We start from the raw sequence: 46,752 nt of genomic DNA, 5'->3' as shown, positions 1-46,752 counted from the left end.
GCCATTGATCAAATAGCCCAAGAACTCTGCCACGGCAGAGTAGTTGCGGCCGGCGTGTCGGCGCATGCCGAGCAGTTCGGGGCCGAAGCCGCGCAGCATGCGGCTGACGAGGGCGCCGCGCTCTTCCATCTGCCTCAAGGCCTCCGCCTGGTTCTGGAGGATGTCGGCGCGTGTTCGTTTGCTGGATTGCAGCGCTCGGCCTACTGGTGAGCGTGTGGGCCGGTAGACCAAAGTCAGGTAGAGCTCATTGCTCATCATCCGCTTGACGCCTAGGTTTGCGCGGTAGCTTTGCGAAAGATCTTGGGCAAAGCCGGGTTCAGTCGGGTGCTCCAGCTCGTCTTCGACGACCCGATGCAGGCGATGCATCCACACGGCCCATTGGCCACCTGCCAGGTTTCGCAACAGGCCGCACAGGGCTTCATGGCGTTCGGCCACCCTTTGCTCGTCAGCACACTCAAAGGGCACGCCGTCCAGACGCCAGACCCGCAGGTAGTCGCCGCCGCGAGTGATCACGTCGTGCGGGCTCACCAGGGATGAGAACGGCACAAATCGGGCCAGGGGGTTCTCCATCCGCGCACGGTTCCAGTAGCGAGGCATGAGCTTTGCTTGTTGCCGGAGCTTGGTCGGTTTGGGCTGGTTTGGTGCTCCAGATTGACTGGGCTGGGTCAGCTTGAGCGCCGCGCGCCGGAGTTCAGTGAAACCAAGCATCGCGGGCTCCTCGGTAAAGCGTGGGGGCGTAGCTGCGGGCCTGCCAGAGCCTGCGGTTGTGGTCATGCCGGCGCAACTTCAGAGCGATAAACATCTGCTTGAAGCGTTGATCGTCCTTGGTCGTCACGAAGCGCATCCAAGCCAAGGCTGGGCCCGTGGCGACGAGCACCGCCGGGGCCAGCCACCAGCTGATCAGCACGCCTCCCCACATCGTGGTCAGCATACTGACGCCGCCCAGGATGACCAAGGGCACCAGCGGGATGCCCAGCTTCATGGCGGGGCGGGTGGCGCCTTTGTAGATGAGCTCGGCCTGCATGATTCGCTCCCCTCAGGAAACGATGTAGGTCGACATGGCCGTGGCGCCGCCAATCAGCGTGCCGCCGATCAAGATATTGCCAACGTCGGACAAACGCGCGCTCTGAAAAATCATCTTGTAGCCGGCCCAGATGATGGCAATCGCCACCACCGAAACGGAGATCACGGTCAGGATGGCGTTGACGTTGGTGACCGTGGTGTTGATCTTCTCGAATCCTTGGGCGACCGCCCATCGGCTTGCAAGCAAGCCAAGGGTGAGGGCTGTTGCACGGGCTGCAGCGCGTGTGCGGAGCTGAGCGATTTGACGCATGGAGAGCCTCCTGACAAGAATGACGTTTGAGGGCAAGGGTCGCCTAGGTTGGCGTATTGCTCGGTCTACGGTGGTGGGGGCGGCATGGCTCGCGCAACGCGGCGCACATACCCGTGTTTGAAGCCAGTGCTGAAATTGCCGCTGTAGTAGCAGGAGAGGGCGCGGCGCAGGGCGGTTTGGGCGGCCTGTGTGTTTGTCGTGCCTGGCAAGCTGGATCTGGGGCTTGTGGGCACAACCACCGCCCGTTCAAAGCACTCAAGCAAAACGGTCTGCATAGCTCGCAAGTTCTGGCAGGGATCGAACGCAGCTTCTACGCTTAAGCCCAGGCGTTCCAGGTTGCGCGCATTGATCTGGCCCAGCCCGACGCTGAAATTCCAACCCAGTGCTTGCAGCTGTCGGGCGGTTGCCAGCGCTTCGCTTTGGTTTCGGGGTTGCCGTTCCAGCATTCCGCCGACCACGCCAATCGCAAGTGGATTGAAGCTGCTTTCCACCGCAGTCAGCGCCTGAGCCGTGCCTAGATGCACGGCCGGCGCACAGGCCAGCACGAATGAGGCAAGGGTGATGGCGTCCATGGTGGTTTCAGCAGGTCAGGCAGGCTGAGGGTGGTGGCTGGGTGGCGAGCCAGCGCGCGTAGTCGTCGTCAAACTGGGTATCCCAGCGGCAAATCTGCTGCTTGGCGGTGGCGCTGAACTCGGTCACGCTGCCGCCGTTCAAGTCCCACCAAGTGCGAGACCAGGTTTCGCCGTTTACTGAGACGGAGATCGCCCCGCTGTACAGGCATTGATGTACAGGGCCAAAGGGGCCATCAAAGCTCAGTGTGTACTGCGGCGGGCACAGCGAGGGGGCGTGCGCCCATTGATTGCCTGCGCTATTGCCGGCGCCTGACATGGCGCAGCTGGGGAAGGCCTTGCCGCGGGCCAGGTCGCGCAAGACTTGGCGGATGGGGGGCACGCATTGTGGGATGGCCTTCCAGCTCGGTGCTGCGAAGCAAAGCAGCACGGTGCAGCCGTCCACAGCGTGGGCAGGGGTGCAGGAGCTAAATATGGCGCTAACGGCCAGCAGCGTCGCGAAGCATTGTGCGTGGTGGCCCAAGTTCACTTTGGGCCGGTGCCGACCGGGGAGGGTTGAGGCGTTCATGGCAGGTCCTGAAGGCGTAGGAACCGAGAGATTTCGATCCGGGGTGCTGTTGTGCGCCCTGTATGGAAACTCTAGGTTCTGGACCGCCCTAGAACTGCGATGAGTTTTGGCGTTGATTCAGCGGTTCAGTTGGAGGCCCGGGCTGCAGCTCAGCAGCGACTCCAATCAGTGAGGGTCGAGTGCCCGAAACTTTCTGTAGGCAATGCAGCGGAGGTTGATTCCCCTGTCCCGGGCCGTCCCGCCGCGAGGTGTCGAATGCCTTGCTGGCATTCGAGCGACCTGCTCAGACGCTTCCTGAAAAAATGCGGCCAGATATCAGCTGGTTGATTCTTCAATTTGGCGGCGTTGACCCTAGGGTAGGGCTCCACCGGCTCGAATTCTTGGGCGCTTGGCGGGCATTGATGGAAGATCCGTCAAGCGGGTACAAAGCATTGCCCGGTAAACATGCCGTCAAATATTTAGGCGGAGCTATTTCTTAGTAGGGGCACTGCTGCTGGGGGATTCGCCTCCGCTGCGCAGGCAGATTTTTGGCAAATTTCAATGGCATCAAAGAAAGGTCAAATCCAAACCGAGGCGCCCGCCAAGGGTAAACGTCGCGAAAACTAAGCCGAGGGCCAATAGCGTGAAGGCGGCGGCTACTTTGGCGCCCATGATCAGCACTGCACGTACATCCTTGTCATTGTTTTTCTTTTCCTTGTCGTAATGCCATTTGATGGCGATAAACATGCCCGTACCTAACACGATGACTTTGAACAGGAAGAGGACTACAGGAATTAATTCCATCATTGTGCCTAGCTAAATGTTTTGTGGAATATATCGGGTGGCAGCAACTGGGAGCTTGCTTACAGAGTAAGAGAGCTTGTTTTTGCCGAGAAGCGGGCGCTTTTGATAGTGCAGTGACTGAATTGAAGGCTGTTCGAAAATAGACGAAGCAAGACCGTTTTGGTTTGGTTGGCTGAGTTTTTCTGTCGAGGCGCATCAGTCGGTCTGGTCGGAGAGCAGGCCTGGCGTCAAATGAGTTGAGTCGACTCGATGGCCAGTAAAAATTGGAGGGCTATGGGGCCGTCAATTTGCCCTTGAACCATCGCGATCGCCAATGCCTTGCCAAGCGTCAGCCGCGTGAAGTGAACTTGATCAATTCAGCGATTGGAAGGGTCTGCCAGGGGAATTGAGTGGGCTGAGTTTGCGTGCCCCTGTTGCTCCGACTGGAGGTCTTAATGGGTGCAGAGTGATTCTTGGTGAAAATACATTGCTGGTTTTGTAGGGCTTTGCGGGAAATAGGAGTATGGGACGATTGTGTTGAGCCGTAATCCGGTCTAAAAAGATCCTTTTCAGTATGCCTATGTCACGTCTGCTGCGTAAGAAGCAGATAGTGAAAAAAAGTACCATAGCAGTGCGTTTCCGCAGCTACTGGAATTGTCTGCGGTTGGGAAGCCAGTCCTGATTGCCCAATGCGCACTTCCGGCGGTCGCTTGTCTAGCTCATCAGCGCTGTCTTAGAACAAGATTTCGCAGTTAGCACCACAGCGATAGTCGCGGAGTCGTAGTTCGAGCAGTCTCACCCCAATTCAGTTGCTCGCGCGAAGCTGCACGCGGGAACTGATCCGAAGGCATGTGTCGGACAAACCTCAACCATCTTGGACAATTCCGTCCGGCCATTAACGTGTAGTTGATGACGCCACATCCGTCATTGCCGGCTAGCGATAAGCTAGTCGTTCGGCGTAGGGCTAACCGGCGCTGCGCGACTTTACTGCGCAGCGTCCAGCGACTGAAGGGAGCCAGGGTGGGCGCTATGTTGGGCGCCTTCGTGTCGCAGTAGCTGCAGAGCGTGAAGGACTCGGGGAAGGTTTTGTGATTCCGCCATGAGATAGCCCCCTGAATCTCCGGGCACGGTCTATCGCTTATCTTCCAGATAGGCATAGGACTGTGCATATGACTAGGCATACAGAGACGATTGAAGTCATCACCCGTGACCAACGTAGGCGGCGCTGGTCGGCTGCCGAAAAGGCAGCTTTGGTTCGAAAGACATATGAGCCGGGCATGAGCGTGTCGCTCGTAGCCCGCCAGGAAGGCGTTGCGGCCAGCCTGCTGTTCACTTGGCGCAAGTTAGATCGTGACGGCGCATTGGTGGCCGTTGGCGCTGGAGAGGCTGTTGTGCCTGCGTCGGAGTTGGCCGCAGCGCGGGCTGAGATCGCCAAGCTGCAGCGCGTACTGGGTAAGAAAACCTTGGAGAACGAGATCCTCAAGGAAGCCGTGGAGATCGCCGCCTCAAAAAAGTGGATTGCGCGCTCGCCCTTGTTGCCGGGGGACGACCAATGAAGTCGGTCTGCTCGGCGCTGGGCGTGGCGCGCTCGAACTTGCATGTCAGGCATCACAGGCCAGGCGACTGGCAAGACGGTCGCAGTGGTCGCACGCCAGTCGAGGACGGGGCATTGCTTGCCGACCTTCGCCACCACATTGCGGAGCTCCCCAGTTATGGCTATCGCCGAGCCGGTGCGCTGCTCAATCGGGAGCGGCGCTCGCAAGGCCAACCGGTGATGAATCACAAGCGTATCTACAGGATCATGGCCCGGCATCAACTGCTGCTACCCAAGGCGCCCAAGCGTCAGCATTCAAGCCGCGTTCACGACGGCAAAGTCAGCGTGCCGATGAGCAATATGCACTGGTGCTCCGACGGCTTCGAAATCAAGTGTGATTCAGGCGAGACCGTCACGCCCACCTTCGCCAAGGACTGCTGCGACCGGGAGATCCTGGCATGGCGAGCTTGGGAGGGCAAAGGGCTGCCGGGCGAGCCGGTGCGCGACATGCTGGTGGAGGCCGTGGAGCGGTGCTTTGGCACAGCTGAGGGCGCGCCCCAAGCATGTCAATTGGAATTCCTCACCGACAACGGCAGCGCCTACATCGCTCACGAGACGCGCGGCATTGCCAGATCGTTAGGATTGAAGCCAGTCACCACGCCGGTGTGCAGCCCGCAAAGCAACGGCATGGCCGAGAGCTTCGTGAACACCTTCAAACGGGACTACATGAGTCGAATGGATCTGCGGGATGCGCGAACGGTGCTGGCGCAATTGCCTGGGGCGTTCGAGCACTTCAACGAGATCCACCCGCATTCGAGTTTAAAGATGATGTCGCCTAGAGAGTTCCGAAGGCGGCACAATCAAACCGCCCACCAGGGCTAACTTAGCGACTGGACAGTGTCCGGACCTACGGGGGCAAGATCAGTCTTGCCGGCAACCAGGAAGCCGGACAGGACGGTGGTGGGTAGGCGGGAATCAAGCATGTATACCTCCAGGATGGAATGGGGAGCAGGGGCGCAAAGGAGCTTTCGTCGTGATGTCGGCGGCGGTGGGCTGAGCGAGAGCAAGTGGGCGGGTCTGGCACATCGGGCGGGACAGCTCTGCGCCGCGAAGTCGGTAGAGCGCCGCGTGCTGCCGATGTTGGCCGAGGCTCAGTGCCTGCACCACCGCGCCTTCTGCCGAATGCGATTGGGCAGCGATGGCGATGGGTGAACCGGGATCGAACACGCCGGACACCTGGTGCTCCGGAGGGTGGCCGCGATAGGCCACCCTTGGCTTGCGCAGTTCGATCAGACTCATGGTGCCTAAGGGCCAGGCTGCTGTGGCTTAAGGTCCGGCTTGTTTAGGTCCTTCTTCTTCATGTGATGTCGCGAATTGCCACGCGGCCGGCGGCGCGTGTCGCTAGGCCGCAGATCAGCGCGCCGACCAGGGCCAGCGAGCTCAACGGCACCCATGGGAAATCGATCGTCGCGACTCTGGGCTCGAAGCTCGGCAGTCGGGCAAAGTCCTTCGCCTCGAATCGGCGCTCCCGGAACAGATAGGGGTAGAGCTGTTCTCTCAGCTGCGTGTGAAAAGCCGTGATGGCGTCCTGGTAGGCAAGTTGCGCAAGCAGGTCGGTGCCGGCGATGCGGTGCAGCACCGCTTGCAGACCCACGCCCGGCAGGGCGTGGCCCAGGGTCTCGGTCGCCTTCTGTCGTGCGCGCAAGGCCTGGCGGTAGGCGGCGACCTGCGGCGCCACGCTCTCGTCGCCGAGCTGCTGGAAGGCGTAGTACCACTTCCAGTGGAAGCCCGCGGACAAAGGGGCTGTGTCCTGCCATTGCGGATGGCTGCGGAAGAAGCCGGCCAGCGTCTCCTCCCGCGACACATCCCACGCGCCATGCACAGCCTGGCGCTGGGCCAGCAAAAGCGCCGCGCCCTGCTGCACCGGCACGGCACGGCTTAGCACGGCATTGCCGAGCGTTGGCAAGACCAGCGTCAGCACGGCCCAGCAGCCCATCAGCGCGGTGGCGTTTGCCACCGAGCTGCCGCCGCGCAGGCCGACTACCAGGGCCAGACCCGTCCAACAGGCGACATAGGCCAGCAGGGCCACTATGACGGCAACCAACGCAGCCGGCGCCATGCCGCTGACGACGCCGCCGACCAGAAGCGGCAGCAGCACACAGGTAGTCGCCAGGCTTGCACGCAGACCCGCCCGACGCCACCACAACGCTCGACCAGCAGCGGGCAGGGCCAGCAGCGTGGCCAGCCGGCCCGACTGCCGCTCGCTGCTGACGAGGTCGTAGAGCAGTGCAATCAGGAACAGCGGCAACAGGTAGACCGTGACGAAGGCCAGGTCGAAGCGGCCCGCCAGCGCCAGCTCGGGGTTGTAACTCTCCCCCTCGTGCAGCTGGGATTGCAGGGCGAGCGCGCGCACGCGCAGCACGTAGGGCGTGGCATCGCGCAGGCCCAGGGCGAGGAAGGCGGCAGGCGAGGGCGCATCCCAGGTGCCCAGGAAGGCGTAGTAGCCCACCGCGCCCGCATCGCCTTGACGCGTCAGCTTGGACGCCTGTTGCACCAGCTCTTCTTGCTGCAGCTTGGCAACGCGCGCTATGGTGTCCTCCTGGCGCTGCACCTCGCGCAGCCCGCTGATGACGGCCAGGGTGGAGAGGATCAACAACAGCAGCAACGCCGCCATGGCCCAGCGTGAGCGGCTCAGCAGCCGCCATTCGTGACGCAGCGCGCTCATCGCATCGCTCCTTGCAGACGTCGGGTGGCCCAGGCCAGGGCTGCGGCCAGTGCCAGCAGCCAGGCTGCCAGCACGGCGGCTAGGGGCCAGACGCGCTGGAGCGTTTCGCCCATGGGCTCGGGCTCGAAGTGGAAGGCCGCCTGCCCATGCCAGTGGTCCTTGCTGATCCGGCTCTCACGGCTGTTGCGGTCAGAGGCCCAGCTCAGCTGTTCGGCCTGGAGTCGGTTGAGGGACTGGACCAGGGTGTAGCGATGCTGCTCGGCCTGCTCCAGAAAGCGCCGGTAGCTGGGCAGGTCGGTGCCCGCGGCGGCCATGGAGACGCCGCGCAGTGCGATGAGCGGGCTGAGCGAGGAGAACAGGGCCACATGTTGGAGCTGCGCACGCTGGCGCGCAAAGCTCTCGCGGCCGTAGCGCTCGAACAGCTCGCTGGTCAGGCGCTCACCCTCCATGCCCACCAGCCCCTTGTAGTTGACAGGCAGATCCTCGACACGCGAGACGCGGTATTGGGCCAGCGCCTTACGGCGGAATTCGGCAAAGTAGGGGTCGTCGGGGTTGTGGCTGTCGCCGAGCGCCGCCAGATCGCGCGCCACCGCGATGTCGGTCTCCAGGCGCGTGGGCAGCGGTTGCTTCGCGATCGCGAGCTCGGCGGCCAGCCGCGGCAGCAGCACCACGCTGACGGCCCATACCGCCAGCAGCGCCATCAGGGCATCGCGGCTGCGCCCCGCCCAGGTCGAGATCAGCACCACGCCCAGCGTCCACAGCAGCAACCAGGCCGCATAGGCCAGTGCGATGGCGAGCGCCAGCGGGGTACTGGCCGGGTCGTTCACTGCTATGGCAGCCAACGCCACGAGAGCTGGCAGCAACATCAGCCCAGCCGTCGCTGCGAGGGCCAGCAGCTTACCGGCCACCAGCTGGCCGGGGTGCAAGCCCTGCGCCATCAGTACGCGCAAGGTCCCCCGCTCGCGTTCGCGGGCGACCGCGGCATGCCCGATGAAGGCCAGCAGCAGCGGGGCAAGCACCTGCAGCACGAAGGCCGGGGACAGCTGCCCGAAGCGCAGCAGCAGCGATGACTGCCGCACATCGCCGAAGTTCGCGCTGTTCTGGCGATGGCCTTCAAGGAACAGCGTGTGGCCGGTAAAGGGATCGATGCCGGCGTCGAAGGCCGCCAGCGGGTTCAGCGGGCGGAAGACGAAATGGCCGTAATGCACCATGCGGTGCGGATGGCGGTCTGGCTGGGCGTCGAACTCCTGATCCACCTGCGCCTGGTGCTGTTGGCGGTTGGACTGGGCGGCGCGGCGCTGGTCCCAGGCGGTGAAGGCGGCCATGGTGCCGAGCAGCAGCAGCAGTGCCAGGCCGAGCATGGCGACTCGGTCCCGGCGCATCAGCCGCCATTCCTCGTGGGCAATGCGTACGATGCTCATGCGCCCGTCTCGGCCACTGCGTAGTGACGGTGCAGTGCGCGCACGTCGAAGCGGTCCGGTCCGTTTGCGGTCACTTCCTCCACTAGCTTGCCGGCCAGCAGGAAGCCGATGCGGTCAGCCACATCGGCGGCACCCAGCAGGTCGTGCGTGACCATCAGTACCGCCACGCCGCGTGCGCGCAGCTCACCCAGCAGGCGACTGAACTCGGCGCTGGCCTGCGGATCCAATCCGGAGGTGGGCTCGTCCAGCAGCAAGGCCGGCACATGACGGGCCAGGGCCAGCGCGATGACCACTTTCTGGCGCATGCCCTTGGAGAAGCCTGACACGCGCTGGTCGTGAGTCGCACCTGCCAGCCCGGCGGCGGTCAGCGCCTCGCGCACGGCGGCGTCGCTGGCCGCTTGGCCCGCGAGATCCAGCAGATAGGCCAGGTTCTCGCGGGCGCTCAGGTGCTCGTAAAGCGCGACGTTTTCCGGGATGTAGGCGATCTGCCGCCGGGCGCCTGCAGCGTCAGCGGCCGGGTCGATTCCACCCACACGCACGCGGCCTGTGCGCGCCTGTACGAAGCCGAGCAGCAGGCTGATGGTGGTGGTCTTGCCAGCGCCGTTCGCACCCAGCAGCGCATAGATTTCGCCGGGTGCGACTTGCAGGGTCAGGCCTTGCAGCACGTCGCGCTTGCCATAGCCCGCGACGGCAGCGCTGATGTCCAGCAGGGGGGCGTTAGTGGAGGCCATGATCAGAACTTCGCTTGCAGGCCCAGGGTCATCGTGCGCGACGCCCCCGGCGTGACCCAGACGCGGCTGTAGGAGCTGGTGTAGTGGGTGGTGTCGAACAGGTTGTCGACGTCCAGCGTAGCCCGCAGCGTCGGGTTGATGCGCCAGTGGCCCACCAGCTTGGCCGTCGTGTAAGCGGGCAGCTCAAAGGAGGTGGCGGTCTGGCCGATGCGCGCGCCGACATGCGTGAGGCCTCCGCCCAGACCGTAGCGCTGGCCATTGGCGAACGAGCTTTCGTACACCGCCAGCAGGCTCCCGTTGACCCTTGGCACGTTCAGCAGGCGGGTGCCTGTCGGCAGCGTGGTGTCGCGGCGCACCTCCACGTCATTCCACACGAGGCTGGCGTTGACGCGCCACGCGCTGCTCACCTGGCCCGTGAAGTCCAGCTCCAGGCCGCGGCTGCCGACTTCGCCCGCGGCGATGGAGTAACCCGTGTTGACCGGGTCGGCTGTCAGTACGTTGCGCTTGCGGATGTCGAAGAGCGCTGCGGTCAGGCCCATGCGCTGGCCTATGCTCTCCCATTTGGCGCCCAGCTCCAGCGCGCGGCCGCTTTCAGGTGCGAAAGCCTGGCCGCCGAAGTCGGTGCCGACGTTGGGACGGAAGGACTTGCCGGCGCTGGCATAGACTGTCCATTGCGAGGTCGGCAGCCAGCTGATGCCGATGCGGGGTGACGTGGCCGAAGGATCCTGCCGCGTCGTGACGATGGTGCGCCGGTTCAGCAGCGACTGGCGGAAGCTGTCGACGCGCACGCCGGCCAGCAATCGCCATTGCGGCGCCAGCGTGATCGCGTCCTGCGCGTAGAACGCGGTGCCGCGTTGATGCTCCAAGGTGTCCGTGTTGGCCGCCGGTGTGGGCTGGGGCTGACCGTAGACGGGCTGATAGATGTTGATCGCGTAGGGGCTGGCGGTGCTGGGGTTGACGCGCAGCATCACCGTGTCCATGTCGAAGCGAAAGGTCTCTGCGCCCAGCAGCACTTCGTGCACCACGCCGGCAGCGCGCAAGCGCCCCTGCAGCTCAGCCTGCAGCGCGAGGTCGTCGGAGTCGTAGTCGCGCATGCGACGCTGGCGTGTCAGCGTGCCATCGGTCCGCAGCGCGGTCGGCTCGGTTGAGAAACCGTGGATGCCGGTCTCGCGATAGGCTAGGCCCAGTCGACCGCGCCAGTGGTCGCTCCAGTCGTGGGACAGGATGAGCTGGTGGGTGCGATTGTCCACCGTCACATCGCCGTCTGCCGGTTCACCAAGGAAGCGCTCGCGCGGGATGACACCCAACTTGCCATCCGCTGTGGCCACGACACCGCGGTCCAGCGGCGTGCGGTGGCGCAGCAGCTCGCCGTTGTAGTCCAGCATGGTGTCGGCGCCAAGCTTCAAGCTGAAAGCCGGGGCGACCACCTCACGGCGCGCGTGGATGTGATCACGGAAGCTGTCGCGGTCCTCAATGGCGACGTTCAGGCGGTAGGCAAGTGTGTCGCTCAAGGGGCCGGTGCTGTCCAGTGCCGCCCGCTTGAGGTCGAAGCTGCCGCCGTAGACCTCCAGTGCATGGCCGGCCTTCCACAGCGGCCGCTTGGAGACGATGTTGAGGGTGCCGCCGGGCTCGCTGCTGCCGTAGAGCGCAGCAGCGGGCCCCTTGAGGAATTCGATGCGCTCGACGCCGGCCAGGTCGCGCGGCGCATTGAAGCCGCGGTTGGACGAGAAGCCGTTCAAAAGCGTGGCCATGCCGGTGTTCTCGTTGCCGGCCAGGCCACGCACCGCAATGTTGTCCCACAGTCCGCCGAAGTTGTTCTGGCGTGAGACGCCGCCCACGTAGTCCAGCACATCGTCGAGCTTAGTGGCGCCCAGGTCGTCGATGGCCTGGCGGGTCAGCACGCGAACCGCTTGGGGTAGCTCTCGCAGGCGCAACTCGGTCTTGGCTCCGGCAGCATCGCCTGCGTGGTACGCGCCAGAGGCAGTGCGTCCGACCACTTCGACAGCAGGCAGGGTCGCGGGGGCATCTTGCGCTGTTTGCGCGTGGGAACTGTTGACGCCAAGTGAAGCCATGGCGAGAGCAATCAGGTGAGGGGAGCGAGCAGGGGGCATGAAAAGACTTTTGCAAGGGAGGTGTGCGGAAATATTGTTGTTAATGATAATGCGAAATCATAATCAATAAGAAGTGTATTTGGTGTGGAACATGGAACGAAACACCTGGCAGCGCGCTGTGATTCGGCAGGCCATTGCCGAAGCCACCCGTGACAGGGCAACACCGCGTCATCGGTTTAGTTCAACAGCCTTTTCGACACGGACGTTCAAGGGCGTGCGCTGAGAAGGTGCGTCCGAGTGGGGGGGGGCTGCCTGGCGGACCTTGTCGAAAACACCCCGGCCCGTTCGTCGTACCGGTAGAGGGCCTTCCTCTGACCGCCTGAAGGGAACGAAACATGAGTGAAACATGGGTACTACCAACACTGTCCACCTGCACCGCGTCCTGCGCGCTGTTGGCCGAATAACCGGAAGTCGGAGGGACTTATGAGGATGAAATCGCACAAAGAGGACATACAGAGCCTGATCCGCTCTTGGGAGTGCGCAATTCAGAATGGCGACATGGAGGGCATCCTCGCCCACCACTCGGAGTCTGTGCTGATGTTCGACGTCCCGGAGTCACTGCAAACAGTGGGCATCGACGACTACCGAAAAACTTGGGAACTCTTCTTTCGTTACGGCGCACCTAGCCAGGAGGTGTTCGTCATCGAAGACCTACGTATCACCGCAAGTGACGAGGTAGCCTTTGCCACCGGGCTTCTGCGCATCGGGGGATCTTCGGAGCCGGTGTGTCGTCTGACGTTGGGTTTGACCAAGCGCAACGGCCAATGGCAGATCGAACACGAGCATCACTCAGCTCCCCACCAACTCAATTCGTGAGGACAACCTATGAAAACGATTACCGTGTGCTTGGGATTCAACAAGAATCTCGAAGAGGCCGTTGCAACTTACATTGATCTCTTCGACGCTGTGTTTGGGAACTCGAAGATTCTGGGACGAAATTACTTCGGAGAGCAGGAGATCAAGGCGCTTCGGCAGGTGCCAGAGATGTCTGAAGAAATCATGCCCGGTCTTGCTGGTGACGTGAAAACGATCCGCTTTACTCTCAATGGAGAGGAGATCGTGGCCTTCAACGGCGGGGCTTACTTCGGTAAATTCCACGAGAGCGTGTCGTTCTATGTCTCGTGCGAGACCCAGGAGCAGATTGACAGGCTATGGGGCGTACTTTCCGACGGTGGGGAGGAGCAGCCTTGTGGCTGGGTTAGGGACTGCTTCGGGGTATCGTGGCAAGTTGTGCCGTCTTTTGTCTGGGAAATCGATGAAGGCCCGGACCGGCAGAAAGCGGAGCGAATGAATATCGCTCTATTCGGGATGAGAAGAATCGACATCTCAGCGTTGAGAGCGGCGTTGGACGAGCGGTAATTGAAACTGTCGGCTAACAACAGCGTACAGCGGGCGGCGCTATGCGCTGCCGCTGATGCTGAGCGTTGAGCGACAGCTTTCCGGCAACTCATTTGACCAGGGCTGACGACTGCTTTTGGCACTTTGCTGACCTAGGAAGGGCCGAGTTCGAACGGCAGCAAGCAGCCTAAAGCAGCAGTTGGTGAAAGTCCGTTTCCAAGCTGTAGAGTTGTAAGCGTTCAGCCAAGTCATATTGATCCGCCGAGCTGAGTCAAGGATGCTCGTATCCATCAAGAACTGAGCGGATACGTGTGCACCATGGAGCAGGCAAAGAGCGGGCGCCGGAGGCGAACCCATAGTGAAGAATTCAAGGCCCGCGTCGTCCAAGCAAGCACGCGGCCAGGAGTTTCACTGGCCGCCGTGGCGATGGCCCACGGCATCAATGCCAATCTACTGCGCCGCTGGGTGCTGATGTCCCAGTCGTCAACCGCGGTGACGCAACGTGCCCAGCTGGCGCCGCTGACTACGTATGCCGGCTTCGTGCCTGTGCCTATGCCTGCTGTGCCAGCGGAGCCGGCACCAATCCGCATCGACGTGCAGCGAGGCTCGACCACGATCGCTGTTTCGTGGCCGACCAGCGCCGCCGATGCCCTCGCGAACGATGATCGCTCCATGTGAGAAGTCCACGTCCTTGACACGCAGGCGCAGGCCCTCGGTGATTCGCATGCCTGTGCCATACAGCAATTGCCCGAAAAGTCGCCACTCCAGGTCGAGGCTCGACAGGACGTTGACGACCTCGTCGCGCGACATCACCACTGGCAAGCGCCGCTGCGGTCGCGGGCGTCCGATCTCAGACATCCAGGGTAGTTGCACACCCAACACTTTGCCGTAGAGGAACAGCAGGGCTGACAAGGCCCGCCTGTGCGTTGCCGGTGCCACTTGGCGTTCGCTGGCCAACCAGGTCAGGAAGGATTCAACGGCAGCACCATCAAGGTCCCGAGGATGGCGTAGCCCGTGATGTCGAATGAAGGTTCGCACCCAGAAAACGTAGGCGTCCTCGGTGCTGCGGCTGTAGTGCCGGAACCGGATGCGCTCGCGAAGTTGATCCAACAGTCGCGGGGCCTTCAACGCAGGTAGGGTCGCTGAAACAACTTTGGGGCGTAGCGCCTTGCGCCTGACTTCCCCCATTGGTGCGATAGACGGGTCTCGCATGTGCATCTCCAATGCACAAAGCTGCCCCTATGTGGGTTGCTACCGAGCAATTCAGCCAGAAATGCAGCTCAGAATCTGAGTGAGGTTCTTGCCTGTTATTGAATACTGTTATTTTGCACAGCATATGCCGCGCAACGCCAAGCTTCAAGCCGCTTTCAGCCTTGTCACATCGGACATGTTATGGAGGAAGGGAGCTAAGTTATGCGTCACTGCTGTCTCCATGTATCCAAGTTAGAAGGTACGCGCACACTGTAATTTTCAAACCACAAAGGAGAGCATTCATGGCACTTAAACCAGGACCAAAGCCGATAGCAAAATCAACAGGGCAGCCGGATCAACGCCGCCGTGATAACAAAACCACACCAGGGAATACACCGTCCCTCAAACCTAGCAAATCTAGCAATCCCCCAAAAAGTAAATGACAGGAGGCTCGTTAATTTGCCCTTCTAACCCGGCAGTCGAGCGGACCTGCGCGAAATGCCGCGCAGGCCGCTCACTTCTACATTGAGCGACTGCAATAGGCGATGTGTCGTGCTCTGGGAATGGCAGCTTTGGGGCGCAGATTGGCTGCCGGAGGTCGGCTTCCAATGACGGCAACGGGCGCGGTGCAGCCCACCGCAGGCAAGATCGCCCTTCATGCCAACACTGCCGATTGCTAGTCCGCAGCCTGGAAAAGCTGTCGTTGGAGCAAACAGCTTCTGCACGCTGCTGGTCCTGATCTTCGATTCAACGACGGTCAGCTTCGGGAGGAGAAGCTGTCTTCCGGCCAATGAAGCACCCAACGGCCGGTCTCGGCCACTGCGGTCGTTGGGCGTCCAAAAACGAATGGCCGCTGCCAGCCTACAGGCGTCGTTGGTCGTCGGATGGCAGCTATGCAGCGGGAGCGGTCCGTCGGTTTACTGAACTCGTCGCCCGAAAACGGTCGTTCAACGCTCGCTGGAGCGCGCGTACAAGAACTCATGCGTAGCGTCGCTCATGCCGCTCCTTCGGGAATAAGCGATGCAGCCGTACGCAGGAGGAATAACGGCAAGACCAATCAGCGCGCAAAGGCGCCCACCGCCTAAGGCCAGCAAACTTGGCAACGCCGCGAAAATTGGGGTTAGGCCGCGTCTAAACTGGCAGCATGGATTCGCCGCCAGCCCGCGCTCAGAATTTCAAGTCATTCATTGACTTGGATGCAACCTACAAGGAAGGTGTCGACTATGGGAGCGCGATTTCGCGAAGAAACCCTCTGCAGATTGCGGTAGTTGCGCCACATGGCGGCGCCATCGAGCGGCCGACTTCCCAGATTGCAGCCGACATAGCTAGGGACGACTTCTCGTGTTATCTGTTCGAATGCACTCGAAAGGCGAAGAACTACGCGGCTCTGCATCTGACGAGCGAACACTTCGGCGAACTTAGGTGCCCTGAGCTCATCGCTGGATGTGACCGCGTTGTGGCTGTCTATGGGTGCGAAGGCGATGAAATCGCGGTAATTCTTGATAGGCCCGATGATGAGCTGGCAGTGCTTGTTGCTGACGCGCTAGCGTCCGAAGAGGTTGTTGCAAAGCAGAGTGGGTACCAATTTCTGGGCACCAAGTCCTCCATCATCGGCAAACGAGGAAGGAGCGGGGCTCGCGCTCAGAGGGAGCTGGCGGCTGCACTGCGGAACTCGCCTGCGACTATTGCTCGCGTAGTTCGCGCGGTTCGGGGCGTCTTTCTTCGGTTCGTCGATCCAGGCAACGCGCCGCGCGCCACAGGCGAAAGTCAGTTGCACCGATGAAAGAAGTCCTTGCAGGAATTGTTAGCCCTTCAGCGGCGGCGGAGCCTCCGAGAGAGCTTCCTGCTGATGCTCGACGACAGGCCGTTGCGCCCATCAGGGGGGTCATCTATCAGCTCTGGTGGTCGATTGACGCATGGCTACGTCTTAGTACGCCGGACGAGGTCATTTACCTTGAAGGGGCTGAGGACTTTGACAAGGCCTCGGCCTTGGAGGTCGTCGCCCAGCAGGTCAAGAGTGAGGTCGATGGGATTTCCCTGAACAACCTGCGCGCACTGAGAGCACTCGAGAACTTTTGGACCCTACGAACTCGGGAAGCTACGCGCACCGTCGCGTTTCACTACATCTCGACCGCGCATGCAGTTGTTGAGCAGGATGCTGCGTTCGGTGGGATCGCTGGCATGTCCGCATGGAGCGTCGCGCGTGAAAACGCCGACATGGCGTCCTCTCTGCAGAAGTATTTGGCGCCTAAGCTTTCCGAGGATAGTGCGCTGAGAGCATTCCTCGAAGTGGCTGATGCCCCGGCTACTCAAACGCATCTTTTCCGCCCTGTGCATTGGTTCCTGAACCAGCCAGGCCTCGACGCAGTGCAGCGGAGCGCTGAGGACCGTGTTGTTCACAGGTTGCACGGAGCTGGGATAAGCCTATCGTACTCAGCTACCGTCTGCGACCGCCTCTACTCGTTCGTGAGCGACGTGGTCGTGAAGCCCGAGTCAGCAAGCCGTATCCTCACAACGGCGGACCTGCTGCGCCAGATTGAGGTGGCAACTACCGCGCATGTGGCCGTGCCGGCATTGCAATACGCGCAGTTCATGCGTGCGCTTGAGGCTGGCGAATACGATCCTGGCCGGGCGTTGTTGGACATGATGAAGCTCGAGATGCCGCCGGCGCCGACGCCGCTGCTGAATCGCGATGCGCTTGTCCAACGGGTGCGTGAGCGAATTGACGCTCACGCGGCGGTCTTGCTGACTGGGAGCGTGCACAAGGGCAAGACGACCTTGGCTCAACTCGTAGGCCACGCCGTGTGTCCAGAGGCGTGGTGGTTCCCGCTAGCAAACCGTACAGCAGTAGAGACCGACAACCTGCTAAGGGCGCTGATCGCAGCGATGGCTTGCTCGGATGCGCCTTCGCTCGTCGTCATCGACAACATCGACATTTCGCCTTCCGCGTTTAGCGCCTTCGGCACTGCTCTGTCCATAGTGGTGAGCCAAGCCGTCCGTTCTGAACGGGCGCTGCTGTTCACGGCCCGGGGGGAATCAGCTGAGTCTGAGCAGCTTGCGCCGGTCGCAGGTCTGGAAGTCATTGACGTGCCGACCATGCCGCCAAGCGAAGTGGACGAGCAATGCCGAGCCCATGGCTGTCCTGAAGAACTCGCCGGAATCTGGGGCGCTCTTATCTGCGGACTAACCCAAGGTCACCCGAAGCTCGTCCAGGTCCGAATCGCTGAACTTGAAGTGGAGCGTTGGCCGGCACCTACCAGCGCAGACATGGTCACCGCGTCCCCTGCAGTGAGAACGGCTCGAGGCACCGCGCGGAGCATGCTGAGCGGGACGGTGCCGGCCGAAGTAGCGTCTTTCGTCTACACCGCCAGCGCGGCGACCTATCCGCTATCCAGGAAAATGCTTCTTGCACTGGCCCAGGAAATCGGGGGCCTGACCAACGGTGGTGACGTCATTGACTCCTTGGCAGGCAAGTGGTTTGAGCAATCCTTGCCTGGTCGCCTTTCGGTTACACCGCTTCTGAAGGGAGCCACCGAGCAGGTCTGGACGGAAAAGCAGATGCGGCAGGCCCACACGCGGCTGTTCGATGCCATTGCGAGCGTGCACGAGCTAGATGTGTCGGATGCGTCGTCGTTGCTGTTTCATGCATTCATCGCCAAGGATGGTCGGCGTCTGCTCAAAGGTGCGCGAATCGTTGAGACCATTGACGAGACTGCCGTGGCAAAGGCGCTTTATCAGCAGTTGAATTGGTTGCCATACGTCGCCTTGGAGCCTGGCCAACGATTCTTTTCGCCCCATGCGATGGTCAGCGTGATGCTGCGGCAGTTGCAGTTCACCGTTGCGAGTGAGACCGGGTCATCAGAAGTCGTTCGCATTCTCGAACGATGGACGGAAGAGGTCGCCTTCGTTGAAGACGTTGAAATGCGGGAAGCGGTGGAAGTGGCCAGATGCTCGCGTCTGGTGGTCAACCGAAATCCTCTTGTGCCACTCAGAGCCAAGTTGGCGGCAATCTGTTCGCTGGGTCATCGGCGCGGCAAGATGGCCGACTATGCGGAAGGCATGGCCAGGCGGTTCTTGGTCGAGTCGCGTGAGATGGACCTTGAGGTCCCCAAGGATGCGACGACCAGTCAGTTCTATCTTTCTATGCACGCGTCGTCCATGCGCGGGCTGTCCGACTTCGCCGGATTGCTCGATTGGCTTGAGTTCGACGCGGATGAGGCTGCTCGCGCAGAGTTCGACTCGGTGCTAGGTTGGCCTCTGGTCAGCTCTTGCGGCGCCTTTGTCCATGGCGTCTGGGCAGCAGGGTGCACGGAGCGCACAGATTGGACGCCCGTTCTGGCACTGTTGCTGCGCGCGCAGAGCATCGCTAGCGGCCATCGCTTGTCCTGGTTCGGGAGTGAGGTTGCGAGGGCAACGTCGATCGTGCGCAGTGAGCATGTCGACGACCCCGCGGGAGCGATGAATGCACTGGACGAAGCAGCGCTGGTGTTTGGAGAGACGCTGACCATTGCAGAGCAGCGGGTGAACGTGCTGTTCCAGCAAAAGGACTACGCGGATGCTCTGGACCAATGGGCGGTTCTTTTCGAGCGGCCGCACGCAGCGGATGTGCTTGATTCGTTTGCGTACAGGCGAGCCGCCATTAGCGCTTGTCATTTGCAGCGCTGGGAAAAGGCGGAGGAGCTGTTCATGGACGGCGCCAAAGTTTCTGCGTTGCGAACTTTGGCGATTACACGTTTCGGCTTGGTGGTCGACGGGTGTAGAGCGATAGCCATGGCGGGAGACTGCCAGAGGGCCGCTCGCAGGCTTGCAGACGTCATTTTGAATGCTCCAACGGAGGCAAGCGATGCCGCGAACGAGAGCTGGCTGGCAGTGCTTGGGGCGACAGCAGCCACCTGCAAAATCATCGAGGACCTAGCTTCCGGAAGCGTCGGAGACACCCCTCCGATGGCCTATGGCAGAGCGTCAGAGCCAGGGCTAAGCTTAGGCCCAGCCACTGCGGGCCAAGAGTATCGGGCTCTGCTGGTCGCGACAAACGTTGGTCAACTTGCCGCGCAACTTGGCGACGTGCCCGAGGAGATGGAGGACGTCCTGCGATCCGCGATGCTGTCAAGCGTGCCGCTAGTTCGCTTCTCCGGTGCGCAGGCGATGCTGGCTTTCGAGTTGACAAGAGGGGCACGCAAGGGAGTCATCTCTGCAGTTGCCTACTTTGAGCGTGCATTGAACACAATGCACTGTCTTGCAGACCGGCAGCTTTCGAAAGAGTCGCAGCCAGACCTCACTCCGGCGGAGGGAAGCAAGCTGTCGAATGGTGGTCTTGTGGCCTTGTTTGCTGCAGGAGCGATTTGCACCGATGAGCCAATGGAGGCGCTGGCCGCCTGGCAAATCCAGTCAGCGGAGGTGTGGGGCGATGATGCGCCCTCCGTCAGGAGCCTGAAGGCAATGTCGGCTTCATTGATGATGACGGCCGACGATGCCCAACTAACGCTTGAGGACGTTCAAGACCAGTCGGCCGAACAGGTCTTTGGCGCCGCGATGGTCCTTCTCCGCGACGTGAATACCCCAAGGGCTACCCTGCGAATGCACTCGCTGCTGGCGTCCTTGACGGTGTGCACCAACGAAGGTGTTCTTCTCCAGGACACGTTCACCCGCGCTCTTGCCCGGCGCTTCGCGCCCGCATGGAAGGAGCTTTCGAGCAACGCTTTCTTGTTCACCTCACCACGGGTCAGCGTGCCTATGCTCCGACAGGCGGTCGCCGACGTCGAAGGTGGCCGGGTCGGAACCAAAGCGCTACTTGGTGCAGCAGCCGTTGCGCTGGGCCTTGACCCGGAGAATTACGGTTCCCGCATCGCCTGAGAGTTCAACTTCTTGGAGGGTTCGGGTGACCTTCAAGGCGGGTAGTTGGAGCGGGCCATGAGCATGCCCTGTTGCCGTTTTGTGCGGCCAGCATGCCTTCCTCATCGTGTAGACAGAGCTGAGCGCTACTCTCATTGCCAATGCCAATGCCAATGCCAATGCCAATGCCAATGCCAATGCCGATGCTGACACGGATGGCTATACAGCGGGCACTCGTGACTGGCCGCCTTCAGCCTGAACCTGCCGATCAGATCTCAACGGTCGAGAGTTCAGCGGAGCGGTTGCTCACAGAGCCCTTGGCGACTGCATGCCTCCAATGCCAGACTCAACCGCTTTCGGTCGTTGCGGCCGATCAACTGCAACACTGTGCTGGTCGTGATCAGCAGCCCGAGCGGCCGCCTGATCGCCGCGTACATGCTGCTTAGCCTGCTTATCGCACTAGGTGTTTCGTAATCCAGTACCCTCCAGTGCGCCTGCGCCCGTTGCAGTGCCAGGTGCTTCAAGTCGGGCAGCTCGTTGCTGGCGTCTTCCGGCACGTCGCTGAGCACACGACGCAAGGCCTCTGGGCTTTGCAGGAAGACCAGACCGAACACGGCCAGCAAGCCACGGATCCGGTTAAGGCAGTCAGTGCGTTCTTCCTTGTAGCCTTCACGCAGACGGTGAATCCCTTGCCAGCCTTGCTGCGCTGGCGTCTTCACGGGTGCTCAACACGTACGCGCCCGCGAGGCGGCCTCGTAGATTGCTGCAGCATCATTGGGATCGTTCTTGCCGCTGGCGCCTTGCACGCGGAATGGCCCGATGAAGTGGGCCGTGATCAGCCGGACATCTAGCCCCAACAGGCGCAGGCGACAGGCGAGGTGTTGCACCCCTAGCGGACTTTCCTTAGCACTCGACGTATCTATTCGGCACGCATCTAGCTTCGCTGCTATGGTCAGTGCACTGGTTGATCGTGCCTAGCACCAAGAGGATGCAAACGATGAAGCCAACAAACTTTCGGAACAATTTGCTCCTATCCGACAGCAAGATGAAAGCGCTAAACAGCGCTCCCCCCCGCGATGACTATGACAGCAAGAGCTACCAAGTAACTCCCAACGTCCGCAGCATACCCAATCGGCTCGGAGCCGAACAATGGCGCAATGAGCGCATAGACAAATAGCAATGGGAGAACTAGCAGGACGCCGAGACTGACCAGCGTCACAGCTACCTTCACTACGACTTCTATCGCCTTGCCCGCCTTGTCGATCAAATCCCCTTGCTTCACACGCCATCCACTATTTTTTCAGCACAAAGTACGGCTGGAACCTTGCCGGTTAAGGGGAAGTCTATTTGCGCATGGCCTTCAAAAGGGTTTTCTTACAAGCCCGCCGCAGAGATCAAGTCAGCCAAGTTCAGCTTGAGTGCTCGCGCGATTTGGGCGGCAAGGACAAGGCCAACGTTCTGACCTCCGCGTTCGACACTGCTCATGTAAGAGCGGTCAATGCCTGCCTCATAGGCCAGTGCCTCTTGCGACATGCCCAATGCCAAACGGGCTTCGCGAACGGCGGCGCCGAATGCCACCAAATCGGGGGCTTGTGCATGACGAGGAGACGGGCGAGGCATAGCAGGATGATTTGCTATTGACTTCGATAGCACCACGGACGATCATCCTCATATCTTGAGATGATCATCATTGAGTTGAGTCAATCACTGAGCGGAGCAATTCGAATGGTGGCGAGCTACGAAACTTTGGGAGGGGCGGGGATGGTGAGCCTTTGCGGGCGATTGCTTTGTCGCCGTTACTTGGTAAGTGCCTTTCGCACAGCCGATGTAGCGGTTCGAGATTCGCTTGGCTCATGTGCGTCGGTCCATTGGGGGTTTGCCAGTTCGCTGGACGGAAAGTTCGAGTTACTGGGTGCCTGGGCCCAGAACGTTATGACCAAGGCTCCACAAGTTGAGTTTGCAGCGGACTTAGAGGATCGAGGAGTTGAGCGCATCCGCTACTCAGTTGCCACCCAGGTCGAAGGGCAGGGCGGTGGGCGAGGCGTCGAGTTCTTTGGCGCGGAGGCATTGCCATCGATCGCACAGGCCTTGGACGTCACGGTTGCCTTAGTGGCACCTCGGCATAGGCAAGCTGTTGCGGGCGCATTTCGGACGGTAGCCGGAGCCAGTTGCAGCAGCATGGCGACGGACGCCTTGTCTGACGTTGAAGCCGGGCCTTGGGGCAAGAAGTACCCGCAGATCGTGGCGCTGTGGCGTTTGGCCTTAGAGCATTGGCGGCCCCTGTTTGACTTGCCTGCCTCTTCGCGGCGGGTGGTGCTTGCTGCGGACCGCATGGCGGCCGAGATCCAAGGGAGCTTGGAGCGAGCCATCGCTCGGCATGGCAGCTTTGCCGATTCGGCGGAGGCGTTGGAGTTTGTGTGCGGTGTGCTGCTGCGTGCTGAGCGCCGGCTGGAGCGTGCTGCTACCTCTGCTGCTGCGGCTCGTCCTTATGGGGCTTTGGGCATGGCAGCCGCTGGCAAGCCTCAAGGTACTTCAGTTGCTGGTTTCATCTGAGGCGCGTAGACGCTTGAATGGGAGAGATTCAAATGAGCAAGAACTGGCCCCCGGTGTTCTCGCGTGTCAGAGCCGCTTTGATGCGGCGAGGCCGCTCAACCCATGATGCTGATGATCTGGTGCAAGAAGCCTGGGTGCGCCTCGCCCGCTATGAGCTGGATCAGCCGGTGCCGGTGGAGCGGCCCGAGGCGTTCTTGATGCGCACGGCGCTGAACTTGTCGATTGATGCGCACCGGGCGCGGGTCAATCATGGCGAGGAGGTGTTGCTGGAGGAGGTGGTGTTGTTGGATACGGCGCCGGGCATTGAAGCCGTGGTGCTTGCCCGCGAGCGCATGGCGCGGATGAGCGTGTGCCTGAACCGCTTGAACGAGAAGACGCGCGACATCTTCCTGGCCAACCGCATTGACGGCCTGACCTATCGGGAGATTGCGGAACGCCATGGCTTGAGCACCAGCACGGTAGAGAAACACATTGCCAAGGCGACACTACAGGTAACAGGCTGGATGGAAGGTTGGTAGGTGTGCGTGGTTCAGGAGAAGAAGAGGGCAGGGGGCTTGGTGAGGCGGCTGCTCCGGTGGTGACACCCGAGATTGCGGCTGAAGCCTCGGTGTGGGTGGCTCGCCTGCATGGGCCTGATCGGTCTGTACGCATGGAGCGTGAGTGCTTGGCTTGGCAGGAGCGGTCTGCGGCGCATCGTCTGGCATTTGAGCGCTGCACCGAGATCTGGCAGGAGGTGGCGGGCGTGACGCTGAGCAGCTATGCCCGCTCTGCTTCTGGTGAGGGTGCTTCAGTGGCTCGCCAAGCGCACCTGGCTTCGAGGCCTGTGCCTTGGGCCTTGGCCTTGTCTGTCTCGTTCCTTGTGGGCTTGGTGATCTTGCATCCCTGGCGAAATGTAGAGAGCTTTCGGACTGGTGTGGGTGAGCAGCAGGTGGTGATGCTGGAAGACGGCACCCGCATGTCGCTGAACACCGCCACGCGGGTTCGCGTGGAGCTTGGGCGGGCGCAGCGTACCGTTTCCGTGGAGGGTGGGGAGGCCTTGTTCGAGGTCGCCAAAGATGTGAGCCGCCCCTTCATTGTTCAGGCGGCAGGCACTGAGGTCGTGGCCACCGGCACGGCCTTTGTCGTGCGTCTGACGCCAGGTGATTCGCCTGCTGCAGCTGCAGCCCTCGCCGTGACCTTGGTGGAAGGGCAGGTGGTGGTCCGTGATGCTTCATCAGTTGACGCGGGGGCTGCGCGTCGGAGCCCCGTCGTGATGGCTCCTGGTGAGCGAATGCGGCTTGATTCGCGGACTGGGGCAGGGGAGTCAGGCAAGCAGGGCAGTTCGCTTGCCTTGGCTGTAGCTCAAGTCGACCGGCCGCGCATGGAGCAGGTGTTGGCCTGGAAGCGCGGTGAGGCGTTGTTTGACGATGTTTCGCTGCTTGACGCAGTGGTTGAGATGAATCGCTACAGCGCGGTGCCGATTCGTTTGGCAGAATCTGGTGGCCTTGATGAGCTGCGCGTCAGCGGCCTGTTTCAGACGGGAGACAACGCGAACTTCGCGCGCGCGGTGGCGGCGTTGCATGGGCTGGACCTGCAAGAGAGTTCTGAGCACTTGACCTTGGCGACTCGGCAGACGCGCGCTAGGTAGGGGAAGACGGTGGTTCGATTAGCCGACAAGTTCTTCCAGCTCGGTAGTGGTGAAACAAGCGCGCGCCGGTCTCGACGCGCGCTTGGCGTTTAGCGCTCTGGTACTCGCGTTTTCCTTAGGCCACTGCTGGGGTCTTGCTTGCTCTGGTCAAGGCATGCCGCCAAGTTTGTCCGACGTTGCCAAGAATCATGGCGTGCAACGCGTCGACTTGCTCAAGCAGGTCTGGGTCCGTGAAGTAGCGGCGCATTGCATCTCGGAGGCGTGAGACGATTTCAACCGTGTCCTCTCCGCCAAGCGATGCTGGGATGATTGTGTCCAGGTTGCGGGTGGCTGCGGTGATCGCTTCGAAGATGGCTTGCTGCGGCATTTGTTGCCAAGTCACGAGCAGTCGAGGGGTTGCATGAAACTGATGCTGTATGCGTGTATGTGTTCTGCGGACGGTGCGCCAAAGCTTGCTGCCAAATTCAGTTTGGCGCAATGCCGTCTCCAACTGGCCCGTCAGCGTCTCGGAGTAAGGGATAGTTGCGGCTGTGATGCCTGTGGCGACTTCGATGTACAGCTCAGACTGGACGGCAGCGATGGGTGAAGAGCACCCGTTTGGCGTCGACGCGCCCCAGAGCAGGCCAACAACCCGGCCCTTTTGGTCAACGACGGCCGAACCTGAGTCGCCGGGCTCGGAGAAATTCAGAGTGTTGTCGTCGGTCTTGATGTACTGCTGATCCACAAAACGCCAGCCATCGGTTCTGGTCCCTTGAAAATAGAGCGCGGTGATGTTGCCTTTACGGAGCCCGGTCGTTCTTCCACGCTTTTTCACGGGATAGGGAAGATCGCTGAGTTGAACCGTGTAGACGCCTTTGACTTCGCCGATTTCGACGATTGAAGATATTCCACTTGCGCCGTGAGCGTCCAGAGAGCAAAAGGCGCCGTCGACTCTTGGAGAAAGCACCGATCTCACAGTGTTGCCAATTTGATCGCACACAGGATCCATTTTTGGCTGAGCGACCCGGGAACTGGCTCCACCCATGACGTGTTGATTGGACAGGGCGCAGAGTGCTTGGGAATTTAGATCGCGGACTAGGCACCCAAGCGTGCCGTAGCTATTGCCCACTTGAATCTGTATGCCACCTTGCACGGGACGGTACTTGCCATCGTCGGCGTGGGCCTCTGGGATTGCTTCTTCGATCACATCTACAGGGAAACCGTCGATGTTCTTAGGAAGAAGTTCTTTCGATGGCACCGAGCTTTCAGGTCGTTTGTGTGTCACATAGACCAAGACTGCGATGGTCTTGGTAAGGGCGCCACCTGTCCATTTAAGGCCAACGCTGGTGCCATGAACGCCTGGAAAGTGAACAACCTGTGCATGCAGTTTGGTGCGTGCGTCCTTTATGGCCTCTATCGTTTTGTCGTCCATTTTTTATCCCTGATTGGTTCTGGGCGAGGTGCGATCGCCCGTCGCGCCGGCATGCTCACGCCGACGAGCGAATTCCAGCATTCAGAGATAGAACAAACAAGGTAGGCAATTACCCGAGCGGCATTCAGATGGGGGATGTGCCCTGGTATTTGAGGTGCCCCGCTCGTTTTTAGGCTTCAAGGGCTGGCCTTGCACCATCAGGTTGGAGAGATCCTTGGTGGCTCTCAATCTGCGCCATCAACCTCGCCCGAACACGGTTTAGGTCCGCGGACAGGATTGCGTGGCGTCTTTGCCTAAACCCCAAGGCTACGCAATATGTACGTCGAGGAGCAGCTCAAGGCTGTGGTCGTCGTGGAGGCGCCTGCGTAAGAGTGGTGCGGCTATCTCGCTGATGCGAATTGGCCCAACGAGCCGCGCGACAACATGGGGGTGTCAGTAGGGGTGGCCCGCCATGCCTTTCAGAACAGCCCGACCTGTTACTAGGCTCATCCCATGAGCTAGTGAGCTGCGAGCATGGCGTTCATGAGAGCAGTCGAATTTTGGTATTGGATGATGAAGAACAGCCGTGGCGTCAGGCGGAAGTCGCCGTGCCGATTCATGGCGGAGGACGCGTTTCTAGCCGACCCTGAGGCGACACGTATTCCCGGGACCTGTGAGGTCCGAACGTTGCCTGAGACCCCCGAAGAGTTTGGAGAACTGCACACCAGCGCCTTCTTCAAGACCTGAAGGTCGCATTGATCTGGGCACTTCGTCATGAACTCTTGGAATGAGTGTGAGGTCCTTTTGTTTGGCAGGGCTTTTCTTTAGTGCTGTATGAATGTACAGTGGTTGGCGGGCGGCGATTTTTGCAGCTTGTCACGGGGACGGTTTGCGGTCACAGCAGAGGAGAACACGATGCTCATCAATTTGAATGACCCAGACAGTGTGTTGCGGTGGTGGAGGGTTTGGCCCGAAAGGCATCATCCGCTCTTGGAGTTTTGGTTGAAAACTCGGCCGGAGTTTGCGCCGTCGATTCGTGAGGTGCAGCGTCGACTTTCCTCGGATCCCGACTTGGTGGCCCTGATGTTGGCAGTCGTGAATGATCAGAAGAGGCCGCGACAAGTCGAGCCTGAGTTCGAGGCTGAAATGCTCAACTGATATGCGTTACCAAATTCAATTCGGCGATAGCGGGCTTCATGCGCTCCCCGGCATTCAAACAGCCGTTAGAGAGGCCCTCGAGGCCCATTTCGGCGATGCAGAGGCGGTCATGCGGGCCTATGTCCGGTGCGTTGCTGCGGTCGGTTCAGACACTCGGCTCCATCCGCCCGCTGGTGCCCCGGAGACTGACGTCTTCGCGTCGAAGGTGTGGTTTCAGGGGGAGTCTGTCGCACTCAAGGGTGCTCTCGCCGAGTTGTTTCCTGGGCTGGAAGACGAAGTGAGCCGGGAAATGCTCGGAGATTGCTTTTTGATTTTGCGCGCTGAAGCAGACTCCACTGAATTCAATTCGCCTCTCTCTTTTTGAGGAGTTGGCGTCTGGCTCTTCCTTACCCCCCCAAAGGTGGGCCCCCTCTGGTTGGATAGATAGTTTGGCCCTTGTCGCCGATGCTTGTCTCATGCAGCACAGTGAGGTCAAGATGTCCAACCCAAGCCAAGTTTCCTACCCCCTTAGCGCCGAACGTGTGTTTGCCCAAATCAGGCAAGCCACGGAGGTGCTCTTTAGACGAAAGCTTGATGGCGGCGGTTTGGAGGCCTCAATTCCTGGATTGGAAGTCACTGACTCGAGTTGGGGAGAGTGGGAGGCAGCCTTGACTGAGGACAGAGTGTCAAATGGACGCTAAGGTCAAATTTCTGCATCAAGCTCGGTTTGCAAGCCGTCGCGAAACTTGGGGGCGGTCTCAAATCTATCCATCAACGATAGCTTTCCAGATCTAGGCTTCACCAAGGGCAAAGTGCGGTTCATAAAGTCGGGATGCGTCCCCCAGCCTAGAGGGTTTGGGATCACAGACCGTTAAATCGAGCCCGACTTTGCAGCATCGGCGTTCACCCCGACGTTCAGGTCCTGGCGGTGACGCAGCACGGCGTGTTTGACGAAGGGGAGCAGACCTGTACCGGCTTGGGCATCCAAATGCTCAAGCAATTGCTCTCGCATGCGGGGGTCCCAGAAGCGCCGAAGATGCTGAACCACTTCTCGCTCGGCCTCCTCGACATTGGGCATGGTCTGAAAGAATTCACCAATTGAATTGGCCATCTGAGTTAAGTACTGGATGTTCATTGAGTCAGTCCTAGTCGTTCCGGAAAGGTATAGGCGACCAGATCGTTGCCTCGCACAAAGCCCGCCAGCAGGAGGCCGCAATTGCGCGCGCATTGCACTGCAAGCGCCGTAGGGGCGGAGACTGCGGCCAGCACGCTGACACCTGCCATGGCCGTCTTTTGCACCATCTCAAAGCTTGCTCGGCTGGTGATGCAGATGAAGCCGGCCTGAGTGTCAAATTGAGCCGAAACCATCGCACCAATCAGCTTGTCCAGCGCGTTGTGTCGCCCAACGTCCTCACGAATCATGAGCAAGTTGCCTGCGAGATCGCACCAGGCCGCAGCGTGTGTCGCGCCCGTCAAGTTCTGCATGGTCTGGCTCGGCGGCAAGGCATAGTGAGCCTGGGCTAATACCCCAGTGCTCAAGGTCAAGGACTGGAGTAGGGGGAGGGGGCGCCTGACTTGAGCCAGGCTCTCGGTACCACACAGTCCGCAGCCGGTGCGGCCGGCCAAATTGCGACGACGTTCTTTCAGTCGCCATTCGCAGGCCGCCGCCACTTCCATGCGCAGCTCGAGCCCGTCTTCGCCCTCATGAACTTCGATGTCGTAGAGATCCTTGGCATCAGCTAGCAGGCCTTCAGTCAGGCTGAAGCCAAGGGCAAAGTCTTCCAGATGCGCAGGGCTAGCCAGCATGACCGCGTGGGAGATGCCGTTGAAAACCAAGGACACGGGAACTTCGTCGGCCAGCCAGTCAGCTTGGGTTCGTCCGTTGCCAGCCCGCAAAGTTGTCACTTGGGCGGCGCTAACGCAGGGCTTTAGTGCATGGCATTGGACGTTGCTCATGGGCTTTGCTCCAGCGGTGTATCCACCGCAGCCTTCAGTTGCAGCTGCTGGGCATTGAACTCGGCGTAGTTGCGCTGCCAGTCGGAGGTCTGAGTTACCCGGCTGACCTCGACTGCGGTGACCTTGTACTCGGGACAGTTGGTTGCCCAGTCCGAACTGTTTGTCGTGATGACATTGGCGCCCGATTCCGGAAAGTGGAAGGTGGTGTAAACCACCCCAGCTTGCATACGTTCACTGATTTCAGCGCGCAATACGGTATGACCCGCGCGGCTGCTGATGCCAACCCAGTCATCTTGCTTGATGCCTCGAACTTCGGCATCGTGAGGGTGGATTTCCAGCCTGTCCTCTTGATGCCATGCATTGTTGAGGGTTCGGCGAGTTTGGGCGCCCACGTTGTATTGGGACAAGATGCGGCCGGTCGTTAGCAGCAAAGGGAACTTGCGGGTAACTTTTTCTTTAGACGCGACGTACTGTGTGATGAAGAAGCGCCCCTTACCTCGCACAAACCGGTCGACGTGCATGATGGCGGTACCGGCTTCTTCCGTCAGCTCATTGCACGGCCATTGCAGACTCCCCAGGCGTTCGATCTTGGCGTAGCTGACGCCAGAGAAGCTCGGCGTTAGTGCTGCGACCTCCTGCATGATTTCCTCTGGGTGTTGGTAATGCATGGGGTAGCCGAGCGCGTTCGCAAGTTTCATGGTCACTTGCCAGTCCGCCAGGCCTGCCAGCGGAGGCATGGCCTGGCGAACCCGAGAGATGCGTCGCTCGGCGTTGGTGAAGGTGCCATCCTTCTCCAAAAATGAACTGCCTGGCAGCAAAACATGGGCGTATTTGGCCGTCTCGTTCAGGAAGATGTCCTGGACGACGATGCACTCCATCGCCTCCAAGGCGGAGGCCACATGTTGAGTGTTGGGGTCCGACTGGACGATGTCCTCGCCATGACAGTAAAGGCCTTTGAAGCTCCCTCCGAGTGCTGCCTCAAACATGTTTGGAATGCGCAGGCCTGGTTCAGCATTGAGTTGGACGCCCCAGGCCTCATCAAACTTGGCGCGTACGGTACTGTCTGAGATGTGGCGGTAGCCTGGCAGCTCATGCGGAAAACTGCCCATATCACAGCTTCCCTGCACATTGTTCTGCCCTCGCAATGGGTTCACCCCCACCCCTTCGCGGCCGACCATGCCACAAGCCATGGCCAGGTTTGCAATGCCCATCACCATGGTGGAGCCTTGTGCGTGTTCGGTCACGCCAAGACCGTAGTAGATGGCCGAGTTAGGGCCTTTCGCAAAGAGACGGGCAGCGGCACGGACTTCGCCCGCAGGCACGCCACTGATGAGTTCCATGGCTTCAGGCGAGTTTTCAGCGCGAGCCACAAAATCGCGCCAATCGCTAAAGCTGCGGGTATCGCAGCGTTCGGCGATGTAGGCCTCATTCAGCAAACCCTCGGCCACCACGACATGTGCCATGGCGGTGATCACCGCCACATTGGTGCCTGGACGCAGTGCCAAGTGGTGGTCGGCTCGCACATGGGGGCCGTTGACCAGATCGATGCTGCGCGGGTCGATGACCACCAGGCGGGCACCTTGGCGCAGACGCTTTTTCATGCGAGAGGCGAATACGGGATGAGCGTCACTAGGATTGGCGCCTATCACCAGAATCACATCAGCCTGTTCGACCGATTTGAAGGTTTGAGTGCCGGCTGAAGTGCCAAAGGTCTGACCCATGCCATATCCGGTGGGCGAGTGGCAGACACGTGCACAGGTATCCACATTGTTATTGCCGAAAGCTGCTCGGACCAGTTTCTGCACCAAATAGACCTCTTCATTGGTGCAGCGCGAGGAGGTGATGCCGCCCACAGCATCCTGGCCGTACTTGGTCTGGATTCGTTTGAATGCTGCCGCGGCGTGGTTGATGGCCTCGTCCCATGACACCTTGCGCCAGGGCTCGCTGATCTTGTCTCGAATCATCGGCTCGGTGATGCGGTCCTTGTGGGTGGCATAGCCCCAAGCAAAGCGACCTTTAACGCAGGCATGGCCTTCATTGGCTTTGCCATCTTTCCAGGGGACCATGCGGACCACCGTGTTGCCCTTCATCTCGGCTTTAAAGCCGCAACCCACCCCGCAGTAGGCACAGGTTGTGATGATGCTGTGCTCGGCTTGCCCGAGTTCGATCACGCTTTTTTCTTGTAGCGTCGCTGTTGGGCAGGCTTGGACGCAGGCGCCGCAGCTGACGCAGTCACTGTTCAAGAATGAGTCGTCTTGGCCGGCCACCACGCGACTGTCGAAGCCTCGACCTTGAATTGTCAAAGCAAAGGTGCCTTGGGTCTCCTCGCAGGCTCGCACGCAACGGTTGCAGACGATGCACTTGCTGGGGTCATAGCTGAAGTAGGGGTTGGAGTCGTCCTTCGGGGCATCGGTGTGGTGGGCTCCGGCCGCTGCCCCCACGCCGTAGCGCACGTGGCGCAGTCCGGTGACTCCCGCCATGTCTTGCAGTTCGCAATCACCGTTGGCGCTGCAGGTCAGGCAGTCCAGTGGATGGTCGCTGATGTAGAGCTCCATCACGCCCTTGCGCACGTCTTGGAGTTTTGGGGTTTGGGTGCGAACCACCATCCCGGCCTCGGCTGGCGTGGTGCAGGACGCTGGGTAACCTTTGCGACCCTCGATCTCCACCAGACACAGTCGGCAGGAGCCAAAGGGTTGCAGGCTGTCCGTTGCGCACAGCTTGGGGATTTGAACCCCCGTCGCCATGGCCGCTCGCATCAAGGAGCTCCCTTTGGGAACAGTGACAGCGCGGCCGTCGATCGTGAGTTGGACGGTTTCTTTGGACTGGCTCGGCGGTGTGCCGTGATCGATTTCCGGGACGTGGTGATACAACATGGTGAGTGCTCCTCAGGCGGCTTGGGGCCTAGGCGGCGCAATGCCGAAGTCAGCCGGGTAGTGCTTCAGTGCGGACAAAACAGGCATTGGAGTCATGCTGCCCATGGCGCAAAGACTGCCGTGCACCATGGTGTCGCAGAGGTCTTGCAGCAGGACCAACTGCTGGGAGCGGTGCTGGTCGCGAATGATCCGATCGATCACCTCGACTCCTCTGGTGGATCCGATGCGGCAGGGCGTGCACTTGCCACAGCTCTCTAGCGCGCAGAATTCCATGGCATATCGAGCCAGCTGGGCCATGTCGGCGGAGTCGTCGTGCACGACGATGCCGCCATGGCCCAAGGCGGCACCTATGGCTGTATAGGCCTCGTAATCCATGGGCAAATCCCATTGCGACTCCGGCACATAGGCGCCTAAGGGGCCGCCCACTTGGACGGTCTTGATGGGGCGTCCGCTGCGACTCCCTCCGCCAAAGTCATAGAGCAGCTCACGCAGGGTCAAACCGAAGGCCTTCTCGACCAGCCCGCCATGGCGGATGTTGCCGCCCAGCTGAAAGGGCAGGGTGCCGCGCGAGCGCCCCATGCCGTAATCCCGGTAGAAGCTCGATCCTTGGGCCAAGATCAGCGGTACGCTGGCCAAGGTGATCACATTGTTGATGACCGTGGGTTGGCTAAAGAGTCCTTGCAGGGCGGGCAGGGGAGGCTTTGCCCGCACGATGCCGCGCCGCCCTTCAATGCTCTCCAGCATTGCGGTCTCCTCCCCACAGACATAGGCGCCGGCAGCCTTGCGAACTTCGAGCTCAAAGGCCTTGCCGCTGCCGCACACATTGGGGCCTAGGAAGCCGGCGTGGCGAGCAAGGGCAATTGCTTTGACAAGGCTGGCAATGGCATGAGGGTACTCAGACCGGATGTAGATGTAGCCTTTGGTGGCCGCCACGGCCAAACCCGCAATCAACATGCCCTCGATCAACATGAAGGGGTCGCCTTCCAGGGTCATGCGGTCCGAGTAAGTGCCTGAGTCACCTTCATCTGCATTGCAGACGATGTATTTTTGTGCGGCAGAGGCCTGAGCCACCGTGCGCCACTTGATGCCTGCGGGAAAGGCTGCACCGCCTCGACCGCGCAGGCCGGAGTCCAACACTTCCTGAACGATGGCATCTGGTGACAAGGCAAGCGCGCGCCGGAGGCCCTGCCATCCCCCATAGGTTTCGTAGTCGAGCAAAGACAGGGGGGCGGTGATTCCCATGCGGCAAAACGTCAGGCGTTCTTGACGAGCTAGGAATGGGATTGCTTCGGTTGGCCCCAGCGCAAGTGGGTGTTGGCCGCCCCCCTCCAATAGGCCGGCATCCAGTAGCGCACCAACATCCTCCGCTGTTGCTGGCCCATAAGCCATGCGTCCGCCAGCAGTTTCCACCTCCAAAAGTGGCTCTATCCAAAACATGCCGCGTGAGCTGTTCCGAACCAATTCAATCGCCCGGCCTCTTTGCCTGCATTGATCCAGCAGCGCAGCAGCAAGTGCATCAGCACCGACGGCAAGCGCAGCGGAATCGCGAGGTACGAAAACTCTGATAGCGCTCATCGGTTTGACCCCAAGTCCGCCGGTGCTGCAATCTGGCAATGCGTTTGCAACAGTTGATTGAATCGCTGTTCTGTCACGCGGGCGTGCACTTGACCGTCGATTTGCAGCGCCGGCGACGAAGCGCACAGGCCCAAGCAAAAGACTTCTTCCAGGCTTACCGCGCCGTCGTCCCGGGTGTGCCCGCGCGTGCAATTGAGCGTCTGTTCTGCGTGGTGCAGCAGCGCATCTGCACCGCAGGCTTGGCAGGCTTCTGCCCGACAAATCTGAACGACGTGGTGCCCGGGCGGCTCTGTGCGGAAGAAGTGGTAATAGCTGAGAACGCCATGAACTTCTGCTCTTGATAGGTTCAGCGCCAATGCAATGTCGGGTACGACAAATGAAGGTACATAGGAGAACAAGTCTTGGACCGCATGCAAAAGAGGGAGCAAGCCACCTGGCTGTGTCTGGTGCTTCCGAATCAAGTCGGCGAGCAGTTCGGATTGCTCTGGGGAAAGACTTGATGACTTGTCGCTTGGTCCAGTTATTCGACGATCGGGGACTGCCAGAATAGGGTGCATGGCTGCTCCTGAGTTTGGGGGCGCCGGCGGGGGGACTGGACTCAAGAAGTCATGTTTGAACAGTCACATCGATCGGCTTCGCGGCATCTTTGCACCCGGATTGCAGGGCCGCAATATGAGCGCTTCAGCAGCACTCATATGCACTTGAGCTCATAAAGGGATCACCCGCATGCAGAAAATTTCGATCAAACCCACCTGGACAATTCAGTCCCTTGGGGAGCCTCCGCTGCCACCGCGTCTGCTGGATTTGCTCGTACAGGTGCAGGCCCATGGCAGCCTGCTCGCAGCCGCCCAACAAATGGGTTTGTCCTACCGCCATGCTTGGGACCTCATTCGGCAGGGCGAATCACAGTTCAAGGCGGCGCTCCTGCATATGGAGCGCGGCAAGGGCTCCAAGCTCTCGTTGTTGGGTGAGAAATTGGTCTGGGCTGACCATCGCATCGTTGCCCGTCTGACGCCGGTGCTGGACTCTTTGGCTTCTGAGTTGGCAGCCGAGATTCACAAGGTCTTATCTGGCGAGGCGGCTGTGCTGCGAATTCATGCCAGCCATGGTTATGCCGTTGAGGCCTTGGTGGAACGCCTGGATCAGGCGGGCCTGCGGATTGAGCACAAGTACTGTGACAGCTCAGCGGCAGCAGCAGCCTTGCGGGACGGTGACTGCGATGCCGCTGGCTTGCACATCCCGATGGGGGTCCTACAGGAGGCCGCCCTGCAGCATTACTCCAACTGGTTTGCCGGTGAAGATCTCTGCCTGATCGATGTCGCAACACGTCGCCAAGGTTTGATGGTCCCAGCGGGAAACCCGAAAAAGATCTACGAGGTGGCTGATCTGCTCAAACCGGACGTTCGTTTCATCAATCGCCAAATTGGCTCGGGAACCCGCTTGCTACTGGAGAGCTTGCTGAGTATTGCTGCCGTTCAGCGCGAGCGCATTGCCGGCTTTGAACATGGCGAGTTCACTCACGCGGCGGTAGCCGCCTATGTTGCCAGTGGCATGGCCGACGTCGGCTTTGGCTTGGAACCCGCAGCCCGGCAGTTCCACCTGGATTTCATACCCCTGGCGAATGAGCGCTACTTCTTGCTGTGTCAACGAGCCATGCTGGACTCGCCCGCGATGACTCAGGTGGTCGCGGCGTTGCGCGATCCGGCTTTACGTCAGCTGCTTGATCGCCTGCCGGGATACGACGCTTCCGGGGCTGGGCAAGTCTTCTCCTTGCTGGACGCCTATCCAATGCTGGCACCTTCAAGTGCACCAACGGCAACTGGCACGCAGGCTTGACGTGGTCTTCAGCCGCGAGAATGCATCGCGCCAATGGCGGCAGCGGCTGAACGCGTTTCGACGCCTAGTTTTTCAAACAGATGCTCTAGGTGCTTGTTGACCGTTCGATGGCTGATGGCGAGTATTTCGGCGATGTCCCGGTTGGTCTTCCCCTTAGACAACCAGGACAACACTTCGGCTTCACGCGAGGTTAGGGCTGCGCGATTGAGTTGGCTTGAACTGCTGCCCTCCAGACTGGACTGAGACAGCAGGTACAAGGTTTCGCCTTGAGCAACTGGCCCGAGGTTCTTGATGACCAAGCTCAGTGTTGGCCGGCGAGGCGAACTGATTCGAAGGTCTTCACCCACCGCCGCGCGCCAGGCGGTGGGCAGGCTGGCGCAGCTTTGATTCCCACTGTACTCAAGCAGCCATCGACTCGCGCCAGGTGAGCGCCAGGCGATTTCACCCTGGCGGTCCAAAAGAAGGACGCCGAAACCGGCCACATCCATGGCTTCTCGGCTGAGTCTGGCCAACTTGGCGTTGCGCACATGGGCGTTCAATCGCGCCAACACCTCTTCGGCGCGCAAGGGCTTTGTGACGTAGTCGACGCCACCGCAAGCAAAACCCTGCAAGACATGGGTGGTGTCACTGAGACCGGTCATGAAGATGACGGGAATGTGGGCCAGGCCTTCATCGGCCTTGATAAGTCGGCAGGTTTCAAAGCCCGACAGGCCAGGCATCAGCGCGTCAAGCAAAACGGCGTCGACCGCCAGCATTTTTAGGCGTTGTAGTGCGCTGGCGCCGTCTTGCGCAACGCGAACGCTATACCCGCTTTGTTCCAGCACGTCGCAAAGCAGGCCAAGCGTACTAGGGGCGTCGTCGACCACCAGCACAACCGGGCGGGCCTCGGAATCAGGTGAACGGAGAACTGTCCGTGACTCAGGCATGGCAGGCCTTCTCCAACTGAGCATGCAGGGCATTGAGTTCAAAACGATTCAGCATGGCTTGCAACTCAAGACACAGTGGCTGGGTGGCGGGGTACTCTGACGCCAGCGCGATCAAGGCTTCGCTCAGGCCACGGACATGGCCTGTGGCAACCAGTTTCAACAAGGCCTTTCTTAGATCCAGTGGCACGCTTTGCCATGCTGCCAAGCGTTCAGTTTCCCCAAGGGGCAAAGAGGCTTCGAGATCCTGGATGTCTTGCACATCGGCCCGTTCGACGGCTGGGGATGGCAGCCAAGACAGGTCCAAAGCGGACTGAATAGCTTGTAGCAGTTCAGCCTCACGGACGGGTTTCGCCACCAAGCCTTGGCATTGGCAGGCTTGAAGGCGCTCATTTAGGTTGTCAAGCAAGCTGGCCGAGACCATGATGATAGGGACTTCCTTGCCGCAGCCTGATCTCACCAGCTGCGCCGTCTCCCAACCGTCCATGGGCATCATGCCGATATCCAGGAGTATGAGATCCGGTGGGGCCTGGGCAAGTATTTCCAGACAGAGCGGGCCGCTGCTTGTCTCTTGAATGGAAAACCCCAGTGGAGACAGCATGTCCTTGAGTAGCGCCCTTTGCTCGACTTGGTCATCAACAATCAACAGACGCCGTCGCGGGCCGATGTAACCCATGAACTCTTGGGCATTGGCTGATTCTGTTTGGGGCTTCGATGCCGTGTGAAGGGGCAAATCTACGACGAACTGGCTGCCTTTCCCAAGTTGGCTGTTGACCGCAATTGTTCCTCCCATCAGTCGGACGAGTTTTTCCGTAATGGTGAGGCCCAGGCCGGCCCCAGGTTCACCGCTATCCGGCCGCTCCTGACCTCGTTCAAAGGGCTCAAAGATGCGGGCCAAGTCCGTTTCGGCGATGCCCACGCCTGTGTCCTTGACTTCGATGCGTAGCCAATTGCTCAATGGCGGGCGGCTAACGCTCAATCGAATCTCGCCGCTGGGTGTGAAGCGGATGGCATTGCCCAGCAGATTGATGAGAATTTGGCGCAGGCGCTTGCCATCGGCCAGGACCCAGTCGGGCAGCGTTTGAATACCGCTGAAACTAAAGTGCAGGCCTTTGGCATGGGCTTGCGGTCTGACCATGCTGATCACGTCTTGCAGCAGCAATGGCAGGTTAAGTGCGACCGTCTCCAGTTGCAGTCGTTCGGCTTCAATGCGCGCAAGGTCCAGCAGTTCGTCGACCAGTTCACAGAGGTGCTGACCGCTGCGCTGAATGGTGCCCAATCCTTCTTTAGTTTTGGCTGGCAATTCTGATTGCTTCAACAGCAAACTCGAGTAGCCCAGAATGCTGTTGAGTGGCGTGCGAAGTTCATGAGACAAGCCAGCGACGTAGCGCGTTTTGGCCAAATTCGCCGACTCGGCGAGCTCTTTGGCGAGTTGCAAGGCAGCGTCGGTGCGCTGGTGGGCGTCGATCTCAGTGCGGAGCAACTCGTTCTGTCGATTGGAGTCTTCTTGCGCAAGCCGCTTGGCCTGGCTGTTCAAAACGACCCACCAACTCAGTACGGCGACGATGAGCAAGAGCATGGCGCCGGATTTTGCGAACGCTGAGCTCAGCAGGGCGCGGGCCGCCGCATCAGTAGTCGAGCTACTGGCCTGCAAATAGATTGCACCGGTGACGCTGCCTACCAGCGCGCAGATGGACAGAAACACCAGCAAGTAGTGGCTGACGCGAAAATTGATGCGCTGGGCCAGGATGCTGGGCAGCAGGGCAGAGAGGAAATGGGTTGCTTGTTCGGCTGCGCGAGAGTGCTTCTTGCAGCTGTCATGGCAGCGTGACTCCAGTGTGCAGCACAGGGAGCATATGGGCGCTGCGTAGGCCGGGCAGAACGCCATGTCCTCCGATTCAAATGCCTGTTCGCAAATGCTGCATTCCAGCTTGACACCCGGCGCAGCCAGCCGCTGGGGCTGGCGGGCCAAGTAGAAGCGCCCACGGGTGAGCCAGGCCAGTAGCGGTGAGAGTACAAAGGCCAGACCCAGCGCAATGAAGGATGAAAAGGCCTCAGCGCTGGGCCCTGCCAGCCCGGCATAGGCGATGGTTGCGGCGATTGAGCCCAGCAACATCGCGCCCAGACCGACAGGATTGATGTCGTACAGATGTGCGCGCTTGAACTCGATACCGGACGGGCTCAGCCCCAAGGGTTTGTTGATGACCAGATCAGCCACCACGGCGCCCACCCAGGCCACGGCGACGTTGCTGTACAGGCTGAGCACCCGGTCCAGCATCTGAAACACACCCAGCGTGATCAGTAGCAATGCGATCAACACATTGAAGACCAGCCACACCACGCGGCCGGGATGGCTATGGGTCAAACGAGCGAAGAAGTTAGACCAAGCCAACGAGCCGGCATAAGCGTTGGTGACATTGATCTTGATCTGCGAGATCACCACGAACAGCACGGTGGCTCCGAGTGCCCATGCCGCGGAGCTGAAGACCGCGGAGTAGGCGCTGAGGTACATCTGCGTGGGTTGCATCGCTTGCAGAACTGAGTGCCCGTGCTTAAGTGTCAGGAATGCCAGGAAGGCGCCCCCCAGGAGCTTGAGCATGCCGGGCAGGATCCATCCTGGCCCGGCAATCACAAGAGCTGTCCACCAGCGCCAACGGTTGGCAGGGGTCTTCTCAGGGAGAAAGCGAAGAAAGTCCACTTGCTCGCCGATTTGCACGACCAATGAGAACGCGACAGTACATGCGGCACCGAACATGATGGGATCGAAACGATGCGACCCTGAGGTGAGGCCGCTCATCTGAGCGAAGTCCTGGTACAGCTGAGGCTGTTTCCAGTAAATGACGAGGTATGGCAGCAGGAGTAGGCAAACCCAAAGCGGCTGCGTCCAGAGTTGCAACTGAGAGAGGAGCGTGACGCCGCGTATGACCAAGGGAACGATCAATAAGGAGCACAACAAATACCAAACCGTGAGGGGGAGGGGGATTAGCAACTGCAGCGCAGTGGCCAGGATGGCAGTCTCCAGCGCAAAGAATATGAAGGTAAAACTCGCGTAGATCAGCGAGGTGATGGTGGAGCCCATATAGCCGAAACCTGCGCCGCGAGTCAGCAGATCCATGTCGACGCCGTAGCGCGCAGCGTAGTAGCTGATGGGCAGGCCTGTCAGAAAGGTGATCAGGGCGACGCTGAGGATGGCCCACAAGGCATTTGAGAAGCCGTACTTCAATGCGATGGCAGCGCCTATTGCTTCCAGCGCCAAGAAGGAGGCGGCTCCGAAGGCCGTATTGCCGACCCGCCAGGTCGACCACTTGCGAAAACTCCGCGGGGTGTAGCGTAAGGCGAAGTCTTCCATCGACTCATTGGCGACCCAGCTGTTGTACTCGCGACGGATGCGGAAGATCTTCTGAGTGACCATGGCCGAGGCGAGCTCGATTGGGTTAGAGACGTGGAGTCTTGACTATTGCTGCCGGTGTGAGAGCTACAAGAAGGGTTTTCACGCAAAACGTGCGACTGGCGATTTTTCGGCCTACGTTAATTGACGTATTGGGCGCAAAGAAAGGGGCGCGCAGCATCGGGCCTTGTGAAGCCTTGGGTTCAAAGCTTCCTTCAAGTCCATCCCTTCATCCATCCCCAGGAGGTGTCCCATGCCCGAAACTCTGATCAAGGTCGACCTTTCCAAGCCAGCGCCCAGCAATGAGATGGTTCATAACCGCTGGCACCCGGATATCCCGATGGCCTGCTGGGTGAATCCTGGTGATGACTTTGTGCTGGAAACCTATGACTGGACCGGGGGTTTCATCAAGAACAACGACAGCGCCGACGATGTCCGTGACATCGATCTGACCACGGTCCATTACCTGTCTGGGCCGGTGGGCGTGCGTGGGGCAATGCCAGGCGACCTGCTGGTCGTGGAGTTGCTCGACATTGGCGCGAAGTCCGACAGCCTTTGGGGCTTCAACGGTTTCTTCAGCAAGAACAATGGAGGCGGCTTTCTAACCGAGCATTTTCCGCAAGCTCAGAAGTCGATCTGGGACTTCCACGGCATGTTCACGAATTCTCGTCATGTGCCAGGCGTCAATTTCGCAGGACTGATTCACCCCGGGCTGATCGGCTGTCTGCCCGATCAGAAGATGTTGGACATGTGGAACGAGCGGGAGTTGGCCTTCATCGCCACTGACCCCGACCGGGTGCCGCCGCTGGCCGCCCCGCCATCTGCTGCGACCGCCCATTTGGGCAAACTCAAGGGTCCCGGCCGGGAGAAAGTCGCTGCTGAGGGCGCACGCACGGTCCCTCCCCGTGAGCACGGTGGCAACTGCGACATCAAGGACCTCTCACGTGGATCGAAGATCTTCTTTCCGGTCTATGTGGATGGAGCAGGCCTTAGTGTGGGCGACCTGCACTTCAGCCAAGGCGATGGAGAGATCACCTTCTGCGGTGCCATCGAGATGGCCGGCTGGGTCCATATGCGGGTCAGCATACTGAAGGGTGGTATGGCTCTTTACGGCATCAAGAACCCGATTTTCAAGCCCAGTCCCATCACGCCCAACTACAACGACTACCTGATCTTCGAGGGTATCTCGGTCGACGAGTACGGCAAACAGCATTACCTGGATGTGCATGTTGCCTATCGCCAAGCCTGCCTGAACGCGATTGAGTACCTGAAAAAATTTGGTTACTCGGGTGCGCAGGCTCATTCCATCCTTGGTGTGGCACCGGTGCAGGGGCATATCAGTGGTGTGGTCGACATTCCCAATGCCTGCGCCACTTTGTGGCTGCCAACGCAGATCTTCGACTTCGATATCAATCCAAACGCGCTAGGCCCTATCAAGCATCTGGACGGATCCGTTCAGATGCCTTTGTCGCCTGATCTCCGTTGAACCCAAGGCCGCAACCATGCCGATCTATGACTACCAATGCGGGACATGCGGCCCGTTTGACGTTCTGCGGCCCATGGCCGAACGCGATCACCCAGCCGCTTGTCCTTCCTGCGCCAGGTCCAGTAGCAGAACTTGGGTGCAGGGCTCGCGTTTGAGTGAGATGGAGCCTGAGCGTTTGTTCGCAATGGAAACCAACGAACGAGCCTCCAATGAACCCAAACGTTCGGGCGACTACGCTCGGCTGCGACACCCCTCGGGCTGCGCCTGTTGCTCACCTGGCCGACGTGGTGCCACTGTAACGACGGCCAATGGAGCCAAGGGATTCCCAACAAAGCGCCCCTGGATGATCAGCCATTGATCAAGCCCAACTGGCTCGCCCCTCCATCTTTCAAAGGTCCATCATGCTTCTAGGCCTATCTTTGCTCTACGTGGGGGCTGTGTTATGCCTCAACGGTCTATGGTTACTGGGTCGTGTCGGTGACAAGGAGATCTCTGTCATCAACGTCTTTGTAGGTGGCGTCACTCTGACGGTAGCGGCCTACTCGGCATTTGGGCCAGGGGCCGATGCAGCTTCTATCAAGGGTGCGGCTTTGACGCTCTTGTTCACGTTGACCTATCTGTGGGTAGCGATCAACCGCTACAACGGTGCGGATGGCAGAGGCTTGGGATGGTTTTGCCTGTTTGTAGGTATCACCGCGATACCTGTGGCATTCGATACCCTGAATGGCGCCAATTCGGCATTGAATGTTTGGCTGGGTCTGTGCTGGGCCGCTTGGGCCGTTCTATGGCTGATGTTCTTTATGTTGCTAGCCCTGAACAAACCCATCGCCAAACTGACCGGAGCGGTGACGCTGGTGCAAGGCGTGTTGACGGGCTGGCTTCCCGGCTACCTCATGCTCAACGGCGTGCTCAAGTAGGGTGGATCCAGCCTCGATGGACCTGATTGGCTGTAGAGGAACCATTTCGATGGTCCGAAGTAGGCCGATACGCTCAGCAGCAAATGCCACCAGATGGCTTCTTGCTGGGGCTTGGATTGGCGGTAAGCGCTCAAGGAACCCCTACCTTTTCGTCGCTGCGACGGCAGGGTAGGACTTTCTCAGGCTTCAGCCAAATGGATCCGCCAGGGCAGCATTTCGGCATAGTCGCCAGCCGTTGCTGCCTTGGGCTACGCGATGAACAGCGACCTCAGGTAGTGATAGCCGGCGATTCCATCGACTTGGCTCGTTTGCAGCAACGAGTACAAGTTTTCGCTGGCATTGGCACCGGCCACCGTGTCGGCGAATAGCCACTTGCAGCGACCTATGCAGAAGGGCAGGATCGCATCCTCCTGAGCCTTGTTGCAGATGCTGTGGCGGCCGTCTTCGACATAGAGCTTGAGCTTGCTCCTCTGCGAGATCAGGTAGTGAACCGCCCCGGGGTTGAACTGCCCCCCCAGAAGTTGAAGAAAATTAAACCGCTGGACGGCATGGCACGCTCACGCCTGGCGTGCTCAAAGAATTGGCTCGCCAGGGGACACAGTTCAACGGTGTGCGCTGTGACCGGAGTCACCCGCAAGCTCAGCCTTTGACACGACTCTGCCGTCGGCGCCGAAGGTGATTTTGAGGAGGGCCAGGCTGTGCTTTGGTTTCAAGATTGAAGTCGCCAGCCTGTGAATCGCATGCTCCGCCTCAACCTACCCAGCAAGATTGCGAGGATGTCGGTTTCAAAAGTCAAATGTCACCGAGGCGGGGAGGGCTGAGGGAAGCGGCGTTGCTTAACGTGTTCATGAAAATTCGTGCAGGAGAGGTCGAGTTCCACTTCCTGGTCAACAGTTCCTCGGCCGGCAAGTTGCTTGGTCAAGCAGGAGGGGCTATGTATCGAGGCCGGCATCGCAATTCCATCGGCTCGGTTGACTCGAACCCTAGCTCGCTTGATCGAACGGTGTGGTGCACTAGGGGCCGGAGATTTCAAGCCACTACTTCATCGACTAAGGACATCAAGCTCAATCACTTCGAAACCGGCGACCCAACCAAAATGCTTACATGGAACGATTTAACTGGACGTACCGGCGTGAGGTCTTGAACGCTTGCGTATTCAAGAGCATCGAGCAGGTCGCGCACACTTCTGATGACTGGCTGCGAATCTATATGGGTGGACTGCCCCCGACGCAGTTCCTGCCCAGGTTATCCACTGCCGCAAATTCCAGTATTCGGCTGTCTACTTGAAAGGGAAGCCTTCGGCGCCCAGCCACAAAGAACTCCTGGCATTGGTCATTCGTTGTTCAGACTGTCCTTCTCCATGGTTTTATGCGGACTCGAGCAGACCGTAGGCTGCTGCCCTCTTCGCTGAGGCTTTTCGGCTTGAGCAGTTCAGCCGTGTGTTGATGCGCTGAAATCTTGAGTCGACCGAGGCGACGCTCATCCCAGTTCTCGCTGAAATTTCCTTGGATCCGAGCCCGCGCCATTCCATCGCCAACAAATTCAAGTCCCCCTCATGAAGTCTTGCGTCTGACTGGAGTCGTTGCTGGAGGTAGTGGGTAAGCCAGTCATGGAGCTCTGCTGCGAGGGACCTTGCCAGTGTGCGGACGATGCGAGCTTCCATTCCTTCAAAGTCATCCGCCTGATCACTACCAAGGCAAAGCATTTCGTACCGGTTGACGTTTTGGCCGGCCTGGGTGGGCACGATGAGGCATGAACGGAAACCATAGCGACTGACCAGGGCAAACGCTTCGCTATCGGCGTCATGCTGAGAAAAGACCTGGTGTTGGGTTCCCGGCGTTGAATGCGACTGCGCGAATCGTAGCCAGGGGTGCTCTAGCAAATGGCCTTGGAGACTTTGTTCCTGCGCAAACACGGGGTTGCAGGCGAAGAGGCTGAAGCAGGAGGGGGCACTCCCGTCTTCCGGGATGACTGCCGTGTAGACGCTTCCAGTTGCGCCAATGGCCTCTGTGGCGTGAGCCAGGCAAGCAAGCAAGGCCGGAGGGTCGCTTGCATGAGGAACTTGGACGATGGCTTCAAGTGCATGTTCGGCGTAGTCCTTGGACTTGGCGCTGGTTCGTATCGAGCTTGAGGAACTTTGATCGATCGAAGGCATGGTCGAACTCCCTTTTGACCTGCGCGAAGAGAAGCGGTTCTTCGAATCGAAGTGGGTCGCAAGCCAAGCAAGCCTCAAACGATTCCCGAGACTCGAACAGTGCCCAAGACTCGATTCTGGCGTTGCCCGCACTTTGTCGGATCCGCCCGGCAGCAACGCCCTTTGGAACTGAAACGAGACTCAGTGGCGTAACGCGGCGTGGCTCAGTTTCTTTACGGCACCCGCGAGAGGGGGACGACAGAGTTTTCTTGGCTGGATATCTCACAGCTACCTCCTCTGAGTAAGAAGGGCGAACACTTGCCGTCGGGCGCAAATCGCGCACATCGCTATCCGATAGACAGCGACCCCATTTCTTTGGGGCGCATGGTGGCTGTTCCGGCCTTTCAGATCAAGGCCTAATTGAACGGCGATGAGGAACGTTCGGTTCAGCCTGAAGCTAGAGCATGAACGATGGCAAGATCAGTTTCTTGGCCCCTTCATTTGTCAACTTCCTGCAGTCTATGCAATGGTGAGTTAGGTAATTGCGCCGAATTCTTGGCTTGGCCCGCCGACTGCTGCTTGTGAACTCAGGCGTAACCGCCGGCGACTTCCGCGGCAGTGAACAGCCTTGCTTTCGTTCGGTGTACTGCTTTGATGCGTTGCAGGCCAAGCTGCCGAAAAGGTCTTGCCGAGTTTGCTCGTGCCTTGATCCTAAGATGCTCTGTCAAGGTCCTGACTTCGATACTTGGCTGTGGACGGCGATGATCACAAATTGGAAGGCTGCTTTGGCGAGAGTCAAGGCCGTGCTGATGCACCGCGGTCGTACGCGTCAAGAAGCTGAGGACTTGGTTCAGGAGGCTTGGTTGAGACTTGCACTTTATGAGCGCGACCAGAAGGTCAACCAGCCCGAGGCATTTTTGATGCGGGCGGCGCTGAACCTGTCTATCGATGAATTCCGAAGCGGCAGGCATCAGTTCGTGCACGTGCCGACCGAGGAACAGGTACTGGTAGACGCCGCACCGGCGGTCGAGGCCATCTTGCTGGGCAAGGAGAGGCTGGCCCGCTTGACCGAATGCCTTGCAAGTCTTGACCCAAGAACCCAACAGATTTTTCTGGCCCATCGCTTGAACGGAACGAGCTACCGAGACATAGCGAAGGAACATGGCTTGAGCGTGAGCTCAGTGGAAAAGCAGATCGCCAAAGCCACGTTGGTGCTGGCTCGCTTTATGGAAGGTTGGTAGCCATGGACGCGCCTGGAATGCAAAACTTGGGTGAGGAGCCAGAGCCTCGAGTGACGCCGGAGATTGCTGCCGAGGCTTCAGTTTGGATTGCCCGGCTGCACGGGCCCGATCGCTCACCACAGATGGAGCGAGAGTGCCGGGCTTGGCAAGCAGCCTCTGCGGCCCATCGTCTGGCATTCGAGCGATGTACCGACGTTTGGGAGTCGGTGCCTCGTGTGAGCTTGGCCGACGCTTTCGCCAATGCCTTGCCAGCGAAACGCTTGGGCAAGGGCCCCACAAGCGGAAAACTATTCTTTGCGGCGCTACTTGCCTTGGGCATCCTTGGCACGGGCTTGTCACTGTCGTTTTGGCAGCAGGGTGAGGAGTTCGTGACCAAGATTGGAGAGCAACATGTAGCGGTTCTTGACGACGGAACCCGTATGTCTTTGAACACCAATACGAAAGTTCTGGTGGAGATGGACTCGCTTCGACGGAGGGTTAGCCTTTTGGGAGGGGAGGCCTACTTCGAAGTGGCCAAGGACGCGCGACGACCTTTTGTCGTGAGGGTGTTAGGCAGCGAAGTCGAGGCCTTGGGCACGGCATTCTCTGTTCGGCTTGGAAGCCGTACCGCCGGAGACGGCGCTGCACTCGAGGTGGCTTTGCTGGAGGGTCAGTTGACGGTTCGCCCAGCAGGTGTCGAAACGCCGTCTGCGATGGCCCCCTCAGCGTCCGTTTTGATGCAAGCGGGTGATCGCGTGCGCTTGTTTCAGGCCGTAGGTAAGGTGCAGGCGGTGAGCACCCCTCAACTGGATCGTCCACATATCGAACAGTTGATTGCATGGCGGCACAGCGAGGCCTTGTTCGAAGACGTGTCATTGGCTGAGGCTGTGATGGAGATGAATCGATACAGCCGAACGCCTATCGTCTTGCGCGAGGAGGGTGCCTTGGCGAACTTGAGGATCAGCGGTCTCTACAAAACGGGCGACAACCCAGGATTTGCGAATTCTGTTGCAAGCCTGTACGGCCTGATGGTCCGAGAGCATGCAGGACGGTTGGAGTTGGCACTTTCGCAGTAGGGCATGCCCTGGCTGAGATCCGCAGATCCGGCTCGTTATCTCGTTATCACCGACATGGGCAACGAGAGGGGAGCGAAAGATGTTCAGCAAGGTCTTGGATCGTATTCGAGGGGTAAAGGGCAAGCATTGTTTTCGGGAGGGCGCCTTCCTTGCAATGTTCGTTTTCTTTGGCGTTTCAAGTGCCACTGAAGCCAATCCTGCTGCGCGCTACCGGGTGGATCAACCATCCCAGCCCTTGGCAGAGTCGCTGCGAGCCATCGCACGTCAGACGGGCGTGTCCATTGTCTTTGACCCTGGCAAGGTAAGTGGTCGGACCTCTCGCGCGGTAGCAGGTCAGTTGACCGCTGCGGAGGCCATTTCTCAAGCCTTGGAGGGCTCAGGCTTGGCGACTGTCGTCATGAACGATGGTTCAATCGTGGTTCGCCCTGCAGCAGCCCCGAGTGGCGCCACATCACCTTCATCGCCAGCGACGCGCTCGGGACTTGAGCCCACACCCTTGGCGAGTACAAGTTTGGCCGCCGTGGATAGCACTTCTGGCCAAGGCGC

The 46,752-nt window shown here is 59.8% G+C and carries 40 protein-coding genes and 4 pseudogenes; 20 read left to right on the top strand and 24 right to left on the bottom strand.

Annotated elements, in window-relative coordinates; translation table 11 throughout:
* The 6 genes and pseudogenes from DBR47_RS07535 to DBR47_RS07510 all read right to left on the bottom strand — a co-directional run.
* Window positions 1-597, bottom strand: a pseudogene (locus DBR47_RS07535) (VirB4 family type IV secretion system protein); the annotation flags it as partial.
* A gap of 94 nt (window positions 598-691) precedes the next feature.
* On the bottom strand, window positions 692-1,024 hold the full coding sequence (locus DBR47_RS07530) for a type IV secretion system protein VirB3 (RefSeq protein ID WP_124448578.1): 333 nt from the start codon (window positions 1,022-1,024) through the stop codon (window positions 692-694).
* 12 nt (window positions 1,025-1,036) lie between these two features.
* The gene (locus tag DBR47_RS07525; RefSeq protein ID WP_124448576.1) at window positions 1,037-1,333 is read right to left on the bottom strand and encodes a TrbC/VirB2 family protein; all 297 of its coding nucleotides are present in this window, start codon (window positions 1,331-1,333) and stop codon (window positions 1,037-1,039) included.
* 65 nt (window positions 1,334-1,398) lie between these two features.
* Entirely contained in the window at window positions 1,399-1,905 is a 507-nt protein-coding gene (locus DBR47_RS07520; protein WP_124448574.1) for a lytic transglycosylase domain-containing protein, read from the bottom strand.
* A gap of 7 nt (window positions 1,906-1,912) precedes the next feature.
* A complete protein-coding gene (locus DBR47_RS07515) occupies window positions 1,913-2,470 on the bottom strand; it encodes a hypothetical protein (RefSeq protein WP_124448572.1) in 558 nt (185 codons plus the stop codon).
* A gap of 546 nt (window positions 2,471-3,016) precedes the next feature.
* On the bottom strand, window positions 3,017-3,253 hold the full coding sequence (locus DBR47_RS07510) for a hypothetical protein (RefSeq protein ID WP_370454886.1): 237 nt from the start codon (window positions 3,251-3,253) through the stop codon (window positions 3,017-3,019).
* A 1,148-nt stretch (window positions 3,254-4,401) separates the two neighbouring features.
* Between DBR47_RS07510 and DBR47_RS07505 the strand changes: the two genes are divergently transcribed.
* Window positions 4,402-5,648 (top strand): IS3 family transposase gene (locus tag DBR47_RS07505; protein WP_370454885.1). Its coding sequence is split into 2 segments (ribosomal slippage): window positions 4,402-4,747 and window positions 4,747-5,648, totalling 1,248 coding nucleotides; the frame shifts between segments, so codons are not numbered across the junction.
* 93 nt (window positions 5,649-5,741) lie between these two features.
* On the opposite strand, the gene DBR47_RS07500 is transcribed toward DBR47_RS07505, so the two are convergent.
* The 5 genes from DBR47_RS07500 to DBR47_RS07480 are packed head-to-tail and all read right to left on the bottom strand — an operon-like array spanning window position 5,742 to window position 11,715.
* Window positions 5,742-6,065: a hypothetical protein gene (locus tag DBR47_RS07500; protein WP_124448567.1), complete on the bottom strand. Its 324-nt coding sequence runs from the start codon at window positions 6,063-6,065 to the stop codon at window positions 5,742-5,744.
* Window positions 6,066-6,123: 58 nt separating this feature from the next.
* Window positions 6,124-7,491 carry a DUF3526 domain-containing protein gene (locus DBR47_RS07495; protein ID WP_124448565.1) on the bottom strand — a complete coding sequence of 456 codons (1,368 nt, stop codon included), beginning with the start codon at window positions 7,489-7,491 and terminating at the stop codon, window positions 6,124-6,126.
* Window positions 7,488-8,912, bottom strand: a complete 1,425-nt coding sequence (locus DBR47_RS07490; protein WP_124448563.1) for a DUF3526 domain-containing protein — start codon at window positions 8,910-8,912, stop codon at window positions 7,488-7,490. The genes DBR47_RS07495 and DBR47_RS07490 overlap by 4 nt, the downstream gene beginning before the upstream one ends.
* A complete protein-coding gene (locus tag DBR47_RS07485) occupies window positions 8,909-9,643 on the bottom strand; it encodes an ABC transporter ATP-binding protein (RefSeq protein WP_124448561.1) in 735 nt (244 codons plus the stop codon). The genes DBR47_RS07490 and DBR47_RS07485 overlap by 4 nt, the downstream gene beginning before the upstream one ends.
* Window positions 9,644-9,645: 2 nt before the next feature.
* Window positions 9,646-11,715 carry a TonB-dependent siderophore receptor gene (locus tag DBR47_RS07480; protein ID WP_231512185.1) on the bottom strand — a complete coding sequence of 690 codons (2,070 nt, stop codon included), beginning with the start codon at window positions 11,713-11,715 and terminating at the stop codon, window positions 9,646-9,648.
* 468 nt (window positions 11,716-12,183) lie between these two features.
* On the opposite strand from DBR47_RS07480, the gene DBR47_RS07475 reads away from it, so the two are divergent.
* The 3 genes from DBR47_RS07475 (at window position 12,184) to DBR47_RS25470 (ending at window position 13,770) form a co-directional block, all read left to right on the top strand.
* Window positions 12,184-12,570, top strand: a complete 387-nt coding sequence (locus DBR47_RS07475) for a nuclear transport factor 2 family protein (protein ID WP_231512184.1) — start codon at window positions 12,184-12,186, stop codon at window positions 12,568-12,570.
* A 9-nt stretch (window positions 12,571-12,579) separates the two neighbouring features.
* Window positions 12,580-13,113, top strand: a complete 534-nt coding sequence (locus tag DBR47_RS07470; protein ID WP_124448555.1) for a VOC family protein — start codon at window positions 12,580-12,582, stop codon at window positions 13,111-13,113.
* Window positions 13,114-13,410: 297 nt separating this feature from the next.
* Window positions 13,411-13,770 carry a transposase gene (locus DBR47_RS25470; protein ID WP_124448553.1) on the top strand — a complete coding sequence of 120 codons (360 nt, stop codon included), beginning with the start codon at window positions 13,411-13,413 and terminating at the stop codon, window positions 13,768-13,770.
* Here the strand turns inward: DBR47_RS25470 and DBR47_RS07460 are convergent.
* Window positions 13,723-14,280, bottom strand: a pseudogene (locus DBR47_RS07460) (phage integrase N-terminal SAM-like domain-containing protein); the annotation flags it as partial. The gene DBR47_RS25470 and the pseudogene DBR47_RS07460 overlap by 48 nt on opposite strands.
* A gap of 1,147 nt (window positions 14,281-15,427) precedes the next feature.
* Here DBR47_RS07460 and DBR47_RS07455 point away from each other — a divergent pair.
* Window positions 15,428-16,066 (top strand): poly-gamma-glutamate hydrolase family protein, encoded by a 639-nt coding sequence (locus DBR47_RS07455; protein ID WP_124448551.1) that lies wholly within the window; start codon window positions 15,428-15,430, stop codon window positions 16,064-16,066.
* Window positions 16,063-20,136 (top strand): hypothetical protein, encoded by a 4,074-nt coding sequence (locus DBR47_RS07450; RefSeq protein ID WP_124448549.1) that lies wholly within the window; start codon window positions 16,063-16,065, stop codon window positions 20,134-20,136. The genes DBR47_RS07455 and DBR47_RS07450 overlap by 4 nt, the downstream gene beginning before the upstream one ends.
* Window positions 20,137-20,405: 269 nt before the next feature.
* Here DBR47_RS07450 and DBR47_RS07445 read toward each other — a convergent pair whose 3' ends face one another.
* Window positions 20,406-20,834, bottom strand: coding sequence for a hypothetical protein (locus tag DBR47_RS07445; protein WP_124448547.1), 429 nt, complete (start codon window positions 20,832-20,834; stop codon window positions 20,406-20,408).
* Window positions 20,835-21,489: 655 nt separating this feature from the next.
* Window positions 21,490-21,735: a helix-turn-helix transcriptional regulator gene (locus DBR47_RS25240; protein WP_124448590.1), complete on the bottom strand. Its 246-nt coding sequence runs from the start codon at window positions 21,733-21,735 to the stop codon at window positions 21,490-21,492.
* 60 nt (window positions 21,736-21,795) lie between these two features.
* On the opposite strand from DBR47_RS25240, the gene DBR47_RS07435 reads away from it, so the two are divergent.
* The 4 genes and pseudogenes from DBR47_RS07435 to DBR47_RS07425 all read left to right on the top strand — a co-directional run bounded on the left by DBR47_RS07435 (window position 21,796) and on the right by DBR47_RS07425 (window position 24,295).
* Window positions 21,796-22,668, top strand: a complete 873-nt coding sequence (locus DBR47_RS07435; RefSeq protein ID WP_124448545.1) for a transposase — start codon at window positions 21,796-21,798, stop codon at window positions 22,666-22,668.
* Window positions 22,669-22,700: 32 nt separating this feature from the next.
* Window positions 22,701-23,186 (top strand): RNA polymerase sigma factor, encoded by a 486-nt coding sequence (locus tag DBR47_RS07430; RefSeq protein WP_124448543.1) that lies wholly within the window; start codon window positions 22,701-22,703, stop codon window positions 23,184-23,186.
* Window positions 23,187-23,188: 2 nt separating this feature from the next.
* Window positions 23,189-23,371: pseudogene (locus DBR47_RS25465) on the top strand (DUF4880 domain-containing protein); the annotation flags it as partial.
* 132 nt (window positions 23,372-23,503) lie between these two features.
* Window positions 23,504-24,295 (top strand): FecR family protein, encoded by a 792-nt coding sequence (locus DBR47_RS07425; protein ID WP_231512183.1) that lies wholly within the window; start codon window positions 23,504-23,506, stop codon window positions 24,293-24,295.
* A gap of 115 nt (window positions 24,296-24,410) precedes the next feature.
* Here DBR47_RS07425 and DBR47_RS07420 read toward each other — a convergent pair whose 3' ends face one another.
* Window positions 24,411-25,706, bottom strand: a complete 1,296-nt coding sequence (locus DBR47_RS07420; RefSeq protein ID WP_124448541.1) for a hypothetical protein — start codon at window positions 25,704-25,706, stop codon at window positions 24,411-24,413.
* An 894-nt stretch (window positions 25,707-26,600) separates the two neighbouring features.
* On the opposite strand from DBR47_RS07420, the gene DBR47_RS07415 reads away from it, so the two are divergent.
* Both DBR47_RS07415 and DBR47_RS07410 read left to right on the top strand, forming a co-directional pair.
* Entirely contained in the window at window positions 26,601-26,843 is a 243-nt protein-coding gene (locus DBR47_RS07415) for a hypothetical protein (RefSeq protein WP_124448539.1), read from the top strand.
* A 1-nt stretch (window position 26,844) separates the two neighbouring features.
* On the top strand, window positions 26,845-27,207 hold the full coding sequence (locus DBR47_RS07410) for a hypothetical protein (RefSeq protein WP_124448537.1): 363 nt from the start codon (window positions 26,845-26,847) through the stop codon (window positions 27,205-27,207).
* Between the two features lie 486 nt (window positions 27,208-27,693).
* Here the strand turns inward: DBR47_RS07410 and DBR47_RS07405 are convergent, their stop codons facing one another.
* The 5 genes from DBR47_RS07405 to DBR47_RS07385 are packed head-to-tail and all read right to left on the bottom strand — an operon-like array spanning window position 27,694 to window position 33,783.
* The gene (locus tag DBR47_RS07405) at window positions 27,694-27,957 is read right to left on the bottom strand and encodes a formate dehydrogenase subunit delta (protein WP_124448535.1); all 264 of its coding nucleotides are present in this window, start codon (window positions 27,955-27,957) and stop codon (window positions 27,694-27,696) included.
* Window positions 27,954-28,778, bottom strand: a complete 825-nt coding sequence (fdhD, locus tag DBR47_RS07400) for a formate dehydrogenase accessory sulfurtransferase FdhD (RefSeq protein ID WP_124448533.1) — start codon at window positions 28,776-28,778, stop codon at window positions 27,954-27,956. Before fdhD ends, DBR47_RS07405 begins: the two co-directional genes overlap by 4 nt.
* Entirely contained in the window at window positions 28,775-31,651 is a 2,877-nt protein-coding gene (fdhF, locus tag DBR47_RS07395; protein ID WP_124448531.1) for a formate dehydrogenase subunit alpha, read from the bottom strand. The genes fdhD and fdhF overlap by 4 nt, the downstream gene beginning before the upstream one ends.
* A 12-nt stretch (window positions 31,652-31,663) precedes the next feature.
* Entirely contained in the window at window positions 31,664-33,226 is a 1,563-nt protein-coding gene (locus DBR47_RS07390; protein ID WP_124448586.1) for an NADH-quinone oxidoreductase subunit NuoF, read from the bottom strand.
* Window positions 33,223-33,783: a formate dehydrogenase subunit gamma gene (locus DBR47_RS07385; RefSeq protein ID WP_124448529.1), complete on the bottom strand. Its 561-nt coding sequence runs from the start codon at window positions 33,781-33,783 to the stop codon at window positions 33,223-33,225. Before DBR47_RS07385 ends, DBR47_RS07390 begins: the two co-directional genes overlap by 4 nt.
* 169 nt (window positions 33,784-33,952) lie before the next feature.
* On the opposite strand from DBR47_RS07385, the gene DBR47_RS07380 reads away from it, so the two are divergent.
* Window positions 33,953-35,062, top strand: coding sequence for a substrate-binding domain-containing protein (locus DBR47_RS07380; protein WP_124448527.1), 1,110 nt, complete (start codon window positions 33,953-33,955; stop codon window positions 35,060-35,062).
* An 8-nt stretch (window positions 35,063-35,070) separates the two neighbouring features.
* On the opposite strand, the gene DBR47_RS07375 is transcribed toward DBR47_RS07380, so the two are convergent.
* Both DBR47_RS07375 and DBR47_RS07370 read right to left on the bottom strand, forming a co-directional pair.
* On the bottom strand, window positions 35,071-35,988 hold the full coding sequence (locus DBR47_RS07375; RefSeq protein ID WP_124448525.1) for a response regulator transcription factor: 918 nt from the start codon (window positions 35,986-35,988) through the stop codon (window positions 35,071-35,073).
* Window positions 35,981-39,397 (bottom strand): ATP-binding protein, encoded by a 3,417-nt coding sequence (locus tag DBR47_RS07370; RefSeq protein WP_124448523.1) that lies wholly within the window; start codon window positions 39,395-39,397, stop codon window positions 35,981-35,983. The genes DBR47_RS07375 and DBR47_RS07370 overlap by 8 nt, the downstream gene beginning before the upstream one ends.
* A 229-nt stretch (window positions 39,398-39,626) precedes the next feature.
* Between DBR47_RS07370 and fmdA the strand changes: the two genes are divergently transcribed.
* Genes fmdA through DBR47_RS07355 form a run of 3 tightly spaced genes read left to right on the top strand, consistent with a single transcriptional unit; the run spans window position 39,627 to window position 41,776 of the window.
* Window positions 39,627-40,859 (top strand): formamidase, encoded by a 1,233-nt coding sequence (gene fmdA / locus DBR47_RS07365; RefSeq protein WP_124448521.1) that lies wholly within the window; start codon window positions 39,627-39,629, stop codon window positions 40,857-40,859.
* A gap of 16 nt (window positions 40,860-40,875) precedes the next feature.
* Window positions 40,876-41,217 carry a zinc ribbon domain-containing protein gene (locus DBR47_RS07360; protein WP_124448519.1) on the top strand — a complete coding sequence of 114 codons (342 nt, stop codon included), beginning with the start codon at window positions 40,876-40,878 and terminating at the stop codon, window positions 41,215-41,217.
* A 43-nt stretch (window positions 41,218-41,260) separates the two neighbouring features.
* The gene (locus DBR47_RS07355; protein WP_124448517.1) at window positions 41,261-41,776 is read left to right on the top strand and encodes an AmiS/UreI family transporter; all 516 of its coding nucleotides are present in this window, start codon (window positions 41,261-41,263) and stop codon (window positions 41,774-41,776) included.
* 248 nt (window positions 41,777-42,024) lie between these two features.
* Here the strand turns inward: DBR47_RS07355 and DBR47_RS07350 are convergent, their stop codons facing one another.
* Window positions 42,025-42,258 (bottom strand): transposase, encoded by a 234-nt coding sequence (locus tag DBR47_RS07350; protein WP_255420718.1) that lies wholly within the window; start codon window positions 42,256-42,258, stop codon window positions 42,025-42,027.
* 601 nt (window positions 42,259-42,859) lie between these two features.
* Here DBR47_RS07350 and DBR47_RS25460 point away from each other — a divergent pair.
* Window positions 42,860-43,063 (top strand): annotated as a pseudogene (locus DBR47_RS25460) (integrase core domain-containing protein); the annotation flags it as partial.
* A 79-nt stretch (window positions 43,064-43,142) separates the two neighbouring features.
* On the opposite strand, the gene DBR47_RS07340 reads toward DBR47_RS25460, so the two are convergent.
* Window positions 43,143-43,931: an autoinducer binding domain-containing protein gene (locus tag DBR47_RS07340; protein WP_124448512.1), complete on the bottom strand. Its 789-nt coding sequence runs from the start codon at window positions 43,929-43,931 to the stop codon at window positions 43,143-43,145.
* A 539-nt stretch (window positions 43,932-44,470) separates the two neighbouring features.
* Between DBR47_RS07340 and DBR47_RS07335 the strand changes: the two genes are divergently transcribed.
* The 3 genes from DBR47_RS07335 to DBR47_RS07325 form a co-directional block, all read left to right on the top strand.
* Complete coding sequence (locus DBR47_RS07335) at window positions 44,471-45,151, top strand: RNA polymerase sigma factor (RefSeq protein WP_231512182.1); 681 nt, start codon at window positions 44,471-44,473, stop codon at window positions 45,149-45,151.
* Between the two features lie 2 nt (window positions 45,152-45,153).
* The gene (locus DBR47_RS07330; RefSeq protein ID WP_370454884.1) at window positions 45,154-46,206 is read left to right on the top strand and encodes a FecR domain-containing protein; all 1,053 of its coding nucleotides are present in this window, start codon (window positions 45,154-45,156) and stop codon (window positions 46,204-46,206) included.
* A 79-nt stretch (window positions 46,207-46,285) separates the two neighbouring features.
* Window positions 46,286-46,752 (top strand): STN domain-containing protein (locus tag DBR47_RS07325; protein ID WP_231512180.1); only part of this gene is annotated, 467 nt, incomplete at its 3' end.

Origin of the sequence: Paucibacter sp. KBW04, assembly GCF_003852425.1 — a bacterium.
GTDB lineage: Bacteria > Pseudomonadota > Gammaproteobacteria > Burkholderiales > Burkholderiaceae_C > Paucibacter_A.
Note: the sequence above shows the minus strand (reverse complement) of the source record. Positions and strands in the feature narration are given on the sequence as shown.

Coding starts and splice junctions, on each gene's coding strand:
- DBR47_RS07530 (WP_124448578.1), bottom strand. CDS start 1,024: ATGCAGGCCGAGCTCATCTACAAAGGCGCCACCCGCCCCGCCATGAAG.
- DBR47_RS07525 (WP_124448576.1), bottom strand. CDS start 1,333: ATGCGTCAAATCGCTCAGCTCCGCACACGCGCTGCAGCCCGTGCAACA.
- DBR47_RS07520 (WP_124448574.1), bottom strand. CDS start 1,905: ATGGACGCCATCACCCTTGCCTCATTCGTGCTGGCCTGTGCGCCGGCC.
- DBR47_RS07515 (WP_124448572.1), bottom strand. CDS start 2,470: ATGAACGCCTCAACCCTCCCCGGTCGGCACCGGCCCAAAGTGAACTTG.
- DBR47_RS07510 (WP_370454886.1), bottom strand. CDS start 3,253: ATGGAATTAATTCCTGTAGTCCTCTTCCTGTTCAAAGTCATCGTGTTA.
- DBR47_RS07500 (WP_124448567.1), bottom strand. CDS start 6,065: ATGAGTCTGATCGAACTGCGCAAGCCAAGGGTGGCCTATCGCGGCCAC.
- DBR47_RS07495 (WP_124448565.1), bottom strand. CDS start 7,491: ATGAGCGCGCTGCGTCACGAATGGCGGCTGCTGAGCCGCTCACGCTGG.
- DBR47_RS07490 (WP_124448563.1), bottom strand. CDS start 8,912: ATGAGCATCGTACGCATTGCCCACGAGGAATGGCGGCTGATGCGCCGG.
- DBR47_RS07485 (WP_124448561.1), bottom strand. CDS start 9,643: ATGGCCTCCACTAACGCCCCCCTGCTGGACATCAGCGCTGCCGTCGCG.
- DBR47_RS07480 (WP_231512185.1), bottom strand. CDS start 11,715: ATGGCTTCACTTGGCGTCAACAGTTCCCACGCGCAAACAGCGCAAGAT.
- DBR47_RS07475 (WP_231512184.1), top strand. CDS start 12,184: ATGAAATCGCACAAAGAGGACATACAGAGCCTGATCCGCTCTTGGGAG.
- DBR47_RS07470 (WP_124448555.1), top strand. CDS start 12,580: ATGAAAACGATTACCGTGTGCTTGGGATTCAACAAGAATCTCGAAGAG.
- DBR47_RS25470 (WP_124448553.1), top strand. CDS start 13,411: ATGGAGCAGGCAAAGAGCGGGCGCCGGAGGCGAACCCATAGTGAAGAA.
- DBR47_RS07455 (WP_124448551.1), top strand. CDS start 15,428: ATGGATTCGCCGCCAGCCCGCGCTCAGAATTTCAAGTCATTCATTGAC.
- DBR47_RS07450 (WP_124448549.1), top strand. CDS start 16,063: ATGAAAGAAGTCCTTGCAGGAATTGTTAGCCCTTCAGCGGCGGCGGAG.
- DBR47_RS25240 (WP_124448590.1), bottom strand. CDS start 21,735: ATGCCTCGCCCGTCTCCTCGTCATGCACAAGCCCCCGATTTGGTGGCA.
- DBR47_RS07435 (WP_124448545.1), top strand. CDS start 21,796: ATGATCATCATTGAGTTGAGTCAATCACTGAGCGGAGCAATTCGAATG.
- DBR47_RS07430 (WP_124448543.1), top strand. CDS start 22,701: ATGAGCAAGAACTGGCCCCCGGTGTTCTCGCGTGTCAGAGCCGCTTTG.
- DBR47_RS07420 (WP_124448541.1), bottom strand. CDS start 25,706: ATGGACGACAAAACGATAGAGGCCATAAAGGACGCACGCACCAAACTG.
- DBR47_RS07415 (WP_124448539.1), top strand. CDS start 26,601: ATGCTCATCAATTTGAATGACCCAGACAGTGTGTTGCGGTGGTGGAGG.
- DBR47_RS07410 (WP_124448537.1), top strand. CDS start 26,845: ATGCGTTACCAAATTCAATTCGGCGATAGCGGGCTTCATGCGCTCCCC.
- DBR47_RS07405 (WP_124448535.1), bottom strand. CDS start 27,957: ATGAACATCCAGTACTTAACTCAGATGGCCAATTCAATTGGTGAATTC.
- fdhD (WP_124448533.1), bottom strand. CDS start 28,778: ATGAGCAACGTCCAATGCCATGCACTAAAGCCCTGCGTTAGCGCCGCC.
- fdhF (WP_124448531.1), bottom strand. CDS start 31,651: ATGTTGTATCACCACGTCCCGGAAATCGATCACGGCACACCGCCGAGC.
- DBR47_RS07390 (WP_124448586.1), bottom strand. CDS start 33,226: ATGAGCGCTATCAGAGTTTTCGTACCTCGCGATTCCGCTGCGCTTGCC.
- DBR47_RS07385 (WP_124448529.1), bottom strand. CDS start 33,783: ATGCACCCTATTCTGGCAGTCCCCGATCGTCGAATAACTGGACCAAGC.
- DBR47_RS07380 (WP_124448527.1), top strand. CDS start 33,953: ATGCAGAAAATTTCGATCAAACCCACCTGGACAATTCAGTCCCTTGGG.
- DBR47_RS07375 (WP_124448525.1), bottom strand. CDS start 35,988: ATGCCTGAGTCACGGACAGTTCTCCGTTCACCTGATTCCGAGGCCCGC.
- DBR47_RS07370 (WP_124448523.1), bottom strand. CDS start 39,397: ATGGTCACTCAGAAGATCTTCCGCATCCGTCGCGAGTACAACAGCTGG.
- fmdA (WP_124448521.1), top strand. CDS start 39,627: ATGCCCGAAACTCTGATCAAGGTCGACCTTTCCAAGCCAGCGCCCAGC.
- DBR47_RS07360 (WP_124448519.1), top strand. CDS start 40,876: ATGCCGATCTATGACTACCAATGCGGGACATGCGGCCCGTTTGACGTT.
- DBR47_RS07355 (WP_124448517.1), top strand. CDS start 41,261: ATGCTTCTAGGCCTATCTTTGCTCTACGTGGGGGCTGTGTTATGCCTC.
- DBR47_RS07340 (WP_124448512.1), bottom strand. CDS start 43,931: ATGCCTTCGATCGATCAAAGTTCCTCAAGCTCGATACGAACCAGCGCC.
- DBR47_RS07330 (WP_370454884.1), top strand. CDS start 45,154: ATGGACGCGCCTGGAATGCAAAACTTGGGTGAGGAGCCAGAGCCTCGA.